Origin of the sequence: Arthrobacter sp. ISL-69 (genome assembly GCF_018613775.1) — a bacterium.
GTDB lineage: Bacteria > Actinomycetota > Actinomycetes > Actinomycetales > Micrococcaceae > Arthrobacter.
Genome location: NZ_JAGGPO010000019.1, coordinates 1 through 56782 on the forward strand (window position 1 = coordinate 1; position 56782 = coordinate 56782).

General features: G+C 67.6%; 52 protein-coding genes and 1 pseudogene (1 of these 53 cut by a window edge). 30 read left to right on the forward strand and 23 right to left on the reverse strand.

Annotation, left to right across the window (positions count from 1 at the left end; translation table 11 throughout):
• The 3 genes from J7I79_RS14645 to J7I79_RS14655 form a co-directional block, all read right to left on the reverse strand.
• The coding region (locus tag J7I79_RS14645) for a phage holin family protein (protein WP_214954335.1) at positions 1 to 333 on the reverse strand (333 nt) is incomplete at its 3' end.
• Entirely contained in the window at positions 330 to 1304 is a 975-nt protein-coding gene (locus J7I79_RS14650) for a hypothetical protein (protein ID WP_214954337.1), read from the reverse strand. The genes J7I79_RS14650 and J7I79_RS14645, both read right to left, overlap by 4 nt.
• A gap of 128 nt (positions 1305 to 1432) precedes the next feature.
• Positions 1433 to 2494 (reverse strand): NAD-dependent epimerase/dehydratase family protein, encoded by a 1062-nt coding sequence (locus J7I79_RS14655; RefSeq protein WP_214954339.1) that lies wholly within the window; start codon positions 2492 to 2494, stop codon positions 1433 to 1435.
• A 192-nt stretch (positions 2495 to 2686) separates the two neighbouring features.
• Between J7I79_RS14655 and J7I79_RS14660 the strand changes: the two genes are divergently transcribed.
• Positions 2687 to 3487 (forward strand): sigma-70 family RNA polymerase sigma factor, encoded by an 801-nt coding sequence (locus J7I79_RS14660; RefSeq protein WP_214954341.1) that lies wholly within the window; start codon positions 2687 to 2689, stop codon positions 3485 to 3487.
• Here the strand turns inward: J7I79_RS14660 and J7I79_RS14665 are convergent.
• A complete protein-coding gene (locus J7I79_RS14665) occupies positions 3445 to 4398 on the reverse strand; it encodes a glycosyltransferase family 9 protein (RefSeq protein WP_214954343.1) in 954 nt (317 codons plus the stop codon). The genes J7I79_RS14660 and J7I79_RS14665 overlap by 43 nt on opposite strands.
• A 111-nt stretch (positions 4399 to 4509) precedes the next feature.
• On the opposite strand from J7I79_RS14665, the gene J7I79_RS14670 reads away from it, so the two are divergent.
• The 7 genes from J7I79_RS14670 to J7I79_RS14700 all read left to right on the forward strand — a co-directional run bounded on the left by J7I79_RS14670 (position 4510) and on the right by J7I79_RS14700 (position 11290).
• Positions 4510 to 5064, forward strand: coding sequence for an HAD-IIIA family hydrolase (locus tag J7I79_RS14670; protein ID WP_214954345.1), 555 nt, complete (start codon positions 4510 to 4512; stop codon positions 5062 to 5064).
• Positions 5061 to 6137, forward strand: coding sequence for a glycosyltransferase family 9 protein (locus tag J7I79_RS14675; RefSeq protein WP_214954347.1), 1077 nt, complete (start codon positions 5061 to 5063; stop codon positions 6135 to 6137). The genes J7I79_RS14670 and J7I79_RS14675 overlap by 4 nt, the downstream gene beginning before the upstream one ends.
• Positions 6134 to 7150, forward strand: coding sequence for a glycosyltransferase (locus tag J7I79_RS14680; RefSeq protein ID WP_214954349.1), 1017 nt, complete (start codon positions 6134 to 6136; stop codon positions 7148 to 7150). The genes J7I79_RS14675 and J7I79_RS14680 overlap by 4 nt, the downstream gene beginning before the upstream one ends.
• A complete protein-coding gene (locus tag J7I79_RS14685; protein ID WP_214954351.1) occupies positions 7147 to 8400 on the forward strand; it encodes a glycosyltransferase in 1254 nt (417 codons plus the stop codon). Before J7I79_RS14680 ends, J7I79_RS14685 begins: the two co-directional genes overlap by 4 nt.
• 164 nt (positions 8401 to 8564) lie before the next feature.
• Positions 8565 to 9140, forward strand: coding sequence for an SIS domain-containing protein (locus J7I79_RS14690; RefSeq protein WP_396020204.1), 576 nt, complete (start codon positions 8565 to 8567; stop codon positions 9138 to 9140).
• A complete protein-coding gene (locus J7I79_RS14695) occupies positions 9137 to 10495 on the forward strand; it encodes a PfkB family carbohydrate kinase (RefSeq protein WP_214954355.1) in 1359 nt (452 codons plus the stop codon). The genes J7I79_RS14690 and J7I79_RS14695 overlap by 4 nt, the downstream gene beginning before the upstream one ends.
• A gap of 33 nt (positions 10496 to 10528) precedes the next feature.
• Positions 10529 to 11290: an SDR family oxidoreductase gene (locus tag J7I79_RS14700; RefSeq protein WP_251042833.1), complete on the forward strand. Its 762-nt coding sequence runs from the start codon at positions 10529 to 10531 to the stop codon at positions 11288 to 11290.
• On the opposite strand, the gene J7I79_RS14705 is transcribed toward J7I79_RS14700, so the two are convergent.
• Positions 11244 to 12176 carry a glycosyltransferase family 9 protein gene (locus J7I79_RS14705; RefSeq protein WP_311380583.1) on the reverse strand — a complete coding sequence of 311 codons (933 nt, stop codon included), beginning with the start codon at positions 12174 to 12176 and terminating at the stop codon, positions 11244 to 11246. The two genes, J7I79_RS14700 and J7I79_RS14705, sit on opposite strands and share 47 nt — an antisense overlap.
• On the reverse strand, positions 12136 to 12411 hold the full coding sequence (locus J7I79_RS24785; protein ID WP_311380584.1) for a hypothetical protein: 276 nt from the start codon (positions 12409 to 12411) through the stop codon (positions 12136 to 12138). Before J7I79_RS24785 ends, J7I79_RS14705 begins: the two co-directional genes overlap by 41 nt.
• 240 nt (positions 12412 to 12651) lie before the next feature.
• Between J7I79_RS24785 and J7I79_RS14710 the strand changes: the two genes are divergently transcribed.
• Genes J7I79_RS14710 through J7I79_RS14720 form a run of 3 tightly spaced genes read left to right on the forward strand, consistent with a single transcriptional unit; the run spans position 12652 to position 16559 of the window.
• Positions 12652 to 14097, forward strand: coding sequence for an aldehyde dehydrogenase (locus tag J7I79_RS14710; protein ID WP_214954357.1), 1446 nt, complete (start codon positions 12652 to 12654; stop codon positions 14095 to 14097).
• Positions 14094 to 15611, forward strand: coding sequence for a D-glycero-beta-D-manno-heptose 1-phosphate adenylyltransferase (gene rfaE2 / locus J7I79_RS14715; RefSeq protein WP_214954359.1), 1518 nt, complete (start codon positions 14094 to 14096; stop codon positions 15609 to 15611). Before J7I79_RS14710 ends, rfaE2 begins: the two co-directional genes overlap by 4 nt.
• Positions 15612 to 15644: 33 nt before the next feature.
• Positions 15645 to 16559, forward strand: coding sequence for a spermidine synthase (locus J7I79_RS14720; protein ID WP_214954360.1), 915 nt, complete (start codon positions 15645 to 15647; stop codon positions 16557 to 16559).
• Positions 16560 to 16772: 213 nt separating this feature from the next.
• Here J7I79_RS14720 and J7I79_RS24650 read toward each other — a convergent pair whose 3' ends face one another.
• On the reverse strand, positions 16773 to 17051 hold the full coding sequence (locus J7I79_RS24650) for an ANTAR domain-containing protein (RefSeq protein WP_311380585.1): 279 nt from the start codon (positions 17049 to 17051) through the stop codon (positions 16773 to 16775).
• A 105-nt stretch (positions 17052 to 17156) separates the two neighbouring features.
• Positions 17157 to 18053 carry a LysR family transcriptional regulator gene (locus J7I79_RS14730; protein WP_214954361.1) on the reverse strand — a complete coding sequence of 299 codons (897 nt, stop codon included), beginning with the start codon at positions 18051 to 18053 and terminating at the stop codon, positions 17157 to 17159.
• 132 nt (positions 18054 to 18185) lie between these two features.
• Here J7I79_RS14730 and J7I79_RS14735 point away from each other — a divergent pair.
• The 5 genes and pseudogenes from J7I79_RS14735 to J7I79_RS14755 all read left to right on the forward strand — a co-directional run bounded on the left by J7I79_RS14735 (position 18186) and on the right by J7I79_RS14755 (position 22257).
• Positions 18186 to 19563 (forward strand): annotated as a pseudogene (locus J7I79_RS14735) (MFS transporter).
• A gap of 75 nt (positions 19564 to 19638) precedes the next feature.
• Positions 19639 to 20388 (forward strand): 3-hydroxybutyrate dehydrogenase, encoded by a 750-nt coding sequence (locus J7I79_RS14740; protein ID WP_214954362.1) that lies wholly within the window; start codon positions 19639 to 19641, stop codon positions 20386 to 20388.
• A gap of 81 nt (positions 20389 to 20469) precedes the next feature.
• Positions 20470 to 21225 (forward strand): class I SAM-dependent methyltransferase, encoded by a 756-nt coding sequence (locus J7I79_RS14745; RefSeq protein WP_214954364.1) that lies wholly within the window; start codon positions 20470 to 20472, stop codon positions 21223 to 21225.
• A 113-nt stretch (positions 21226 to 21338) separates the two neighbouring features.
• Positions 21339 to 21695: a hypothetical protein gene (locus J7I79_RS14750; protein ID WP_214954366.1), complete on the forward strand. Its 357-nt coding sequence runs from the start codon at positions 21339 to 21341 to the stop codon at positions 21693 to 21695.
• A 70-nt stretch (positions 21696 to 21765) separates the two neighbouring features.
• Positions 21766 to 22257, forward strand: a complete 492-nt coding sequence (locus J7I79_RS14755; protein ID WP_214954368.1) for a hypothetical protein — start codon at positions 21766 to 21768, stop codon at positions 22255 to 22257.
• Positions 22258 to 22297: 40 nt separating this feature from the next.
• Here J7I79_RS14755 and J7I79_RS14760 read toward each other — a convergent pair whose 3' ends face one another.
• Positions 22298 to 22933: a LysE family translocator gene (locus tag J7I79_RS14760; protein WP_214954369.1), complete on the reverse strand. Its 636-nt coding sequence runs from the start codon at positions 22931 to 22933 to the stop codon at positions 22298 to 22300.
• 37 nt (positions 22934 to 22970) lie between these two features.
• Entirely contained in the window at positions 22971 to 23249 is a 279-nt protein-coding gene (locus tag J7I79_RS14765; protein ID WP_214954371.1) for a hypothetical protein, read from the reverse strand.
• A gap of 331 nt (positions 23250 to 23580) precedes the next feature.
• On the opposite strand from J7I79_RS14765, the gene J7I79_RS14770 reads away from it, so the two are divergent.
• A complete protein-coding gene (locus J7I79_RS14770) occupies positions 23581 to 24225 on the forward strand; it encodes a hypothetical protein (RefSeq protein WP_214954373.1) in 645 nt (214 codons plus the stop codon).
• 28 nt (positions 24226 to 24253) lie between these two features.
• On the opposite strand, the gene J7I79_RS14775 is transcribed toward J7I79_RS14770, so the two are convergent.
• On the reverse strand, positions 24254 to 25753 hold the full coding sequence (locus J7I79_RS14775; protein WP_214954375.1) for an amino acid permease: 1500 nt from the start codon (positions 25751 to 25753) through the stop codon (positions 24254 to 24256).
• Between the two features lie 344 nt (positions 25754 to 26097).
• Complete coding sequence (locus J7I79_RS14780) at positions 26098 to 27015, reverse strand: SDR family oxidoreductase (RefSeq protein WP_214954377.1); 918 nt, start codon at positions 27013 to 27015, stop codon at positions 26098 to 26100.
• Between the two features lie 231 nt (positions 27016 to 27246).
• Between J7I79_RS14780 and J7I79_RS14785 the strand changes: the two genes are divergently transcribed.
• The 4 genes from J7I79_RS14785 to J7I79_RS24270 all read left to right on the forward strand — a co-directional run bounded on the left by J7I79_RS14785 (position 27247) and on the right by J7I79_RS24270 (position 32008).
• A complete protein-coding gene (locus tag J7I79_RS14785; protein WP_214954379.1) occupies positions 27247 to 28074 on the forward strand; it encodes an IclR family transcriptional regulator in 828 nt (275 codons plus the stop codon).
• Between the two features lie 215 nt (positions 28075 to 28289).
• Positions 28290 to 30017, forward strand: a complete 1728-nt coding sequence (locus J7I79_RS14790; RefSeq protein ID WP_214954381.1) for a urocanate hydratase — start codon at positions 28290 to 28292, stop codon at positions 30015 to 30017.
• A complete protein-coding gene (hutH, locus tag J7I79_RS14795; RefSeq protein ID WP_214954383.1) occupies positions 30014 to 31606 on the forward strand; it encodes a histidine ammonia-lyase in 1593 nt (530 codons plus the stop codon). Before J7I79_RS14790 ends, hutH begins: the two co-directional genes overlap by 4 nt.
• A 165-nt stretch (positions 31607 to 31771) precedes the next feature.
• Complete coding sequence (locus J7I79_RS24270; protein WP_251042834.1) at positions 31772 to 32008, forward strand: hypothetical protein; 237 nt, start codon at positions 31772 to 31774, stop codon at positions 32006 to 32008.
• Between the two features lie 10 nt (positions 32009 to 32018).
• Here J7I79_RS24270 and J7I79_RS14800 read toward each other — a convergent pair whose 3' ends face one another.
• The 7 genes from J7I79_RS14800 to J7I79_RS14830 form a co-directional block, all read right to left on the reverse strand.
• Entirely contained in the window at positions 32019 to 32255 is a 237-nt protein-coding gene (locus J7I79_RS14800) for a hypothetical protein (protein WP_104173753.1), read from the reverse strand.
• A gap of 178 nt (positions 32256 to 32433) precedes the next feature.
• Complete coding sequence (locus J7I79_RS14805; protein ID WP_214954385.1) at positions 32434 to 33294, reverse strand: phosphogluconate dehydrogenase C-terminal domain-containing protein; 861 nt, start codon at positions 33292 to 33294, stop codon at positions 32434 to 32436.
• Between the two features lies 1 nt (position 33295).
• The gene (locus J7I79_RS14810) at positions 33296 to 34129 is read right to left on the reverse strand and encodes a sugar phosphate isomerase/epimerase (protein ID WP_214954387.1); all 834 of its coding nucleotides are present in this window, start codon (positions 34127 to 34129) and stop codon (positions 33296 to 33298) included.
• A complete protein-coding gene (locus tag J7I79_RS14815) occupies positions 34126 to 34938 on the reverse strand; it encodes a triose-phosphate isomerase family protein (RefSeq protein WP_311380586.1) in 813 nt (270 codons plus the stop codon). Before J7I79_RS14815 ends, J7I79_RS14810 begins: the two co-directional genes overlap by 4 nt.
• Entirely contained in the window at positions 34922 to 35392 is a 471-nt protein-coding gene (locus J7I79_RS14820; protein WP_214954391.1) for a ribose-5-phosphate isomerase, read from the reverse strand. The genes J7I79_RS14815 and J7I79_RS14820 overlap by 17 nt, the downstream gene beginning before the upstream one ends.
• Positions 35389 to 37146, reverse strand: coding sequence for a dihydroxyacetone kinase family protein (locus J7I79_RS14825; RefSeq protein WP_214954394.1), 1758 nt, complete (start codon positions 37144 to 37146; stop codon positions 35389 to 35391). Before J7I79_RS14825 ends, J7I79_RS14820 begins: the two co-directional genes overlap by 4 nt.
• A 101-nt stretch (positions 37147 to 37247) precedes the next feature.
• Entirely contained in the window at positions 37248 to 38612 is a 1365-nt protein-coding gene (locus J7I79_RS14830; protein ID WP_214954396.1) for an MFS transporter, read from the reverse strand.
• Positions 38613 to 38827: 215 nt separating this feature from the next.
• On the opposite strand from J7I79_RS14830, the gene J7I79_RS14835 reads away from it, so the two are divergent.
• Both J7I79_RS14835 and J7I79_RS14840 read left to right on the forward strand, forming a co-directional pair.
• On the forward strand, positions 38828 to 39571 hold the full coding sequence (locus J7I79_RS14835) for a FadR/GntR family transcriptional regulator (protein ID WP_214954398.1): 744 nt from the start codon (positions 38828 to 38830) through the stop codon (positions 39569 to 39571).
• Between the two features lie 110 nt (positions 39572 to 39681).
• The gene (locus J7I79_RS14840; protein WP_214954405.1) at positions 39682 to 41625 is read left to right on the forward strand and encodes a hypothetical protein; all 1944 of its coding nucleotides are present in this window, start codon (positions 39682 to 39684) and stop codon (positions 41623 to 41625) included.
• A 9-nt stretch (positions 41626 to 41634) separates the two neighbouring features.
• Here J7I79_RS14840 and hutG read toward each other — a convergent pair whose 3' ends face one another.
• Both hutG and J7I79_RS14850 read right to left on the reverse strand, forming a co-directional pair.
• A complete protein-coding gene (gene hutG / locus J7I79_RS14845; protein WP_214954407.1) occupies positions 41635 to 42606 on the reverse strand; it encodes a formimidoylglutamase in 972 nt (323 codons plus the stop codon).
• A gap of 95 nt (positions 42607 to 42701) precedes the next feature.
• Entirely contained in the window at positions 42702 to 44147 is a 1446-nt protein-coding gene (locus J7I79_RS14850; RefSeq protein ID WP_214954409.1) for an NCS2 family permease, read from the reverse strand.
• Between the two features lie 114 nt (positions 44148 to 44261).
• Between J7I79_RS14850 and J7I79_RS14855 the strand changes: the two genes are divergently transcribed.
• Positions 44262 to 44882 carry a copper resistance CopC family protein gene (locus J7I79_RS14855; protein ID WP_214954411.1) on the forward strand — a complete coding sequence of 207 codons (621 nt, stop codon included), beginning with the start codon at positions 44262 to 44264 and terminating at the stop codon, positions 44880 to 44882.
• 42 nt (positions 44883 to 44924) lie between these two features.
• Here the strand turns inward: J7I79_RS14855 and J7I79_RS14860 are convergent, their stop codons facing one another.
• On the reverse strand, positions 44925 to 45557 hold the full coding sequence (locus tag J7I79_RS14860; RefSeq protein ID WP_214954679.1) for an FAD-dependent monooxygenase: 633 nt from the start codon (positions 45555 to 45557) through the stop codon (positions 44925 to 44927).
• Positions 45558 to 46014: 457 nt separating this feature from the next.
• On the opposite strand from J7I79_RS14860, the gene J7I79_RS14865 reads away from it, so the two are divergent.
• The 5 genes from J7I79_RS14865 to J7I79_RS14885 all read left to right on the forward strand — a co-directional run bounded on the left by J7I79_RS14865 (position 46015) and on the right by J7I79_RS14885 (position 53117).
• On the forward strand, positions 46015 to 47046 hold the full coding sequence (locus tag J7I79_RS14865; protein ID WP_214954413.1) for a universal stress protein: 1032 nt from the start codon (positions 46015 to 46017) through the stop codon (positions 47044 to 47046).
• A 48-nt stretch (positions 47047 to 47094) separates the two neighbouring features.
• On the forward strand, positions 47095 to 49815 hold the full coding sequence (locus tag J7I79_RS14870; RefSeq protein WP_396020201.1) for a PEP/pyruvate-binding domain-containing protein: 2721 nt from the start codon (positions 47095 to 47097) through the stop codon (positions 49813 to 49815).
• A 128-nt stretch (positions 49816 to 49943) separates the two neighbouring features.
• Positions 49944 to 51158: a hypothetical protein gene (locus tag J7I79_RS14875; protein ID WP_214954414.1), complete on the forward strand. Its 1215-nt coding sequence runs from the start codon at positions 49944 to 49946 to the stop codon at positions 51156 to 51158.
• Positions 51155 to 52192: an ABC transporter ATP-binding protein gene (locus J7I79_RS14880; RefSeq protein WP_214954416.1), complete on the forward strand. Its 1038-nt coding sequence runs from the start codon at positions 51155 to 51157 to the stop codon at positions 52190 to 52192. The genes J7I79_RS14875 and J7I79_RS14880 overlap by 4 nt, the downstream gene beginning before the upstream one ends.
• A gap of 49 nt (positions 52193 to 52241) precedes the next feature.
• Positions 52242 to 53117, forward strand: coding sequence for an ABC transporter permease (locus tag J7I79_RS14885; RefSeq protein ID WP_311380587.1), 876 nt, complete (start codon positions 52242 to 52244; stop codon positions 53115 to 53117).
• A 25-nt stretch (positions 53118 to 53142) separates the two neighbouring features.
• Here J7I79_RS14885 and J7I79_RS14890 read toward each other — a convergent pair whose 3' ends face one another.
• Positions 53143 to 54558: a C40 family peptidase gene (locus tag J7I79_RS14890; RefSeq protein WP_214954419.1), complete on the reverse strand. Its 1416-nt coding sequence runs from the start codon at positions 54556 to 54558 to the stop codon at positions 53143 to 53145.
• Between the two features lie 445 nt (positions 54559 to 55003).
• Between J7I79_RS14890 and J7I79_RS14895 the strand changes: the two genes are divergently transcribed.
• Positions 55004 to 56782, forward strand: the 5' portion of a protein-coding gene (locus J7I79_RS14895) for a diguanylate cyclase (protein WP_214954421.1). 141 nt of this gene lie beyond the right edge of the window; 1779 of the gene's 1920 nt are visible here — the first part of the coding sequence; the start codon lies at positions 55004 to 55006; its stop codon lies beyond the right edge, outside the window.

Here is a 56782-nt window from a genome sequence, read left to right on the forward strand (position 1 = left end):
GACGGCGGCCAGGACGGCGGCGATGACGCCCCAGATCACGGCGAGGACCACGGCGGACCAGCCCAGCCCCATCACCGTTCCCAGCGCCCACCAGAGCGCCAGGGACAGGAACAGGAGCACGAAATGGCCAGCCACGCCGGCGCCGGCCAACATCCCGCCGCCCTTCCCCGCACGGGTGGCGGACTGCTTCAGCTCTACCTTGGCGAGCTCCACCTCCTGGCGCATCAGCGTGGAGATGTCCCGGGTCACGTCTCCGAGCAGGTCACCAAGGGACGTCGTGTCCGCCTTCACATGCGACTCCGAGGCAGCCGGTTCCGGAAACTGGTTGCTCATCGCTGACCGCCACGGAGGGGATCGTCACGGTACGGGTCGTCGTCCGCGAGGTCGCCGGTCAGCGGGGAGTCCGAGACGCGGTCGCCGGCCAGGGGATCGTCCGCCCACTGGTCCTGCGGTGTTCCTTCGTCCGCCAGCGGGTTGGGCGGATAGGCGTCCGCCCCATCCGTGTATGCGCCCGTACCGGCATAACCTCCGGCACCCACTCCGGCGCCGGTCATGCCCGCCGTGGTGACGTTCGGAGCCGGCATCTGTACCGGCGGCGGCGGAACCGCCATTCCGGTGTCGGGAACATAGGAACCGGCGGTGCCGGTACCGGGCACACTGGAGATCGGTGCACGTGCGGCAGGTCCGCCTGCCACGCCGCTGGCAGAGCTCGGGGCACCCTCGCTCAGGCTGCGGGTCAGACGGCCCGCCAGGATTCCCGCGCCGGCAGCCAGCAGCAGGAACGTGCCGGGGCGCTGCCGTGCGAAGGTCTTTACCTCGCCGAGCAGCGAACCCGGGTCACGGCCTTCCAGCCACGACGCCACGGAGGCGGACCGGTCCGCTGCCTGACGGATCAGGTCAGTAGCCACGCCGGGCTGCTCGGACGCGTCAGCCATGGTGCGGAGTTCGCCGGAAATGGAATGAAGGCCGTGGGCTACTTTCTGCTGCTGCGCCCCGGCCTGGTCGGTGAGGTCCGTCTTGGCCTGGTACAGCAGGTCCTTGGCATTGGCTTTGACCTCGCCGGCCACGTTGGCGGCCTCGGCCTTGGCGGTCTCTGCAACGTGCTGGGCGGAGTCCGTAGCCTGGCGGGTCACTTCGCCTGCCTCGTTCTTGGCCGTGTCGGTCTTCGACGTCGTGCCCTCCGCTGCGCCGTAAGGGGCTGCAGGGTAGTCGGCATCTGTTTCCGGCACCGCCGTGACGGCCGTTTGCTTTGTGGCCCCAGCGGTGCCGTAGCTCCCGTCCTGCGGCCATTGGTTCTCTGTCATCTTCGCTCTCTCTTTCCAAGAAGGTCGGCTGCTGATCAAGAACCAGCAATTACTGGCCTTAAAATAGTAAGCATGATTACTATAAATAGTAAGTACCCTTGGTGTATTACTTTTCTGGACCGGCAGCTTTAGCGGTCCGCCAGGTCCATGCCGGGCCGGTTTCGTGGCTTCAGTGGGGGAGAACCTGCCGTCCCCCGTCCCATTCCCAGCCCTTCCAGCACTTCCCGGATAGCGTCCAGGGACGAAGCGCGGGGCTCCCAGCCGAGCACTTCGCGGGCGCGTCCGGTGTCCATGATCGGGGCGCCTTCAGCCATGGCGATCCAGCCGGCATCCGTTGGCTGCAGGCGGAGCCGCCAGCTCAGATCCACGGCCATGCGGAGAAGCCATAGGGGGATGGGAAGCCAGCGCCTCGCGTGCAACAGCCTGGCCAGCTCCACCGGAGTGATCACCGGTTCGGCGGCGACGTTGAACGCGCCGGTGGCGCGACGGTCAAGGATCCTCCAGTACGCGTCGGCGGCATCGTCCGCATGTATGGCCTGGAAGACCAGTTCCGCCGGGATCGGCAGGAGGGGGAGCCTGATATGCCCCGGCAGCAGCCTGGGAATCAGCGGCCCCAGGAAGTAACGGCCGATCTCACTTCCGGCGGCGCCCTGGAAAATGAGCGCTGTGCGCAGCCGCGCGACTGCGGTGGCCGGGTTTTCCGCCTCGAACCGGTCCAGGAGGGCTTCCTGTTCGGCCTTGTGCCTGCTGTAGTGCGATTCCGGGATGCCGGTGGCCGGCCAGTCCTCGGTCCTCCGGGGTTCCTTGGCTGAGCTGCTGTAGGCACCCACCGAGGAGGCGCACACCACGTGACCCACGCCGGCCTCCCTTGCGGCCCGGAGGACATTCGCGGTTCCCGTGACGTTGGTGCGGTGAAGTGCCGCCATGTCGTGGTTCGGCTGGAGAATCCACGCGAGGTGCACCACGGCATCCACTCCGGCGAGCGCGGCGCGCAGCCGCCCGCCGTCGTCGTCGGTAATGTCCACTGCGTGCCATTCGACGCCGCCATAAGGCGCTGCCGACTGGTCCGGCAGGCGCCTGCTGATTCCCACGAGTTCGAGCGTGTCCGGGCGTTGTGCCTGCTGTTCGTGGAGGCGCCGGAGCAGGGCAGTACCCGCATTTCCAGTCGCGCCAACGATTGCTATCCGCATGCCGGACCACCCTTTCGCGAGGCTGGAAGCGCCGGCCGGCTATCTGGTCAGGTTTGGCCGGGGCCCGCCGACGCGTCCGCTGTGATTTAACGCTACCGGCCATTGTTTAATAAGCAAGCTTATGGTTTCCTACTTTTCTAAGTCTTGCCACAGGCTTATTCGGTCGCTCCACAGTCAAAGGAACGAGCCACAATGGCGGAACCCCAGCTATCGCCACAGACCCTGCAACTGGAACAACAGCACAGGCACCAGGGCCAGATCCGGCAAACCTTCGAAAACCAGCTAGTCCTTGAATACCTGGATCTGGCCGAGGCACTTGCGGCGCGCTTCCAGGCCCGCGGGCGGGACAGGGCAGACCTGAACCAGGTTGCCTACCTTGGCCTGGTCAAGGCGGCGAGGGGTTTCGACGCGGGGCGGGGAAGCAGCTTCGCGGCCTACGCGGCTCCGACCATCACGGGAGAATTGAAAAGATACATGCGGGACCGGTGCTGGATGGTCAGGCCGCCGCGCCACTTGCAGGATCTGCGTTCCGAGCTCCTGCGGTCCGAACCGGTGCTCGCGCAGGCATTGGGCCATGCGCCGACCGCCGCTGAGCTGGCCGTGGAACTGGGCGTTCCCCCGGACGCGGTTCGGGAGGCGATGGCGGCCGCTGCCAGTATGCATCCCGCTTCCCTCGACGCCGCCGAGGCTCGCCCTGACAGTACGCCGCTGGCCGAAACCCTCGTCTCCGGGGATGACGATCCGCTGGACAGGCTGGAGGAACTGATCTGCCTCAACCAGGCCATCCGGAAGCTGACCACGGAGGACCAGGAGCTGCTGTACCGGCGATATTTCTGCGAGGAAAGCCAATCGGAGCTTGGCCGCAGGTTCGGCGTCTCGCAGATGCAGGTCTCGCGGCGCCTCTCGCGTGTCCTGGTGCGGCTCCAGGGCCTGCTGCAGGAAGGCAACGATCAGAGCACTCCCAATTCGCGGAGGGCTGCGAGCACATCCTGAACGCTGACCCCCAGCAACGCAGGGTCAGGCTCGGCCGCGAACACGTCGCCGCGGCGCAGCTCCGGCCGGGTCAGGACTATGTGCGGGCCGGGGGGAGGCCCCCACTGCTCGGGGGGTGCGGGACCGAAAAGGACAACGGACGGCCGGGCGTAGGCGGCGGCAAGATGCGCCGCCCCGGTGTCCGCCGAAACCACCACACCGGCTTCGGCGACCAGCGCAGCGAATTCCGACAGGGGCTGCGAACCTGCCACCACAGCAGTGTCCGGGAGGCCTGCCCCGCGGGCCACACGGAGGGCACGTTCGCGTTCTTCGGCGCTGCCGGTGAACACCACCTCATGACCGGCGCCGTTCAGCGCTGCAGCTACTGCCGCAAATCGCGTTTCCGGCCACAGCCGGCTGCCGTAGGCTGCGCCCACGTGAACCACGGCCGCCGCCCTGTGGCCGGACGCCGCGGCCCGGCCCGCCACGGGCCGGCTCAGCTGCACGTCAAGGGGATCGGCTTCGATGCCGTGCCAGCGGAGGAGCCTCGTCCACCGTTCCCGTTCGTGCATCTGCTCCACCCACGGCGGCCCTCCGCCGGCCGCACCGTGGGCAATCATCCGCCGCGCCCCGAGGGCTTCCAGCAGTAGCGTGCTTTCAGGCCCGCAACCGTGGAGGTTGACTGCAATGTCCACGGCGCCCGGCGCCACGGCGAGCGGTGTATCCAGCCCACTGGCCGGGAGCAGTTCGAAGCCTCCCACCAGCTCAAGGACGTCCGCCAGCCAGGCCGGCCCGGCATAGACCAGCCGGTGGCCGGGGAACGCCCTGCGGACTGCGTGGAGGGCCGGGACCGCGACCAGGAGGTCGCCGAGTTTTAGCGCCCTCAGGACCAGCAGCGTTGGCTGTTCGCTGGACGGCACGGTGGAGCCCATAAGTGCAACTTCCTCTTTCAGGCCCGCGTGGACCTCCTGGTTCCGGAGTCTAATCCGGGAAACGGCTCATCAAGCTGTTTGAGCGGCCCGTCCGCGGGGAACAGGGTGGGTATGCGAAGTTCCAGCATTCCGATCCCCAAGGCGGTGCTCTTCGACCGGGACGGCACCCTGATCCAGGATGTGCCCTACAACGGCGACCCCGGGCTGGTAGCCCCTATGCCCGATGCCCGGAAGGTCCTGGCGGAACTGCGCGGACGGGGCATCGCCACCGGTGTGGTCAGCAACCAGTCGGGCGTGGCACGGGGCTTGCTGTCACGCAGCCAGGTGGACCGGGTCAATGACCGCATCGACCGCCTCATGGGCCCCTTTGATGTCTGGGAAATCTGTCCCCACGGCACCGAGGATGGCTGCGGTTGCCGCAAACCCGCACCCGGGATGATCCTGAGCGCCTGCCGGCGGCTCGGAATCGCGGCGGCCGAAGCCGCCTACATCGGTGACATCGGCAGCGACATGGAAGCCGCCGAAGCCGCCGGGGTGCGGGGGATACTCGTACCCACGCCGCTCACCCGGCCCGACGAGGTGGCAGCTGCCCGGGAGGTGGCTGCGGACCTGGCCGGCGCGGTGTCGCTCCTGCTGGGCGTGGCACCTGTGGGGATCGGCCAATGACCCGGGTGCTCGCGGCAAGGCTGGACAGCGTGGGCGACGTCCTGCTGGCCGGTCCCGCCGTGCGGGCCATCGCCAACGGGCGGCGTTCCGACGGCGGTGCGCCGAACGACGTCGTGCTCCTGTGCGGACCGCAGGGCGACACTGCCGGATCCCTCCTGCCGGGCGTGTCGGAAGTCTACAGCTGGGCCTGCCCGTGGATCATCAACCCCGCCCCGGCGGTCACCGCGGAGACCGTGGACCGGCTGGTCACGTTCATCCGCCATTCGAGGATCACCGAGGCGGTGATCCTGACGTCTTTCCACCAGTCCCCCCTGCCGCTGGCGCTGCTGCTTCGGCTGGCCGGGGTGCGGCGCATCACGGGGGCGTCCGTTGACTATGCCGGCGCGCTGCTGGATGTCCGGCTCCGGCCCGGGGAGGATTTTTCCGAGGACCAGCCGGAGGCCGAGCGCGCCCTGGGGATCGCCCGGGCCGCCGGATTCACGCTCCCGCCCGGCGACGACGGCAGGCTCCGGATCCGGGACTACCGCGATGCCCGTGAGCTCGTGGGGGACGGGGCGTACATCGTGGTGCACCCGGGATCCTCGGCGCCGTCCCGGGCCTGGCCGCCACTGCACCACGCCGCGGCCGTGGAACTCCTCGAAGGTGCTGGACACCGCGTGGTGGTGACGGGCGGTCCCGGAGAGACCACGCTGACGGCGACGGTGGCCGGCCCGTCGGGGCTGGATCTTGGGGGACGAACGGACCTGCGGACCCTGGCCGGTGTCATTGCCGGGGCAAGCGCCCTGGTGACGGGAAATACCGGTCCGGCCCACTTGGCCGCCGCCGTCGGAACCCCCGTTGCCTGCCTGTTTTCCCCGGTGGTGCCGGCAACCAGGTGGGCACCCTACGGCGTCCCGCTTGAACTGCTGGGCGACCAGAACGCGCCGTGCAGGCTGAGCCGCGCGCGCGAGTGCCCGGTGCCGGGGCATCCCTGCCTAGCTTCGGTTTCACCCGAACAGGTGGTGGACGCGGTGGAACGGCTCCTCGGCGGAGTGTCCTCGCTGTCCACCCGGCGGGAGGTGCGGCACCGATGAGGATCCTGCTTTGGCATGTCCACGGTTCCTGGACGGATTCGTTCGTCCGCGGACCGCACGAATATCTCCTGCCGGCACTTCCCGGCGGCGGGCCCTGGGGGCTGGGCCGCGCCGGCCGGGACTGGCCAGGGTCCGTCCACGAAGTTGCCCTCAACCGGCTCGACGCCGACAGCATCGACGCGGTCGTCCTGCAGCGGCCCGAAGAACTCACCGAAATCGCCCGGGCGCTCGGCCGGCAGCCGGGGGCGGAGCTCCCCGCGGTCTACCTCGAACACAACACGCCCAAAGGCGACGTTCCGTTCACCGTGCATCCGCTCGCAGACCAGCACGCCATCCCGGTGGTCCACGTAACGCACTTCAATGCGCTTTTCTGGGACACCGGTTCAACCCCCACGGTGGTGATTGAGCACGGCGTCCCGGACCCGGGCCACCTCTACACCGGCGAGCTTCCGGAGTTGGCCGTCGTGGTCAACGAGCCCGTCCGGCGAGGGAGGGTCACCGGCACGGACCTGCTCCCGCGCTTTGCCGCCGCCGCGCCGCTGCAGGTTTTCGGAATGGGCGGGGACGAACTGCCCCGGTACACCGGGTTGCCGCCGTCCCGGCTGACCGTCCGCGGTGACCTGGCCACCGCCCCGCTGCACAAGGAACTGGCCCGCTGCCGGGTTTATGTGCATCCCCTCCGGTGGACTTCCCTGGGACTGGCGCTGCTCGAGGCCATGCATCTTGGCATGCCGGTGGTGGCGCTGGCCACCACCGAGGCCGCCCGGGCGGTGCCGCCGGAGGCCGGTGCAATCTCGACGGACGTCGGGGAACTGGTGCGCCAAGCCGGGCTTCTTATCCGCGACCCCGACGAAGCCAGGGAACGGGGGCGGGCGGCCCGCCAGGCGGTCCTGGACCGCTACGGCCTGGGCGCTTTCCTCGGCGCCTGGGACACCCTTCTCGACGAGATCACCTCCCGGCGGTTCAGGAAATCCCGGGTCCTTATCCCCGCGAACGAAAGGAAGCTCCAGTGAGAATATCCATGGTTTCGGAACATGCAAGCCCCCTGGCGGCGTTGGGCGGCGTGGACGCGGGCGGACAGAACGTGCACGTCGCCGCCCTGTCCACAGCCTTGGCCCGGATGGGACACCTCGTAACCGTCTATACCCGGCGAGATGATGCAGCACTTCCACCACGGGTGGCCATCCAACCGGGGCTGGACGTGGTCCACGTTGAAGCGGGCCCGGCACACCACGTGCCCAAGGACAAGCTCCTGCCCTACATGGACCGGCTCGCCGAGGGCATCGGGGAGGACTGGGGTGCAAGGCCCCCGGACATCGTGCACGCCCATTTTTGGATGTCCGGCCTGGCCGCGCTGGACGCGGCCCGCCGGAGCGGGGACGGCGTGCCCGTGGTGCAGACCTTCCATGCGCTGGGCACAGTCAAGCGCCGCCACCAGGGCAACGAGGACACCAGCCCACTGCAGCGGCGCTGGCTGGAGCCCGCCGTGGGCCGGGCGGCTGACCGCATCATTGCCACCTGTTCGGATGAGGTGTTCGAGCTCAAGGCGATGGGAATCGACACGGCCAAAATTTCCATTGCCCCGTGCGGTGTGGACGTGGAGCTCTTCGCGGGCTTCGGCGCCGCCGAGCCGCGGCCGCGGAGCCACCGCATCCTCTCCGTGGGCCGCCTGGTTCCACGCAAGGGCGTGGACCTTGTGATCAGGGCACTGCCGCTGCTCCGCGAGGCGGGGTTCGACGACGTCGAGCTCCTGATTGTGGGCGGCGGGGGCGGCGCCAACGTCATGGGAGCGGATCCCGAGGCCCGCCGGCTCCAAGAACTGGCCAGGGAACTCGGCGTGGACCATCAGGTGACCCTCCGGGGCCAGGTGCCGCGGGAGGCCATGCCCGGCATCCTGCGGAGTGCGGACGCCGTGGTGTGTACGCCCTGGTATGAGCCGTTCGGCATTGTGCCCCTTGAGGCGATGGCCTGCGGCGTCCCGGTGGTTGCCGCCGCCGTCGGCGGACTCACGGACACCGTGGTGGACCGGGCAACCGGCCTGCACGTTCCGCCCCGGGATCCGGCCGCCATCGCAGGGGCCCTGGCCGAACTTCTCGCTAATCCGGACCTCCGTTCCGAACTCGGGCGGGCGGGCCGGAAGCGGGCGCGTTCGCGCTACTCGTGGGACCGGGTGGCCGCCGAAACCGAGAAGGCCTACCGGCAGGCCCTGGCGGACGGCGCCGTGTCCCGGCGGATGCAGCCGGCGGAAGGGGCGGCGCTGTGACTACCGAATGGCCGCTCCGCGAGCAGGACCTTCCACCCGTGCTGCCGCTGGTTCCCCGGCCTCCCGGACATACAGAAGCCCGTGGACATGCCGAAACCGGGGGACCGGCAGGTGCTCCGAAAGGATCCGCCAGCCCGGATTCCGTCAACGCCGTCCAGGCCCACCTGGATAATGTCCTTCCCGCGCTGGAATCGCTGCGCAGCCAGGCGCACCACCTGGCGGCCTGGGGCGAGGAGTTGGCACGCCGGCTGCTGCTGGGCCAGCGGCTGCTCGCTGCGGGCAACGGCGGCTCGGCCGCCGAAGCCCAGCACCTGACGGCTGAACTGGTGGGCCGGTTCGACGGCGAACGGGCGCCGTTCTCAGCCATCTCCCTGCACGCTGAGACCTCAGCCGTCACCGCCATTGCGAACGACTATGGATTTGAGGAACTTTTTGCCCGGCAGGTCCGCGCCCACGGGCGCTCAGGCGATGTGCTGATGCTGCTGTCCACCAGCGGAAAAAGCCCCAACCTCCTCCGTGCCGCCGAAGCGGCAGCCAGGCTGAACGTCACCACGTGGGCGCTCACCGGCCCCGCACCAAATCCCCTGGCCTCCCGTTGCGACGAGGCCGTGACCATCCAAGCCCTTTCCGCCAACGCCCAGGAATGCCACCTCGTTGCCCTCCACGCCGTGTGCCGGGCGTTCGACGCCGAGGTCGGCCGCCGGGGCATCAGCGGACCGTTCCCGGGGAGCAGGCCATGAAGATCGTGGTGGTGGGAGATGTGCTCCTGGACGTCGACATCGACGGCGAGGCCACCCGCCTGTGCCCGGACGCACCGGTCCCCGTGGTGGACGTGTCCACTGTGCAGCGGCGGGCCGGGGGCGCCGGGCTCGTGGCGAGGATGCTCGCCGGGGACGGGCACAACGTCACGCTCGTAACCGTACTCGCCGACGACGACGCGGCATTGCACCTCGAACGGGCGCTTGAAGGAATCACTGTTGTGGCCGGATCATCCGGGGCTCCCACTCCTGTCAAGACCCGCGTGCGGGCCGAGGGCCACCCGGTGGTCCGATTCGATGAAGCGTGCGCCCGCCCGCCCGTACCTCCTGTCACCCCGGCAATGCTGCACGCGCTGGAGCGGGCGGCGGTGATCGTTGTGGCGGATTACGGCAGGGGCCTCACCGCGAACCAGGAGCTCAGGGCGGTGCTGGCCGAGCTGGCCCCGCGCGTCCCGATCGTCTGGGACCCCCACCGGACGGGGGCGGAACCAGTTCCCGGCGTCGAGGTGGTGACGCCCAACCTGACCGAAGCCCGAAGCCTGGCCGGTGCTGCCGGAAGCGATGACATTGGGGTCGTGGCCGAGGCACTCCGGCTGCGTTGGCGGAGCAAGGCGGTGATGGTCACCATGGGCGGCCAAGGCGCGTTGCTGGTCTACGACGGCGGTCAGCCGGCCCTGCCCATACCGGCGCCGAAAACCCCGGTGACTGATCCCTGCGGTGCCGGCGACCGGCTGGCCGCCAGCCTGGCCGTGCACCTCATGGAAGGCCGCACCCTCGACGTTGCGGCGGTGCTGGCAGTCCGGGAGGCGGCTTCCTTCCTGCGTCACGGCGGGGTTTCGGTGCTGGCCGGGGAGCCGCAGCCCGTGAAGGTGCACGGGCGCAATACCGACGCTTTGGCCCTGGCCCGCAACGTGCGTGGAGCGGGCGGGATCGTCGTGGCCACGGGAGGTTGCTTCGACCTCCTGCACGCCGGCCACACCCGGGCCCTGGCCGCAGCCCGGAGCCTTGGCGACTGCCTCATTGTGTGTCTGAACTCGGACGAATCCGTACGACGGGTGAAGGGCCCGGACCGCCCGATCCTCAACCAGGACGACAGGGCCGAGCTGTTGCTCGCCCTTGAATTCGTGGATGCCGTGCTGGTGTTCGACGAGGACACCCCGGAGGCCTGCCTTGCCACCCTGCGGCCCGACCTCTGGGTGAAAGGCGGTGACTACGACGTCACCGAACTACCCGAAACCGCCCTGGTGGAGAGCTGGGGGGGACGCTGCACCACGGTGCCCTACCACCCGTCGCGCTCCACCACCGGCCTCGCGGACGCGCTGTCACGCGTCAGCTGAACTGCAACCGAATCCCCGACTGAGAGGAACACCATGAGTGAAGAGAACTTCCGCGAGACTTCCCGCGTGACCTTCCCCGATGCGTCACGCGAGACGTCCGGACCGACTTACCGTGCAGGCCGGGTGCTGGTCACCGGAGGAGCCTCCGGCCTCGGCGCCGCCGTCGTCGATGCAGTGCTGAAGGCGGGCGGCACGCCCGTGGTCCTGGACCGGGACATCCGGAACGTCTCGGCGGCAAAGGCCTTCGAAGTGGATGTTGCGGACCGCCGGGCCGTGAGCGAGGCGGTGCGGGAAGCCGCCGAAACACTGGGCGGCCTGGACGCCGTGGTGACGGCAGCCGGCATCGACCGCTGCGGCAAGCTGGAGGACGTTCCGGCCGAGGACTGGGAGAAGGTGGTCTTCGTGAACCTGTTCGGCACTGTGTCCGTAGTGCGCGCCGCGCTGCCCTACCTCAAGGCATCCCGGGGGCGCGTGGTCACCGTGGCATCGACCCTGGGCAAGCGCGCCCTGCCCGAGGCGACCGCGTACTGCGCCTCGAAGTTCGGGGTCGTGGGCTTCAGCCACGCACTTGCCGCTGAGACCGGCGGGGAGATCGGAGTGACCACCATGATTCCCGGCGGCATGAAGACCCGTTTCTTCGACGACCGCGCGGAGCAGTACAAGCCGCAGGACGACTCCCGGCTGAACGACCCAGCGAATGTGGCGGAGGCGATCCTTTTCGCCCTGTCCCAGCCCCCGGGCTGCGAGGTCAGGGAGATGCTGATCTGCCACGAGGACGAAGGTTCATGGCCCTGAGCAGCTGCACGTCCGCATAGACGTCCTCCGGACGTATCCCGGAAACCAGCGAGCTGTCGTGGCCGCAGCGCGGAGCGGTCCAGCCAACCTGGGTGACGTCTGCCCCGCACTCCGGGCAGTGCGTCAGCCAGGAGAGGTGCAGGCGGTGCAGGCTGCGGCCCAGGGGCCCGGCATTGAGGGCGTTGCCTGCCCAGTAGATCCCCACAGTGGGCGTTCCTAGCGCCTGCGCCAGGTGCCGCGGCCCGCTGTCGTTGGCCACCATAACGTCACACCGGGCCAGGAGGGCGGCCAAGGTGCCGAGGTCAGCTTCGCCGGCTATGGACCTGACGTTGTCCGAGCCTGCGACGTGCACCACGTCAGCCGCGAGCTGGCGCTCGCTCTGGTCGCCCACCACGAGCACCGTGCAGCCATCCGCGGCGCACGCCGCAGCCACTTCGGCGAAGCGTACGGCTGGCCAGCGCCTGCGCGGATCAGTCGCCCCGGGATGGACCACCACGATGCCGGCCGGATCGTCCGCGTTTCCGTCCACCCCGGTCCCGTCCCCCAGCAACGCGTCGGCCGCGTCGCGGAACGGGTCCAGGGGGCGCAGCTGTGCTTCCAGCCCAACCGGGGGCGCCCCGGCGAGCCCGGCCACTTCCAGGGCCCGCAGCGGTTCGTGCTGGTAGTACGCGTAGGGCAGTGTGCGTTCCAACGGAACGGAGTCCGGCGTCCGTGTCCCCACCGTGTGTCGTGCCCCCAACTGCAGGAGGAACGGATTCGAGTACCGCCCGCCGCCGTGGAGCTGGAGCGCCAGGTCGAAACTCTCGCGCCGCATCTCAGCGAAGAACTTGTCCGTCCTGGCCGGGTCATGCGGTCCGGGACGGACGCCCTCGGCGTATGGCAGCATGGACCGGCGTTCCGAGCACGGTGACAGTGGCCCCCGGGTAGGCGGCCTTCAGCGCGGCAACTGCGGGAAGGGCAAACAGCAGGTCACCCAGGCCTCCGCCGCGGAGCACGGCGATCCGGGCTACGTCCCGGAATTTTTCCAGGACCGGACCTACGCCCGCGCCCACTACCTCCGCGCCACCGAAAGCGGACGGGCGCGCGGCGGAAAGCCTGTCCGTGGCATAGTCCGGTCCCATTCCGCCACTCCTTGCCGAAGTATCCATCCTTGCCGTGCCGCCCACCCTAGTCCCATGGAGTGTTCGTGGCTACGGCTGGGGGCGGGATGCGCGCTGCAACAAAATCCGATGGCAACGGCGGGTGTAACCGGGAACGAACCGGGGTACGGAACAGGTCACAGGAGGCCTCAGCGTCTGCACACCCGATTCACCTGGCAGTCGCCTGAACGGGTGAAGCGGCCGTCTTTCGGAAGGAGTCCCATGTCCGCGATCGTCCAGCGCGTCCACAACCGCGCCTCGGAAATGATAGTCATCCGCGACCCCCGAACCGGGGAGGACGTGGGCTCCTTGCAGGAGGCTGTGCCCCTCCACGTCCGGAAAGCGGTCAATGCCTCCCGTGCAGCCCTGCAGGCGTGGGCCGCAACGCCGCCGGCTGAGCGCGGTTCCAGCCTCCGCGCAGCCGCCCGTGCCCTGGCCGAAGCGGCACCGGAGCTTGCCCGGATGAACAACCGTGAGACCGGGCGGCCCGTGGACGAGGCCCTTGCCGGGATCGCCGCCGGAGTTTCCACCCTGGAGCAGTATGCCGAACTTGGCCCGGTACACCGGGGTCACAGCCTGAGGGGCGACCCGCTGGCGTCTGACTACACCGTTGCCGAGCCCCGCGGGGTGGCAGTGGCGCTGACTCCGTGGAACGACCCCGTGGCCGTGGCCTGCGGCCTCATAGGCGCCGCCCTGGTCACCGGAAACACCGTGATCCACAAGCCCAGCGAGCGGTGCCCCCACCTGGGCGCAATGCTCGGGGAAGTCCTGGCCGCTGCTTTCCCGCCAGATGTGCTTATTTCGCTGACCGGCGGCTCGGGCATCGGCGCCCTGCTGACCGAACAGACCGGAGTGGACGTCGTGGCACACGTCGGCTCCAGTGCGGCGGGCGCCCGGATTGCCAGGGCCTCCAACCTGACGGGCGCGCACGTCATCCGTGAAAACGGTGGAAATGATCCGCTTGTGGTGGACGACGACGTCGATCCTGTCTGGGCGGCGGAGCAGGCGGCCGTGGGAGCCTTCAGCAACAACGGCCAGATCTGCACTGCTGTGGAGCGCATCTACGTACACCGGGCCATCGCCGGTCCCTTCTGTTCTGCCCTGGAAAGCCAGGCCCGGCGCCGCAACCGTGACGGACGCATGGCGCCCCTGGTGGACGTCCGCATGCGCGACGCGGTCCACCGCCAGGTTGAGCAGGCCCTTGAATCCGGGGCACGAGCCGTCGAAGGGGGATCGATCCCCGGCGGACCGGGGGCGTTTTATCCGGCCACAGTCCTGCTCGATTGCACGGCAGACATGGACATCATGGCGGAGGAGACCTTTGGCCCCGTGGCCCCGGTGCAGGTAGTGGACAGTTTCAACGAAGGGCTCAGGCTCGCGGCGTGCGGCCGCTACGGCCTGGCCGCGACCGTGCTGACGGGCCAAATCGCTCACGCACAGCAGGCCATCGCCGCGCTGCCGGTGGGAACGGTCAAGGTCAACGAGGTGTTCGGCGGCGCACCCGGCGGGGCTGCACAGCCGCGCGGGGAGAGCGGGCGTGGCTTCGGCTACGGACCCGAACTGCTGGACGAATTCACCCGGGTCAAGGTGGTGCACCTGGCGGCCCCGCCCCCTCCAGCAGCGGACCCTGCGACGGCGGTCCCTGCGGTGCGGCGGGAGGCGCCGTGAGCGGACTGGCTGATCAGCGCGGACTGGCCGACTGGCTACCCGCCCGCCTTGCCGCCCTCGCGCCGTCCGTTACGGTCATCGGCGATGTCATGCTGGACGGCTGGTGGAGCGGGTCCATTGACCGTCTGTGCCGCGAGGCCCCCGCTCCTGTGGTTGACATCAGCAAGCGCACTTTCGCTCCGGGCGGGGCGGCCAACACTGCCATGAACCTGGCGGCATTGGGGGCAAAGGTCCAGGTCGCAGGACTGATCGGCTGCGACGACGCCGGGCTGGAGCTGGGGCGGCAGCTCCGCGCCGCGGGAGTGAACACCAGCCACCTGCATGAGCATCCCGACATGGTCACCACCTCCAAAATCCGCATCAGCAGCGCGGGCCAGGTTTTGCTGAGGTTCGACGACGTGGCCGCCAAGGTCCCGCGGGACGCATTGGCGGCGCTCGCGTTGTCCTTACCGGCCGCTGTCCGGGGCCAGGACGCCGTGGTGGTCTGTGACTACGGTACGGGGGCCCTGCAAGGTCCGGTCCGGAGCGCCCTCCTTGACGCGCTCGGGGGGAGGGCCGGCACGCAGCTTGCCGTGGTGGATGCCCACGATCCCTGTCCTTGGGCGGCGCTCCGGCCGGATCTGGTCACGCCGAACGCGCAGGAAGCGGCCCGGCTGCTGGGCATCCGGTTCACCTCCGGGAGCGACCGTCCGGCCGTTATGGCGGCCCGCCGGGAGGACCTCATCGACGCCACCGGAGCACGTGCCGTCGTGGTCACCCTGGACCGCGACGGAACACTGTTGCTGCCCGCGGCCGGCGATTCGCACCGCACCTGGGCCAGGCCTGCCACGGAGAAGCAGGCCTCCGGCGCCGGGGATACGTTCGTGGCGGCCCTGACGCTCGCCCGTGCCGCCACGCTGCCGCTCAGCACCAGCGTGGACTTTGCCCAGGCTGCGGCGGACGTCGTGGTCCACCAGCCGGGAACCTCAGTCTGCAGCTCGGCGGACCTCACCCGGCACCTGGCAAGCTTCGCCGACACCGCCCTCAGCGCCGACGAACTCGCCCGCCATATCCAGGGCGATCGCGCCGAAGGCCGCCGGATTGTGCTCACCAACGGGTGCTTTGATGTACTGCACCGCGGCCACACCCGGTACCTCAACCAGGCCAAGCAACTTGGGGACGTCCTGGTGGTGGCGTTGAACAGTGATGCGTCGGTGCGCCGACTGAAAGGGCCGGACCGGCCCATCAACTCGGTGGCTGACCGCGCCGGCGTGATCGCGGCGCTCAGCTGTGTGGACTACGTGACGGTGTTCGATACCCCCACGCCCATCCCGCTGATCGAAAAGCTCCGGCCGGAGATCTACGCGAAGGGCGGGGACTACACCCCGGAAATGCTGGCCGAAACGGAAGCGGTGGAACGCTTCGGCGGCACTGTGACCATCCTGGACTACGTACCGGACCTGTCCACCACCGCCGTCGTGCAACGGATCCGGAACGGTGAAGGCGCAGCGGTCGGCGAGGCGCCGGTCAACTAGGGTTGAGGCATGAGCAATACGGTGGCTGGCTAAGTGGCGCGTAAGGGCCGGGCTGCCGGCAGGAACGCTGAACGTTCGACGCCGGGAGTGGTGGAAGTGCCGAAGGGAACCCGCCCTGACGGGCCGGTTGAGGGCGTCTACTACATCGACACGGGGGACTGCGAACTGATCGCGGACCAGGACAATTCGAATGGCTGGCTCCTGCGCATCAACGGCGTGATGAGCTCGCACATCGACCTGGCGGACCCGCTTTTCCTCGACTTCGAGTACATGCGGTGGATGTCCGCGCTGGTGGAATCGCGGTGGCCGCGGGAGAACAGGCCCAAGCTGCGCGCCCTGCACCTTGGCGGCGGAGCATGCTCGCTGGCCCGTTATTTCCACACCGCCTATCCGGAGGCGCGCCAGGTGGTCGTGGAACTGGACGGCAAGCTCGCCGAGTACGTCCGCGGCTGGTTCGACCTGCCCAAGGCGCCGCTGCTGCGGCTGCGCGTGGGGGAAGCGAGAGAGGTTACCGAGGCCCTGACCCCGCAGACCCGCGACCTGATCATCCGCGATGTGTTTGCCGGCGCGCTGACGCCCCGGCCGCTGACCACCGCGGAATTCAATGAACATGCCAGGCGCGTGCTGGCGCCCGGCGGCATCTATGTGGTGAACTCCGGCGATGCCCCGGACCTGAAAAACGCCCGCGAGGATGCCGCCGGCATCGCGGCCACGTTCGAACACACGCTCATCATCGCCGACCCCGCCATGCTCAAGGGCCGGCGCTACGGCAACATGGTGATGGCCGGCAGCGACCAGCCGTTCGACGACGATCCCCGGCTGGCCCGCAGGCTCCTGGGCGGAGGTGTCCCCGCCCACATGTGGGATGACGCCAAGGTGCGCGCCTTTGCTGCCGGCGCACCCGTCCGCCATGATCCGGCGCCACCGGAATCGGTCTCCGGGGACTAGGCGCCGAGTCCTTCCCGCAATAATGGCGCAAGGCCACCGCAACAAAAGTCCCGGGAGGAACAAAGTTGCCTCAAGAAAGGGCTTTCAGGACCACTATTGTCCCGGTGGGCCCCGCGCCCGCTGTAAGTTTGTGGAAGCTCTCCGCTTTCCCCCAAGACCGGAGGGCAAAGAAGCCCCCGCGCTTGAGTCCCCAGGACTCGCGCGGGGGTTTCTTCATTCTGGCCGGACGCCCCCACCGGGAAGTTCGGCGCTGGACAGGATGTCCGTGGCGATGGTGTGCAGCCTGGTGTCGGTCGCACATGCCGCCAGGTGCAGGAGCTCCATCGCCTGATCCCGGCTGCAGCGGTTCTGGACCATGATCAGCGAAACGGCTGCGTCGATGACCGCCCTCGATTTGAGGGCCGACCGAAGGTGCTCGGGATAGTTCTCCGGAGGATGGAGGCGCAACGCCAAGCGGAGGATCCGGGAAATGGAGTCCGCGTGCTCCTCCACCGACGCGATGGTGACGGCCTCGATCCTTCAATGCCCGGTCCCTCGAGACCCGGCGGGGGCCGCGGACTCTGGCCGTCCGAATATATACCGCCCGGCCGCTGACCGTCAGCCCCGGCCCAGGAGGGCCTCGCGGTGCTCCACGGTCTGGTCACGAAGTGCCTGCACCACCGCCGCCACGGCGGGCCTCCGCATGGAGTCCGGACGCAGGACCATCCAGTAGGGGAGCCGCTCGGAGAATGCGTCCGGAAGCAGTCGGACCAGGTCCAGGTGCAGATCGCCCATGAAGCACGGCAGGAAGCCGATGCCCGCCCCGGCGCGCGTAGCCTCCACATGGACAAACACGTTGGTGGAACTCAGGCCGTCCTTCATGGCGGGAACAAGCCTGCGAGGGGCATCGAGGTCGTCCACCTGGAGCATGGAGTCCACGAAATACACCAGCGGATGTTCCGTCAGTTCCTCCACCGTGGCAGGGGTCCCGTTTTCGGCCAGATAGGCCTGCGAGGCGTACATGCCCAGCACATATTCGCCCAGTTTGAAGGCCTCGGCGCGGTGCACCTGGGGCTCGCCCACCACCACCTCGATGTCCAGGCCGGACCGCTGCTGCAGGGCCCTCCGGGTCACGGTCACGATCTCCACGCTGAGCCCGGGATGCTTGCGCCGCAGCCGTGCGATGGCGGGCGCGGCGACGTAGGCGCTGAAGCCGTCCGTGGCCGTCATGCGGACCACGCCCGTGATGGGATCCGGCGCCCGGCCCGGCTGGCCGAGGCTGCGCACCGCATTTTCCACCTGCTCGGCCACCAGCACGGCCTCCGCCCCGAGTTCCGTCAGTTCCCAGCCGCCGGCCGCCCGGGAGAGGACGCGTCCGCCCAGGGTCTTCTCCAGGGCAGCTATCCGGCGCGACACAGTGGTGTGGTTCAGACCGAGGGCCTGCGCCGCCGTCGTGAACTTGGCTGACCGCGAGACGGCCAGCAGGACCAGCAGGTCATCGGGATTAGTATCCATATCTGCAATTCTGCACACAAGGGGTGCCGGTTTGGCCATTGAATCGCAGAGTTTGTGCGGCAATACTCATTTGAGCCCATTCAGTGCTGTGGATCACAACACGTGTCGACGTGGACACTAAGGAGAACCAAGATGAGCGTAGAACAACGCTCTGCAGCACCCGCCGCTTCCGCCCCAAAGGGCGCCGGCCTCAAGAAAATCGTCGCCGCCTCCATGGTTGGCACCGTAGTGGAATGGTACGAATTCTTCCTCTACGCCACCGCAGCAACCCTGGTTTTCGGAAAGTACTTCTTCCCCGCCACCGGCAATGAGCTGGACGGCATCATCCAGGCCTTCATCACCTACGCCGTGGGCTTCGTGGCCCGCCCGCTCGGCGGCATCGTCTTCGGCCAGATCGGCGACAAGCTCGGCCGCAAGCCCACGCTGCAGCTCACCATCGTGATTATCGGCGTGTCCACCTTCCTGATGGGCTGCCTTCCCGGCTTCGCCGACATCGGCAACCTCGCACCGGCACTGCTGGTGTTCCTGCGCTTCATCCAGGGATTCGCGCTGGGCGGCGAATGGGGCGGCGCCGTGCTGCTTGTCGCGGAGCACAGTCCGAACAAGTCCCGCGGCTTCTGGTCCAGCTGGCCCCAGTCCGCGGTCCCGGTGGGCAACCTGCTGGCCATCCTGGTCCTGTTCATCATGTCCAACGTCCTGAGCAGCGCCGACTTCCTCAGCTGGGGCTGGCGCGTGGCATTCTGGCTCTCCGCCGTGATCGTATTCGTTGGATACTACATCCGCACCAACGTCTCCGAGTCGCCCATCTTCCTGGAAGCGAAGGCGCAGCTGGAGCAGGAACAGGCCGTCAGCTATGGCGTCTTCGAGGTCATCCGCAAGTACCCCAAGGGCATTCTGCAGGCCATGGGCCTCCGGTTCGCCGAAAACATCATGTACTACCTGGTGGTTAGCTTCGCGATCGTTTATCTCAAAAGCGTCCACAAGTACGACACGTCCTCGCTCCTGCTGGCGCTGCTGATCGCCCACGTCATCCACTTCCTGGTCATTCCGCAGGTGGGGCGGCTGGTGGACAGCTGGGGCGAAGCCCGTCTACCTCATCGGCGCCATCACCGGTGCAACCTGGCCGTTCTTCGCCTTCCCCATGTTTGATACGAAGAACGTCGTGGTCATCGTCCTCGCCGTGACGATTGGCCTGTGCCTGCACGCGTTCATGTACGCCGGCCAGCCGGCCATCATGGCTGAGCTTTTCCCCACCAGGATGCGCTACGCCGGTGTGTCGCTGGGATCGCAGGTCACCTCGATCTTCGCCGGTTCGCTGGCACCGCTCCTGGCCACCCAATGGCTCAAGGACACCGGATCATGGATGCCCACCGCCATCTACCTGGTAATGGCGTGTGCCATCACCACGGTGGCAGTGTTGAGCCTCAAGGAAACAAAGGGCATCGCCCTCGAGGACGTGGACCGGGCCGATGCCGAGCGCGAACGCTTGGTTGGCGCGGGCGTCCGCTGAGCCAACCGGGTCCCGACTGATGTCACTGCACTGATTCTTGCTGGTATCGAATTTCTGGAATGTAGGGCTGGAATTATGGAAAACACTCTGAACGGCCGCAAGGCCCTCGTCACCGGCGGCGCCAGCGGGATCGGCGCTGCGAGCGTCCGTGCACTGGCGGCACGGGGCGCGAAGGTGGTGGTGGCGGATATTGACGAAGCCGGTGCCACCGCCCTGGCCGATGAAGTCGGCGGCACCGCCTGGGCCGTGGACCTGCTGGATGTCGAGGCATTGGGAACCCTCAGCCTGGACTGCGACATCCTGGTCAACAACGCCGGGATCCAGCGCATCAGCCCCATTCAGGACTTCGACCCCGCGGACTTCAGGCGCATCCTCACGCTGATGCTCGAGGCGCCGTTCCTGCTGGTCCGGGCGGCATTGCCCCACATGTATGCCAACGGGTTCGGCCGCATCATCAACCTGTCCTCGGTGCACGGAATCCGTGCCTCCCCGTTCAAAAGCGCGTATGTCTCCGCCAAGCACGGCCTGGAAGGGCTGAGCAAGGTGACGGCGCTTGAGGGCGGGGAGCACGGGGTCACGTCCAACTGCATCAACCCCGGCTACGTCCGCACGCCGCTGGTGGAGGCGCAGATTGCAGACCAGGCCAAGGTTCACGGCATCCCCGAGTCCGAGGTCCTGGCCCAGATCATGCTCACCGAGTCCGCCATCAAGCGGCTGGTGGAGCCGGAGGAAGTCGCCTCGCTGGTCGCCTGGCTCGCCTCGAACGACGCCGGCATGGTCACCGGCGCCAGCTACACCATGGACGGCGGCTGGTCGGCGCGCTAGCCGGCTTCCGGTCCGGCGGCGCGGGAAATGACTGACGTCCGACGGTAGATGATGCGCGCGGTCAGGTGCCATAGTGGCGGGATGATCAACCAGCAACAGCTCTGGGACGACGACACAGCGAAACAGTACGACACGCCTGGAGAGGGAATGTTCTCCCCCGAGGTACTGGGCCCCACAGTGGAGGTCCTGTCAGAGCTCGCGGGCGACGGTCCGGCCGTTGAGTTTGCCATTGGCACTGGTCGTGTCGCCATCCCACTCTCCGAGGCGGGGGTCCAGGTCAGCGGCATAGAACTGTCTCACGCGATGATCTCCCGCCTGCGGGAGAAGGTCGGAGAGGACCACATTCCCGTCGTTCAGGGCGACATGACTGAGGTAGTGGCGGGCGGGAACTTCTCGCTTGCGTTCCTGGTGTTCAATACCATCGCCAACCTCCTGACACAGGACGAACAGGTCCGGTGTTTCCAGAATGCTGCCCGTCACCTTGCACCGGGCGGGAGCTTCGTCATTGAGCTTTGGGTGCCACAGCTGCGTTCGCTACCACCCGGACACGGCGGGACCGTGGAGGTGAGCCAGCCCGGGTATCTCCTGGTTGATACCTATGACGTGCTGCACCAGCACGTCATCTCACACCACGTGTGGTTCGGTCCGGACCTGGCGGATGGCCGGGAGGCGCGGATCGGTCGGACACCCCACCGGTACATCTGGCCCAGCGAACTCGACCTGATGGCGCGGCTGGCCGGGTTTGAGCTGGAATCCAGGTGGGCGGACTGGGACCGCAGCGAATTCACCGCAGATTCCCGCAGCCACGTGTCGGTGTACCGGCTCACCGCGCGATGAGGGATCCGTACGGGCCTGCGGAGGACGAGCCGGCCAACTGGCGGAATATCAGTCGCGAAGGGTCCAACGCTAGCCTTGCAACAATTCCTAGTCTCATGAAGGGGCGCGGCCTTATGGAAACCCTGATCACAATCGGTATCTTCGTTGGAATCATGCTGCTCCTTTGGGGTATGTCCCATTACTTCGTCAAGGTACGAGCACCGAGGCGGGACAGGCCAAAGATCCTGGCCGCCCTGGACCAGGCGGAACGCCTCGGCTGGTCGGACATCGACACCAATATCAAGGCAGCATCGGCGCGATGGCGTTGTCTGAGAACCGGCCACGACGAAGCGGCTCTCTACCGGCTGGAGGCTTACCGCGACAGGATCGGCGTCCAGCTGGAAATAATCCAGCCACGTGAGGCTGAGCTGAAGAGATTCTGGGCCGGGCAAAGCGGTGCCAGCATCGACATTCCGGTAATTAACCTCTAGCCAAGCCGGGCTTGGGCCCCCGTACGCTCCCGATAAGCTAATGACACGTCCGGCCGCCAAAGGGGGATTCATGCGTAGCCGCATCGCGTTCGCTGTCATTACCGCTGTCTGTATCGGACTGGCCACCGCCTGTGGAGCACCCGCCGATCTTCAACTGAATCCTGCGGAAACCACGGTGGAGTACAACTTCCGTGACAGTTCCGTCCCGCCTCGGTACCACCGCAGCTACCTCATCAAAGCATCGGCGACGGAAGCCAGCATCACCGTGGATTCCTACGGAGACGTGCTTCGACAGGAAACAGCCGTGATGCCTGCCGAAACCTGGGCAAAGGTCATTGAATTGGCGGGCACCCTGCCTGGGCGTTCCCACGATATTGCCGCACCAAAGCCAGGCTGCACGGGCGGTACCGCCTCAAAGGTCATTGTCCGGGACGGCGGCCAGGTGCAGTACTCGAAGTCAGCCGAGAACTGCGGTGGCGGATCGGACGAGCCATTGACGGACACAGCGGCCCCCCTTGAAGGGCTGTTCGACATGAACGACCTGCTGAAAACCAGCGGCTGAAGCAGGGAACCCCCTTGGATCGGGATGGTCGCGTCGCGAGTTAGTTTTTGGTGCCCGTCAAAGCGAGGGTCCCGCCCAGGGCGATCATCATGGCGCCGCCGGTGGTGCTGAGCCTCGAGATGCGCGTGGGGGAGCGGGCGAACCACTGCCGGGCTGTGCCTGCCACGAGGGCCCAGATGCTGTCGGAGACCAGGGCGATCAGCAGGAAAACCGCCCCCAGGATAGCCAGCTGCAGCGGGATTGCACCGGAGGTGTATTCCACGAACTGCGGCAGCACGGCCACGAAAAACACCAGTGACTTCGGGTTGGTGGCACCCACAATGAAGCCTTCCCGGAGAACCCGGAAAGTGGAGGCGGAACGCGAAGGATCGGCCGCCGTCGTGCTTCTCCCGCGGTGCCTGATGGCCTGGATGCCGAGGAAAACGAGGTACGCGGCGCCGGCGAACTTCACGATCGTGAAGAGCAGCACGGACTGCGCCAGCGCAACCCCGACGCCGAGCGCCACCGCAACGATCTGGGGAATCATTCCGAGCGCGTTTCCCAGGACGCTCAGCAGGCCGCCCTTGCGGCCCAAGGCCAGGCTGCGTCCGATCACAAACAGCACACTGGGCCCGGGAACGGCGATCAGAACGGCGGCGGCCAGGGCAAACGTCAGCAGATTGCTCAGTGGAACCATGCCTGATTCTAGCGCCGCCGGTCTGTCGGATCGGATGCTAGTCCGGCCGCCTCACCTGGCGGTAGTCGTAGTAGACGAACTCGGGAACGAGGTCGGGATGGGCGTCGGCCGACGTCCGCAGGCCAAGCGACGTACCGCGGATCACAGCCACCACGCCGAGCCGGCGGCCGTTGAAGGGGTCATCACCGAGTACAACGTCCCCGATCTTGAACGGCACCGAGGCCGTGCGCACCTTCTCGGCCGCGTCGTTGAGCCAGCAGATCAGGCGGCGCCTGTCGCGGGGGAGGGCGGGCTGGGAGACTCGAAGATCCTTCATCGAAACCACTCCTTTGCAGTGCCTGGACCAACAGGACTCGCAGGCGGTCCGGATGCTGCGGCAATGGGTTCAAATCGTCCGGTCTGCGCCTGCTGACCACTCTAAAAGTCAAACCCCACGCGTCGCACGCGTAACTCCTACCCCTTCTGTACCGTCCGACACTCGAAATTTTTACCGGACTACTTGGCCCCTTTCGTGACGGGAGGGCAGGTGGCAACCGGGCGGCGGCCTGAGTGACTGCCCGCAAAGACAGGTAGGGCGCACCTGTGCGGGCACGCCGCCGCGGCCCTACGCTCGGGGACTACGGCCCGCGACGTCCTTAGGGGCGGCTGTGCGAAAAAATTCATCCGGCAGGAAGATTCCCGGGCAGGTGGGAGTTGCCGCTGCCACCGTCGCCATGGCGGCCCTTGTGGTGGGCCTGGCCCAGATCCCCGGCGGAGCCGGGACGGCGGCGGGCGGTGCAGCTCCGCTCACCCCGCCCGCAGCTCAGGCGACAACTGCCGAGGGGCCCGCTGGTCCGGCGCCGGCTACGGCGGACCCCGCGGCGACAGCTCCGGGTCCGGCAGCCACGCCGACGGCGGGCCAACCGCCGGGTGGCCAGCCGCCGTCCTCCGCTGCTGCACCGCCCGCTGCACCGCCGTCGTCCGGGCAGCAGCCGCCCGCGAGCGAACCGGTCGGCGCAACCCCCGATGCGCAGGCAGTCCAGCGCGTGACGGACAGCTGCAGCCGCCGCCTGCAGAGCGACGCGGCCAACTCCGGGATTGTCAGCGGAACTGTTGTGCCGCGGCCCTACTCGCTGGTTTCCGTGGAGTATGCCGGAATCCCGCACCGGTCAACGGCGGGTCCCGGCCTGGAGTCCTACGACGTCGAAATCTCCGTCACCACACGGCCCTTGGACGGGCCGGCCCAGACTGACCGGCGGGTGTGCCGTGTGTATGACTACGATTCGCACGTCGACTGGCTTCCGGCCGGATGACACATCAGGTGTTGTGGCCCGGCACGTGTCAGCGCAGGGCTTCCACCACAGGGATCGACGCCGTCTCATCCACCAGTTCCGCACGGGAACGGCCGTGGCCGCGGACCCACAGCCGGTATGCCAGCACGAGCACTCCCAGCCACACAGCGCCCACGTAGAGGGCGACCCGGGAGTCTTCAAAGGCGCCCAGGATGACGATCACCATGGCCATGAACGCGATGGTCAGGATGGATGCCGCCGGCCACCAGGGCGACGGGAATTCCGACGCCGGCAGGCCCTTGCGTGCTATCTCGCGCTTCATTGCCACATGGGATGCCAGGATCATTACCCACACCCAGACGGTGGCGAAGGTCGCGATCGAGGCGATCAGCAGGAACACGTCCTTTGGCATGACAGCATTCAGGACCACGCCCACCAACAGGACGACGGCCATCATCACCACGGTCATCCACGGCACCCCGTGGCGGGAGACCTTGCCGAAGCTGGCGGGTGCGTGGCCCTGCCGGGCTAGCCCGAAGAGGATGCGTCCGGCACCAAAGATGTCGCTGTTGATGGCCGACAGGGCCGCGGTAATCACCACGGCGTTGAGGATGTGCGGGGCGGCCGGAATGCCGAGGCCGCTGAAGATCTGGACGAACGGGCTGCCGTTGGTGCCCACTTCGTTCCACGGGAACAGGCTCATCAGTACGGCCAGGGTCAGAACGTAGAACAGCAGCACGCGCACGGGGACGGTGTTGACTGCCTTGGGAATGACCTTCTTGGGATCGGCCGCTTCGCCGGCCGTGACGCCGATGGTCTCGATCCCGCCAAAGGCGAACATCACGACGGCGAACGAGGCCAGGAGCCCTTCGAAGCCGTTGGGGAACAGGCCCCCGTGCTCCACGAGGTTGCCGACACCCGGGGCCACTGTTGCCCCGCCGGCCTGGAAGCCGAAGATGATGATGGCGGCGCCGCCGGCGATCATGGCGATGATGGCCACCACCTTGATCAGTGAGAACCAGAACTCCAGCTCGCCGAAGACCTTGACGCTGAGCAGGTTCAGGGCCGCCAGGAAGAAGATGATGGCCAGGACCCAGATCCACCGCTCCACTTCCGGGAACCAGAACCCCATATAGATGCTGAAGGCGGTGACGTCCGCGATGGCAACGATCGCCATCTCGAAGACATACGTCCAGCCGGTCACGAAGCCGGCAAGCGGGCCGAGGTAGCGGCTGGCGTACTGGCCAAAGGAACCGGAAACGGGGTGCCGTACGGCCATCTCGCCGAGTGCCCGCATCACCATGAACACGGCCGCGCCGCCGATCATGTACGCGAGGAGTACCGCCGGGCCGGCCTTCTGGATGGCGGAGGCCGATCCATAGAAGAGCCCCGTGCCGATGGCCGATCCGAGGGCCATGAAGCGGATGTGCCGGACATTGAGTCCGCGGTTCAGGACGGTGTCGACGGCGGCGCCGACCGCGCCGGACGCGCCGGTGCCGCCGGACTTTCCGGCAGGGGCCGGTTTCGTTGCTGTTGGGGCTTGTTGCATGCGAATACCTTCTCGTCATTGGGAGGGGGATCGCTATCCAGCAGACCACTTTCGCGCCGTCCGTGATGAGACTCACGGCGCTTTGGTGTCTTTCATTCCAGACTGTTCGGTTCCGGAATTCTTGCGCGAACGGACAGTTGCGGCCCCGCCGCCGCATGAAAAATGTCAGTGCCTCCTGGGATGCTGTGGGAATGGAAGGCAGTGCCGTGGCGGGGGCGTTGGAGGCCGTGGAGGCTTCCGTCGCGGCGTTGGCTGGTGGGCTCCGCGGCGGTTCTGATGGTCCGAGACCCGCGAGGACTCCCAGGATTGCGCCGCGCCCGCACGGGCAGCGGCTTGACAGAGCCTCAGCGGTAGCCGGTGGCGTCAGCCGGGCGTCCGGCCTCTTGGACCTCTACCAGATAACGCCAGCAGTCCGGGCGCGAGCCGTCGGTGTCGGTGAAGCCGTACTCCAGCGCCAGGCCGCCGGACGAGAAGGAGCCGCCGGTGCGCCGGTTTACGTCAGGGTCCGCCGCCAGGGCTGCCGCGGCGCGGCCCACGAAGCGCGTGCTCTCGGAGATTGCGGCGAAGTGGGGCTGTGCGGCCGCGGCGTCCCGCCAGTTGGCTTCCGAGACGCCGAAATGCTCCAGCATCATTTCGGAGCGCATCCAGCCCGGCGTGAGCGCCACCGCAGTGCAGCCGAACGGCTTCAGTTCCTCCGCCTGGCTGAAGGCAAGCCGCAGCACCGCGTTCTTGGCCTGGTCGTAGAACGTCGAGACCCGGTAATGGTCCGCGTTGTATTCGCGGGTGCCGTCGGTCATTTCCACCACCAGACCGCCGGGATTCCGGATCAGCAGCGGCAGCGCGAAGTGGCTGGTGATCAGGTGCGTATCGACAGCGGTATGCAGCATCCGCAGGCCGGAGCCCAGATTGTGCGACCACACCGGAGTGTCCCATTCGATGAGGTTTTCCCCGCCCCAGATGTCGTTGACCAGGATGTCCAGGCGCCCTTGTTCGTCGTCGATCCGCTGCACGAGCGACTCCACCGCCGCCGGATCCAGGTGGTCCACACCGGCGGCGATGCCCACCCCGCCAGCGGCCGTGACCTGCACGGCAGTGTCCTCGATAGTCTCCGGCCGGCCGTAATCTGACCTTTGGCCCTGGGTGCTGCGTCCGGTGCAGTACACGGTGGCCCCGGCTTCTCCGAGCGCGACGGCGGTGCCGCGTCCTGCTCCGCGGGTGGCCCCGGCGACCAGGGCGACTTGTCCTGCCAACGGTTTGGTCATAGCTGCGTTCCCCACACTTATGCTTTGGCCGCCACGGCGGCGCGGCAACGGTCCGTGACCTCCATCGAAGCACCGGCCGCGCCTTCCCTGAGCGAACGTCTGGTATCCCGGACAGCTATGTGGTTCGATGGCGTGTAGGGAGGCTCCTCCAGGGCGCACGCTTAAGTACGGGATACCGGACACCTGCCCATCATTAGTCGAAGGGTCCGCCCGCGAACGATGGAGGACGGCATGGCCGATGACGAGGCGCCCGTACGGGTGGCGTCAAAGACGGCAGCAAAGGTGACGTCGAAAGTTCCGGCGGCAGAAAACACCCTGCGCATCCTCAAACTGCTGGCCTCCAAGCGCGGTCCCATGGCGGCGTCGAACATCGCCACCGCGCTGGGCCTGCCGCGCTCAAGCGTCTACCACCTGCTGGGGGTTATGGAGGCAAACGGCTTCGTGATGCACCTGCATGAGGAGCAGCGGTACGGGCTGGGCATCAGCGCCTTCGAACTCAGCTCCGCCTATTCGCGCCAGGAACCGCTGTCCAGGATTGGCCGGCCGATGCTCGCCTCGCTGGTGGACGTCATTGGTGAAAGCGCGCACCTGGCGGTGCTCCATGGCCGCGACGTGCTGTACATCGTGGAGGAGCGCGCCAAGAACCGCCCGTCCCTGGTGACCGACGTCGGCGTCCGGCTGCCCAGCCACCTCACCGCCAGCGGGCGGGCCATCCTCGCGGCCCTGCCCAAATCGCAGGTCCGCGCGCTGTACCCGAATGCCGCGGCCTTCTCAGCCCGGCATGAGGTGGAAGGCGCCATCATGAAGTACTCGGCGCTGTCCTCGCATTTGGACCAGGTCCGGCAGCGCGGCTACGCCACCGAACACGGCGAGGTAACCCCCGGCTTCGGCTCGGTTGCGGCCGCCGTGACGGACCACGTCGGATGGCCGACGGCGGCGGTCGCCGTGACCTTCCTCGAGGACAAGCTCCCGGCGGACCAGTGGCCCGCCCTCGCCGCCCGCATCCGGAAAGTGGCGGACGAACTCTCCGTGCGCATCCACGGCCGCCCCGCCCAGTAATTTCCTGCCCGACTGACTGGCACTAAACGTCGTCAAACCGGCTTTTCGCGACGTTAACTGCGAGCTAGTTGGGGGAGGGCGGGCGCGTCTGGAATCCCGGACAGCACTCGCCGGCAGGCCCTGTTTCCGCCCGTCCGGACAGGCTTTAGTGGATACAGAACCTCATTCCTCCCGAACCACCATCACCAATCACCAAGCACACGAAGGAGCCCCTCATGGCACCCGCCGATTTCACTACCGGTGCCCGCCCGGTCAAAGCAGCCCGCGGTACCGAGCTCACCGCCAAGTCCTGGCAGACCGAAGCCCCGCTGCGGATGCTGATGAACAACCTCGATCCCGAGGTCGCCGAGCGTCCCGATGACCTGGTGGTTTACGGCGGCACCGGCCGCGCGGTCCGGTCCTGGGCCGCGTTTGATGCGATCACCCGCACCCTGGAGACGATGGAGAAGGACGAGACCCTGCTGGTCCAGTCCGGGAAGCCGGTCGGGGTGTTCCGCACCAACGAATGGGCGCCGCGGGTGCTGCTGGCGAACTCGAACCTTGTCGGGGACTGGGCGAACTGGCCCGAGTTCCGCCGGCTCGAGGCCGAGGGCCTGATGATGTACGGGCAGATGACTGCCGGGTCCTGGATCTACATCGGCACCCAGGGCATCCTGCAGGGCACCTACGAAACCTTTGCCGCGGTCGGGCGCAAGCTCCAGGGCGAAGGCCGCATGGCTCCCAGCACGGGAACCGAAGGACCCCTCGCCGGGACCCTGACCCTGACCGGCGGCTGCGGCGGCATGGGCGGGGCGCAGCCGCTCGCGGTGACCCTGAACGACGGGGCGTGCCTGATCGTGGACGTCGACGAGACCCGGCTGCGCCGCCGCGTCGGCAAACGCTACCTCGACGAGGTCGAAACCGACCTCGACACCGCCATCGCCAAGGTCCAGCAGGCCAAGGACGAGCGCCGCGGCTGGTCCGTGGGCTATGTGGGCAACGCCGCGGAGGTCTTCCCCGAACTCCTGCGCCGCCACCAGGCAGGCGAGCTGAGCATCGACGTCGTCACCGACCAGACCAGTGCGCACGACCCGCTCTCCTACCTGCCCGAGGGCATCAGCGTGGACGAATGGCACACCGAGGCCGCTGCGGACCCGGAAGGGTTCACCAAGAAGGCCCAGGCCTCCATGGCGAAGCAGGTCCAGGCCATGGTCGGGTTCCAGGACGCCGGCTCCGAGGTCTTCGACTACGGGAACTCCATCCGCGACGAGGCCCGCACGGGCGGCTATGACCGGGCGTTCGAGTTCCCCGGCTTCGTCCCGGCCTACATCCGGCCGCTGTTCTGCGAGGGCCTGGGCCCGTTCCGCTGGGTCGCGCTCTCCGGGGACCCCGAGGACATCGCCGTGACCGATGCGGCGATCAAGGAGCTCTTCCCGGAGAACACGCACCTGCACAAGTGGCTCGACGCCGCCGCCGAGCGCGTGGAGTTCGAGGGCCTGCCGGCGAGGATCTGCTGGCTCGGCTACGGCGAACGCGCCAAAGCCGGGCTGCTGTTCAACCAGCTCGTCAAGGACGGCAAAGTCAAGGCCCCCATCGTGATCGGCCGGGACCACCTCGACTCCGGCTCCGTGGCCTCCCCGTACCGGGAGACCGAAGCAATGGCCGACGGCTCCGACGCCATCGCTGACTGGCCGCTGCTGAACGCCCTGCTGAACACCGCCTCCGGCGCCACCTGGGTCTCGATCCACCACGGCGGCGGCGTCGGCATCGGCCGCTCCATCCACGCCGGCCAGGTCTCCGTTGCCGACGGCACCGACCTCGCCGCGCAAAAACTCGAACGCCTCCTCACCAACGACCCCGGCATGGGCGTCATCCGCCACGCAGACGCCGGCTACGACCGCGCCCTCGACGTCGCCAAAGAACGCGGCGTCCGCATCCCCATGAACGAAGGAACTGCAAAGTGACTGTAATAACGCAAGCACCGCTCACCGTCACCCTCGGCTCCAGCGGCGTGACCCCCGAGGACGTTGTCGCCGTCGCCCGCCACGACGCAAAGGTGACCATCTCCCAGGAAGCCCTGGACACAGTTGCCAAGGTCCGCGCCCACATCGACGACCTCGCCCACAGCGAGGTTCCCGCCTACGGCATATCCACCGGCTTCGGGGCCCTGGCCAACCGGCACATCCCCAACGAGCTGCGCACCCAGCTGCAGAAGTCACTGATCCGCAGCCACGCCGCCGGCATGGGCCCGGCCGTGGAGCGTGAAGTAGTCCGCTGCATCATGTTCCTGCGCGCCAAGACCCTCGCCTCCGGCCGCACGGGTGTCCGGCCCGTCGTCCTGCAGACCATGGTGGACGTGCTCAACGCCGGCATCACGCCGGTGGTCCGCGAATACGGCTCGCTCGGCTGCTCCGGCGACCTCGCCCCGCTGTCCCACTGCGCCCTGGTGCTGATGGGCGAGGGTGAAGCCTCCGGTCCGGACGGCACGACCTACGGTGGGCGCGGCGAGGAACCTGTCGCTGTACTGCTGGCCGAGCACGGGATCGAACCCGTCACGCTCGCGGAGAAGGAAGGACTGGCGCTCGTCAACGGCACTGAGGGCATGCTCGGCATGCTGCTGATGGCCATCGCGGACATCCGCCAGCTGCTCACGACGGCGGACATCACCGCCGCGCTCAGCGTCGAGGCGCTGCTCGGCACGGACCAGGTGTTCCTCCCCGAGCTGCACGCCGCGCTCCGCCCGCACCCGGGCCAGGCCGCCAGCGCCGACAACATGCTGCGGGTACTGTCCGATTCCCCGATCGTGGCGTCGCACCGCATCAACGACACCAAGGTGCAGGACGCGTATTCACTGCGCTGCGCACCCCAAGTGGCCGGTGCCGTCCGCGACACGGTGGACCACGCGGCGCTCGTCGCCTCGCGTGAGCTCGCCGCAGCCATCGACAACCCCGTGGTCCTGCCGGACGGCCGGGTCAGCTCCAACGGCAATTTCCACGGCGCCCCCGTGGCGTATGTCCTGGACTTCCTGGCGATCACCGTGGCGGATTTGAGCTCCATCGCGGAACGCCGCACGGACCGCATGCTGGACCCGGCGCGTTCACACGGGCTGCCGGCCTTCCTGGCCGCGGATCCCGGGGTGGACTCCGGCCTGATGATTGCGCAGTACACGCAGGCAGGGCTCGTCTCCGACAACAAACGGCTCGCCGTCCCGGCCTCGGTGGATTCCATCCCGAGCTCCGCCATGCAGGAGGACCACGTGTCCATGGGCTGGCACGCAGCGCGCAAGCTGAGGAAGGCCGTGGAGAACCTGCGCCGCGTCCTGGCCATCGAACTGGTGACCTCGGCACGGGCCATCGACATGCGGACCCAGCTGTCCGGAGGGGAACTGACTCCGGGACCGGCCGGCACGGCCGTCATCGCGGCACTTCGCAACGTGGTGGACGGTCCGGGGACCGACAGGTTCCTGTCGCCGGAACTGGAGGCCGCAGACCGGCTCGTCGCGTCAGGCGAGGTCCGTGCGGCAGCCGAATCCGCCGTCGGAATTCTGGCCTAAAAATGAATATTGTGCATCACAAATGACAAATTCCCGGCGCCCCCGCAACACTTTGCGACACAACGGGCGGGGGCCCGGGAATTGTAGTAGAACTAAAGATGTAGTGATGAAGCCCACACCAACGATGTTGTGGCAAACGAACATATACAAAGGGGTAGAAGTTCAATGAAAGCACGGGGGACGGTTCTGTCCAGGCGGATGGCATTTGCTGCCACGGTTTCCGACTGGAGGAGCCTCAAAGCAGGCGAGCGGGTCGAAATCCTCAAGCACGCGCATGTGGTGGCTGCCGGTGAAGTTGAGGAAGTTTCCGTGAGTGGAAACGTGCTCTGGCTGGTGCCTTCAAGCCCGTCGGAAAACCAGCTGTTTATGAAATCCGACGGCGTACAAGTCCGCAGGACATGAGCCGCAGGAGTTAAGCGGCGATGTCCTCGTAGGTCTCACCGAACGGCACGGAGTCGTCCAGGGCCACAGTGAAGGTGCCGGGCTCGTGGCGGGTAACGCGGATACCGCAGTTACCGTCCTCGACGGCGGCTTCGATGAGTTCCTGGACGGCGTTCTCCAGGCCGTCGTGAAGCTCTTCGGCGGTCGCAAACGTCAGGCGGATCGATCGGACATTGCTGGTCTGGGATTCCATGATGGCTGAGCTCATTGCAGGACTTTCTCTATACTGATTGCCGGTTGGCCACAGACCAGTCTACCGGCGGTGTCAAAAAACGTAAGATGTCAGGCATTTGTCCCGCAGGGTTTCGGGTTCACCGAACCCCTGCGGGACAGCCTGTTTTAAGCCCCCCCTGGCGGGGCTGCGGCCCCTGACGGGGCCAAATCGCCTAGCGCTTGACGGCGTCGAGCTTGAGCATTTTGGCGATGACGCCGTCCAGTTCAGAGTCGTCGAAGATCTTCTTCCAGTCGTCCTTGATGATGGTGTCCTTGCCGTACTGGATGGCGATTTCGCACGCCTCGGAGAACGGATTGGAGCCACGGAGGGCGTTGGTCAGCGCGATCTGCACGTGGCCGAACAGCATGGCCTTGGCGGCTTCCTCCGGGACGCCGGCAGTGTGCACGGTCTCGTGCAGCGCCTCGTTGAGCAGGGTGCCGATCATGCAGGCCACGGTCTCCACCAGCGTGGGCTCGAGGATGGCCAACTGCTTCACGGTGACCCAGTGCACGTCGATGACGGGTGCGTAGATCGTGCGGATGACGGCCTCGGCCGAATCGCGGGTCGCTACCGGTGCGTCCTCGTCGATCGCGGCAACCACGTTCTGCGGGGCGCCTTCGCCGCCGAAGGTGTCGGCCCATTCCTCCTTGGTGGTGCGCTCCAGGAACACGGACGGGTGGCACGGGTGCGCCACGGCCTGGACCACGTCGTCGCGCCTGGCCAGCAGCCCGGCGTAGGCGGCGGCCGGGTCCAGGGTGAGCAGGATCGCGCCGGCCTTCATCTGGGGGACCACGCCTTCGGACACAATGCCCAGGACGGTGTCCGGGACGGCGAGGATCACCACATCGGCGCCCTTGACGGCGTCGTCCGTGGAGGTGATGTCGCGGCCTTCGGCGCGGATGCGGTCCTGGCCGGCGGAGGAGTTCTCGCTGTAGAAGACGGTGTGGGCACTCTTCCGGAGGTTCCGGGAAACGCGCATTCCCATTTTGCCACCGGCTCCGATGACGGCGACGGTCAATTGTTCTGCTGACATTTCACTTGCTCCTTAGGAAATCGATGCTTTGCTGGGTCCACTGGGTTTCGAGGCGGATGGTTTCCGCCTCGGAGTCCTGCCACGGCAGCCAGTGTTCGACGATCTGGTTGATGTTTCTCTCTTTGGGCTGAAACTTCCCGGCCATGTAGTCATAGTCGAGAAGGCCCTCGCCGAGGGGCGCGCCGGAGTACGTGAACCCGACCCACCCCTCCTTGCGGCTGAACGCAAAGTCTTTGATGTGCATGTTCAGGACGTACGGCGCGATGGCGTCAATCACCTCACGCGGCATCTCCAGCGCCGCGACCGTGTTGGCCGGGTCGCTGCAGATGCCCAGGTACGGGCTGTCCACGCGGCGGATCACGTCCAGGATCCGGGCGGTGGGGACCTGCTCGTAGGTTTCCACCGCGATCTTCACCCCGGCTGCCTCGAATTCCGGCAGGACCTCGGTGAAGATTGCTACCGCCTCGTCCGCCGTCGGGGTGTGGCCCGGGACGTTGAACATGGTCCGCAGCAGGGGAGATTCGAGGATCCCGGCGATGTGCAGGAACTTGCGCAGGTGCTCCGGGCGGATGCCCTTGGTGCCCAGTTCCAGCGCGACGCCGAGGCGGTCCGCGGTGGCCCGCACGGCTTCGAGTTCCGTCTCGGTCATGGATTCCAGCGGGGCGTAGTCGCAGATCTGGAAGAGCTCCACGCCCAGGGCCGCGGTCCGCTCCAGTGCCTGGTGGATACTCAGCGGCTCGGAGACCTGGTCCGAGAGCTGCCAGAAGAACGCGTAGCTGCTCAATCCAATCCGTGAGCCCAATTCAACTCTTGAGCCCTGGCCGAGGCGGCTCATGCGGCCGCCTTGTTCGCGGCAAGCCGTGCGGCTGCCTCGTCCAGGATGGCCTTGAGCGCCTTCGGATCGTGGGCGAAGCGGCCCAGGAACAGCCCGGCGACGGACATGTCGAGCTGGCTGATCAGGCCGGGGCCGGCGCTGCCGCCGTAAATGACCCGGCTCCCGGCCTGCCCGGGCAGGGAGCGAAGGTGCGCATCCAGCCCCGCGATGACGGCACTGATGTACTGCGGGGTGGCGGGTTCGGGTGCGCCGATGGCCCACTGCGGCTCGTAGGCCACGATGGTCCGGCCGGCGGGTCCGACAGACTGGGCACGAACCACGGCCGCGTCGATCTCGGCGCTGCAGAGGGTGACGGCCTCCTCCACGGAGCCCTGCACCAGCTCGCCGACACACAGGACGGGGGTCAGGCCGTTGCGGTACGCCGCGGCGGTCTTGAGCCCGATGATCCTGTCGTCCTCGCCGAAGATCCGGCGGCGTTCGGCGTGGCCCACTTCTGCGTACTTGCCGCCCAGTTCGGCAACGGTCTTGCCGCCGACCTCGCCGGTGTAGGGTCCTTCGTCTTCCCAGAAGATGTCCTGGGCGCCGGCGGCTGCCCCTGCGGTTCCGAGGATGCGGGCCGCTTCGGGCAGTACCGGCAGGGTGGGCAGCACGAATAGTTCGATGTCGCCGTTCTGGACCGCCGGGTGCGCGAACGCAATGGTGGCAACTTCGCGGCAGTATTCGAGCGTGCGCTGGTAGCCGAAGTACATCTTCAGGCTGACGCCGATTATGGCCTTCGGTTGTGTTGCTGTCTTAGCGGGAAGTGACACCTTCATAGTCCTTAATCAGGGTGACCTTTTCGGCCGAGGCGGAGGTCTCGTCAAAGGTGTAGGTAAGCCATTCGCGGGCGAGCCGGCGGGCCAGTTCCAGTCCGACGACGCGCTGGCCGAAGGTGAGGACCTGGGCGTTGTTGCTCAGCACGGAGCGTTCCACCGAGAAACTGTCGTGCGCGGTGACGGCGCGGACGCCGGGGACCTTGTTCGCGGCGATGGCCACGCCGAGCCCGGTGCCGCAGATCAGCAGGGCACGGTCGGCCTTGCCGGCGGCAATCAGTTCGGCGGCGGCGATGGCCACGGACGGGTAGGGGGTGTGGCTGGTGGCATCCACCCCGACATCGGTCACGGATTCAACCAGATCGGAGGCCTCAAGATCAGCCTTCAGGGCTTCCTTGTACTCGAATCCGGCGTCGTCGGCTCCGATGACCAGGCGCAGTTTGGCGCTCATGCTTTCTCCTTAATAGATGTCTGTTCGATGAGGGTGTTGTGGATGGCCCGGACGATCAGTGCCATGGACACCGCTCCCGCGTCGGGAGTGCCGAGGCTCTTCTCGGCGTGCGGGCGGGCGCGGCCCATGAGGGGCAGCAGCTGGGCGGTGTCTTCTGCGGCCTGCTGGGCGACGGTCGCGGCGGCGCCCCAGGCGTCGGTGAGGGACCGCCCGGCATTCACGCCGGCTGCCAGGGCGTCGCGGAACGGGACGAGGACATCCACCAGGGTCTTGTCCCCGGGCTTGGCCTTGCCGAAGTCCATGATCGCGGCCGCAGCGCCGGCGACTCCGGCGGCGACAGCTTCGGCGTCGGGGGCTTTGGTGTCGCCCACGGCGTCACCGACGGCCCGCAGGGCCATGCCCCAGAGGGCGCCGGAGGTGCCGCCGGCCTTGTCCGCCCAGGCGTCCCCGGCGAAGTAGAGCGTTGTGGCGGTCCCGGCGCCGCGGGCGACGGCGTCCGTTGCGGATTCGACGGCGGCGCGGACGCCGCGTTCCATGCCGATGCCGTGGTCGCCGTCGCCGGCGATCGCATCGATCCGGCCGAGTTCATCGGCGTTGGCGACCACCACGTCTTTCGCGGCGCCGAGCGCGGCGAGGACCCGGACGGCGCCGGCGCGGGACTCGTCTGCGGCGTCAGGGATGGAGAGTTCGACGTCGGCAATCTCGCCGCCGCCGCCGGCGTCCAGGGCCGCCGCGGTGACTGCACCGCGGCGGAAGGCGGGGGCGTCGGCGGGGGCGTTCCAGAGTGTCTCGAGTTCGTCGTCGAGCCAGAAGAGGGTGAGGGAGGTGCCGGCCATGTCGAAGCTGGTGACGAGTTCGCCCACCTGCGGGTCCACCGCCTCCAGGCCGGCCTCGGCGAGGAGCTGGGCGACGCGGCGGTAGACCACGAAGAGCTCTTCGTACTTGACGCTGCCCAGGCCGTTGAGGATGGGCACCACGCGCGCGCCGGCTGAACCCTTTGCGAGGGTGATGCCGTCTGGTATTTCGGTGAGGAGCTTGGCGACCAGCAGCTCGGCGAGTTCATCCGCCGTCGGGATGTCCGTTTCGCCGATGCCGGGTTCGCCGTGGATGCCCATGCCAACCGCCATCCGGCCCTCGGGAACGGAGAACAGCGGGTGATCCGCGCCGGGCAGGGTGCAGCCGGTGAAGGCCACGCCGAAGGAACGTGTACGGTCGTTGGCCCGCTCCGCGACGGCGGCGACGTCGTCCATGGGGTAGCCGGCCTCGGCGGCTGCGGCGGCCACCTTGAAGACGGTGAGGTCGCCGGCGATGCCGCGGCGTTTGGTGCGTTCGGCCAGCGGGGCGGAGGAGACGTCGTCGGTGACGGCGATGCTGCGGCAGTTGATGCCTTCCTTGCGGAGGCGGTCCTGAGCCTGGTTGAAGTGCAGGACGTCGCCGGCGTAGTTTCCGTAGCCCAGCAGGACGCCGGCGCCGTTGTTGGCGGCTTTGGCCACGTTGTAGACCTGCTGGGCGGAGGGAGAGGCGAAGAGGTTGCCCATGGCTGCGCCGTGGGCCAGGCCCTGGCCGACGAGGCCGGCGAAGGCCGGGTAGTGGCCGGATCCGCCGCCGATCACCAGCGCCACGGTATCCGGGGTGCTCTGGGTGTTGCGGACAACGCCGCCGGAGACGCGCTTTACCCAGCGGCCGTGGGAGGCGACGAAGCCTTCGATCATCTCGTCAGCGAAAGCTGCTGGTTCATTGAACAGGCGGGTCATGGGAAAGCTCCTGGAGTTATTGCTCGCTCCGGTGGCTCGACCACCGGGTTGTTGGGTTGGTGCGGAGGCGTCCCCGGGCAAGGGGGACGCCTCCGGGTCTGTTACGGCTCGGCGTGGTGTCCGGCCCCCGCGGGGTCCAGGGCTTCAGCCGGGATGCCTTCGCTGACCTTGCCGGAGCGGCTCAGCGCCACCATGAGGATGGAGGACAGGAGCATAAAGCCGCCGACGACGAACATCGGCACCGTGTACCCGCCGGTCAGGTCCTTGAGCCAGCCGGTGACGTAGCCGGCGCTGAAGCCGGCCAGGTTGCCCACGGTGTTGATCAGGGCGATGCCGGCGGCGGCTGCTGCGCCGGTGAGGAACTGGGTGGGAACGGTCCAGAAGTTGGGCAGTGCGGCGAAGATGGACATAGCCGTGATGGTGATGACGGCGATCGTGGCGGCCGGCGAGCCGGCGAACAGGGCCAGCGGGATGCTCAGGCCGCCGATGAGGGCCGGAAGGGCGATGTGCCAGGTCTTGACGCCGCGTTTGGTGGCGTCCTTGGACCAGAAGTACAGGGCGAACGCCGCCGGCAGGTACGGGATGGCGGTGATGAGGCCCTTCTGGAGCACATCGAACTTGGTGCCGTAGATGCCTTCGAAACCGGCGATGATGGTCGGCAGGAAGAATCCGAGGGCGTACAGGCCGTAGATGAAGCCGAAGTAGATGGCCGAGAGCATCCAGACCCTGCCGTTGCCGAAGACGGTGCGGACGCTGACGTGCTTGTTGCTGGCGGTGGTCGCCTTCTTTTCGGTCTCCAGGGCGCCGGTCAGCCAGGTTTTTTCCTCGGCGGTGAGCCACTTGGCTTTCGCGGGGGAGTCAGCGAGGTAGAACCAGGCGATGACGCCGACGATGATGGCCGGGAGCGCTACGCCGAGGAACATTACGCGCCAGCCGGAGAGGCCGAAGAGGCCGTGCTGCTGGATGAGGAGGCCGGCCAGCGGGGCACCAATGACGGTGGTCAGCGGCTGCGCCAAGTAGAAGAGGGCAAGGATCTTGCTGCGGTGCCGGGACGGAACCCAGAGGCTGAGGAAGAGGATGGCGCCGGGGAAGAATCCGGCCTCGGCCACGCCCAGGATGAAGCGCAGGATGTAGAGGTGCTCCACGCTGCCCACCCAGGTGAACAGCAGGGACACGATGCCCCAGCTGACCATGATCCGGGCCAGCCAGCGGCGGGCGCCGAACTTGTGCAGTGCCAGGTTGCTGGGTATCTCGAGCAGGATGTAGCCGATGAAGAAGACGCCGGACGCGAAGCCGAACTGCGCCGCAGAGAGGGCCAGGTCGGTGTTCATGCCGTTGGGGCCGGCGAACGAAATGGCCGTCCGGTCCAGGTAGTTGATGAAGAACATCAGGGCAACGAACGGCACCAGCCGGATCGCCACTTTCCTGATTGCAGATTTTTCGACCACCGATTGTGTGGTGTCCACGTTGACTCCTAGATGTTGATGTCCCGGCCGCATCCTGCGCTGGAGGCGTGGGGCTGGTTTCGAGGCTTAGCGCCGGGTGTGGGTATCAAGGTGGGGGGCTAGGCCTGTGACTTCCACCATAAGCCCGAATCGATAAATTGGTCAACCGGTTGACTGATTTATTTTTTGGGACCTGGAGGCCCTGAATGGCCGCGTCCGGTTGCTACGCTGAGACTGTGTCAGCAAACTCCGCCGCCTCGACGGCCAAAATCAGCGCCGCGCTCGGTTCCATGGGGCAGGGTTCTGTCGTCTCCGAGGTGGCCGAGAGGCTGATGGCCTACTTCACCAGCGGTGACATCGCCGCCGGCACCCGCCTTCCTGCCGAGCGCCAGCTGGCTGCTTCGCTCGGGGTGGGCCGCTCGGCGGTCCGCGAAGCGCTGGCCGCCCTGGAAATCCTGGGCATCGTGATCGTCCGCCCGGGGTCGGGGACGTACCTGCGCGACGGCGTCTCCGAGCTCCTGCCGCGGACCCTCAGCTGGGGGCTCATGCTGGGTGAGCCGAGGACGCGTGAGCTGGTTGAGCTGCGGAGCGGCCTGGAGGTTCAGGCCGGGCAGCTTGCGGCGGCCAGGATCTCGGACGAGGCACTGGGGCGCATGCGTGCCAACCTCGACGCCATGGAAAAGAACCTGGACCATCTGGCAGCATTCGTGGAGGCCGACGCCGCCTTCCACAAGGAAATCGCCACCAGTTCCGGAAACCAGGTACTGCAGGAGCTTCTGCAGAGCATCCGCTCGCTGCTGCGGATCTGGGTTGACCGTGCTCTGACGGATGAAGGGCACGCTGCCGCCGCGCTCGCAGAGCACCGGGCAATTTTCGAGGCGCTCGAATCGCATGATGCCGAAGCAGTCACGAAGGCCATGGCCTCCCATATGACTACAGCCTCGCGCCGTCTGCTGGCCGGGTACGACGCCGCGCAGTAACCAGTGGCGGACGGCCATTGAGCCGCCGCGCCCCATCCGATATCGTCAAGGCGACAGGACCGCCCTGGGTCAGCTGGGTGCAGTCACCAGCCACCAGAGAGCAGCTTTCCGTGACTACCGAGCACTCCGCAACACTGCACTCCGCAACACTGTCCGCCCAGGCGGTTTCCGACCAGCGCCCCGCGCTCGAACGGCGCCTTGATCCGCAGATCCGGAAGCTCGCCGTGGGCGTCTGGACGGCGGAGCTGGTGGGGGACGAACTGGCGAACATCAGCTACGGCGGCAGGCCCGTGCTTCGTGCCATCAAAGCGGTGGTGCGGGACCACGAATGGCGCACCTTTGCGCCGTCGGTCCGGGACCTTGCGGAACTGAAGGACGACGACGGCGTCAGCCTCCGTCTCCACGTCGACTATGCGGCACCCGGCTCGGCGGACGCTGGTGCCCCCGCCTTCGAAGCCATGCTGATGCTCCGGATCACTCCGGCCACGGTGGAGGTCTCGTTCTCGGGCCGGGCGAAGACACCGTTCCGGCGGAACCGGATCGGCCTGGTGGTCCTCCATCCCACCAGCGAAGCCGGGCGGGACGTCAGCGCGGTGTCGCCGGACGGCAACGTAACCGCCGGGGCCTTCCCCACAGACATCAGGCCGGACCTGGTTTTCACGGACATCTCCTCGCTGGAGTGGGCTGACGCGGGGACCGCCTTCGATCTTGGCTTTTCCGGGGACATTTTCGAGACCGAGGACCAGCGGAACTGGAGCGACGGGTCCTTCAAGACCTACAGCACCCCGTCCGCACTGCCCATCCCGGTGGACGTGGCCGCGGGTGACACCGTGACCCAGTCGGTCAGCATTGAGGCCCTCAGCATCGAGACACCGGACAACCCCGCCCCCGGCGGCTACGACCGCGTGGCCTTCACGGTGGGCGAGCCGGTGGGGACCGTCCCGGCGCTGGCGCTCTCCGTGGACCCGGCCGGCGCGGACCCGGCGGGCGCGGCTGCCGCAAGCGCCGGGGAGGGAGCGCAGCTTCCCGGCCTCGACGCCGTCCTGGTGGAACTGTACGAACCCCGGGAGTTGTGGCCGGCCAAGCTTGCCGCCGCGGCCCGGGAGGCCGACCGCCACGGCGCGGCGCTGGATGTACGGGTCGTTTCGGCGTCCGCGGACGGCGTGGCGGAAGCCCTCAGCGGAGCCCTCGGCCGGCAGCTGTCGCGGATCGTCCGCTTGGGACTATTCCGCCCCGAAACGCAGTGCACGGATCCGGCGGCGTTTGCCGCGCTGAAGGAGCCGCTGCAGCTCGCAGGATTCAGCGGGCAGCTCCTGGCCGGCACCCGCTCGCATTTCACCGAACTTAACCGGTGGATTGCCGACGGCGGCAGCCCCGTCCCGCAGGACGCCGATGCCCTCGCCTTCAGCCTCACGCCGCAGGTCCACAGCACGGAGATCCCTCACATCGTGGAGACCGTACCCATCCACGGGGTCGCCGCGGCCAATGCCGTAAGGCTCGGGGAAGGGCGCCCTGTCCACGTGGGACCGGTTACCCTCAAGCCCCGGTTCCACGCCCCTGGCCAGCACGCCGACGGCGATGAGCTCCAGGACCACAGCTTCACCGCAGCGTGGACCCTGGCAAGCCTCCACGCCCTGACCCTCGAGGGCATGGCCTCCGTGACGTACTTCGAGGCCGGATCTCCGCGGGGCATCGCTGCAGCAGACGGCACCCTCAATCCCACCGGAGAGCTGCTGCAAAAGCTTGCCGCGTGCAAGGGGGAACCTGTGCTGGCCGCCTCCCGGCAGCCGGTTCAACGGGCCGCCGGGCAGACCCCGGTGACGGTCTACCCGGTGCAGTCAGGCGCCGGCCTGCAGGTGTTCCTGGGCAACCTCAGCCCGCGCGAAGCAACAGCGGCGCTGTCCCTGCCGGGCGGCGCCAATGCGGCGGCGGCCAACGCGACGGTGATCGGGGCCGCGGCCGGCGCCACCGCGGTTGCGGATCCCGCGGACGACGGCGCGCTGGCCGTGACGCTGGGACCGTGGTCCACCGCCGTCGTCACCTTCGGGGACTGACCCCGGCCTCTAGCCCAGCAGCGTGTTGACCAGCCGCGCGGCCACTTTGGCCGTGCGCTGGTCGATGTCGAATTCCGGGTTCAGCTCGGCGACGTCCAGGTGCAGCAGTTTCCCGCTGGCAGCCACCTGCCGGCACACGGCGCTGATCACGGCCAGGGGCACCCCGAACGAGGCCGGGGCACTGACTCCCGGTGCCACGGCGGCGGGCAGCACATCCATGTCGATGGTCAGGTAGAGGACATCCACGCTATCCAGGAAGTCGGCCACGAACTTCCGGGTGGACTCCGCGGAGGACTCCTCATCCAGCAGGTACTTCACGCCCAGCCGTTCGGCGGTCCTGAACAGGGCGCGGGTGTTGTTGGGCTCGGAAATCCCGACGACGGCGTAGTTCAGTTTGCGTTCGGCGGCCTCCTCCGCCCGGGCCATCTGCAGGAAGGGTGTGCCGGAGGACGGCTCCGGCGCGTCGCGGAGGTCGAAGTGCGCGTCCAGGTTCAGCACGCCCAGCCGCTTCCCGCCGCGGACGGCTTCGGAACCGGCCGCGCCAAGGTAGCTGGCGTACGCGGTCTCGTGGCCGCCGCCCAGCACCACGGTGAGGTTGCCGGCGTCGAGCATTTCAGCGACTGCCAGCCCGGCGCGGGCCTGGCCGGCCTCCAGCGCGTTGTCCTTGACGGTCACATCACCGGCGTCGAACACCTCGCGCGGGAGGTGGAACGCGAGCGGACCGAGGGCGGCCCGGATGGCGCCGGGGGCCGCAGCGGCGCCCACCCGGCCCTTGTTGCGCAGCACGCCCGCGTCGCTGCTGAAGCCGAGAATGACGGCGGGTCGGCTGCCGGGTCCTGCGTGTTCGGGCAGGGGAGCGGTGGGCTCGTGGCGATACGGCTTGACGGCCTGCCACCAGCGGCGGTGCTCGGCGCCGTCGCCGTCGAAACGGCCCCTCCAGGTGAGCGGCGGGATGTCGACTGTTAGGGCTGTGTGAGGCATACTCCAAGCTCACCGCAGCAGTGCCCCCAAAACCAGCCCCGCCGCCGTCTGGCTGTCCCAAATCCCGGACACGCGCAAAAGCCGCCGCTGGGGCGCTAGTGGATGCCCAGCGCCTGCTCGATGGGGCCGACGGCGAAGAAGAGCAGGAACGCGGCCGCCACGGCCCACATGAGCGGGTGGACGTCGCGCGCGCGGCCCTGGAAGGTGCGGATCAGGACGTAGGCGATGAATCCGGCGCCCAGGCCGTTGGCGATCGAGTAGGTGAACGGCATCAGGCTGAAGGTCAGGAACGCGGGAATCCCGATGCCCCAGTCCTGCCAGTCGATCTTGCCCACCTGGGAGACCATCAGGAAGCCAACCACCACCAGCGCCGGGGCCACGGCCTCGAACGGCACCAGGTTGATCAGCGGGGTGAAGAACATGGCCACGAGGAACAGCAGGCCGGTGACGATCGACGCCAGACCGGTCCGTGCGCCTTCGCCGATGCCGGCACCGGATTCCACATAGATCTGGTTGGAGGAGACGGAGGCGCCGCCACCCACGATTGCGCCGAGCGCGTCGATCTGCAGCACGCGGTCCACATCGGGGATGTTGCCGTCCTTGTCCACGGTTCCGGCCTCGTTGGCCAGGCCCACCATGGTTCCCATGGCGTCGAAGAAGATGCTCAGCAGGATCACGAATGCCAGCAGTGTTGCCGCTACGAAGCCCAGGTGTTCGAAGGCTCCGATGGGGTTGGCCTTGCCGATCAGCGACAGGTCGGGCGCGGCCCACTCGGTGAAGGTCGGGGCCACCAAGGACCAGCCCTGCGGGTTGAACGGCTTGCCCGGGGAGAAGCTCGGGCCGATGTGCAGGGTGAATTCCAGGATCACGGCGAGCACGGTGGAGGCCACGATGCCGATCAGGATGGCGCCCCTGACCTTGCGGACCACCAAGGCGATGGTCAGGATCAGGCCGAACACGAAAACCAGGGTGGGCCAGCCCAGGAGCTTTCCGTCGAAGCCAAGGCCCACCGGTACCGTTGTGCCGGCGGCATCAGGGATGCGGCGGACAAAACCTGCGTTGACCAGCCCGATCAGGGCGATGAAGAGGCCGATGCCCACCACGATGGCCGTCTTGAGCCCGTCCGGAACGGCTTTGAACACCGCGGTGCGGAACCCGGTGAGGACCAGGATCAGCATGGTGACGCCGGAGAGCACCACGAGGCCCATCATGTCCGGCCAGGTCAGGCCCGGATTCGTAGCCACGGTCACGGCCACGAAGGCGTTCACGCCGAGCCCGGTGGCCATGGCGAACGGGTGCTTTGCCCAGGCGCCCATGAGGATGGTCAGGATGCCTGCCACGAAGGCGGTGACGGCTGCGACGGCCGGAAAGCCCAGGGTTGCGCCGCTGGAGTCGGCCACGGAGAGGATCAGGGGATTCAGCACCACGATGTAGCTCATGGCGAAAAAGGTGGCAAAGCCTCCGCGGATCTCGCGGGAGAAGTTGGACCCCCGCTCGGATATTTTGAAGTACCGGTCCAGTGCAGAGCCCTGCTTAAGCATTAGTCCTCCGGGGAAAGAGTGTTGGGGATTACTTGAATCCTAGTAGGTGGGCGGGTTGCGACCCCGTGATTTCGCCTAGTCTGTAAGGAAGCCAACACACAGGAGTAGCCCCCCATGCGTCCCATCCGCCACTTGCTGAGCGCCCTTCTCGGGGCACTGTTTTTCGCGGCCGCCGTGCTGTCTGCAGCGGCGCCGGCTTCAGCCCACGACGCCGCCGAATCCAGCAGCCCGGCCCAGGGAGCCACCGTGGCAACTCCTCCGGAGAAGGTGTCGGTCACGTTCAACAACGACCCATTGGCGCTCGGATCGCAGATCCAGGTGAAGGATGCGGCAGGCACCGGCTGGGCAGAGGGCCCCGTGGAGATCGTGGACAACGTGGCTTCGCAGAAACTCCGGGCCGGCGCTCCGGCAGGGCAGTTCACCGTGGTGTGGCGAGTGGTCAGTTCCGATTCGCACCCGATCGAGGGCACCTTCACGTTTACGGCCGCCGCCGGGGCGGCGGGTTCCGGGACTGCGGGTCCGGGAAGCTCGACGACTCCTGCGAAGGCTCCTACGGCGGGCACCGCCCAGCCCGGCACCACAACGGCGCCGGAGCCTGCGCCGGACGCTGCCGAGCCGTTCCCGTGGAGCCTGGTGCTCTTTGCCGGAACGGCCCTGGGTATCCTCGTGGCGCTGGCCGTGCTGGCAAAACGCAACCTCAAAACCCCGGACGGCGACGCCGGCGGGGAGCAGTAGGTCCGGTCCGGCAGTAGGTCCGGGCCGGGCAGGAAGTCCGGGCTAGGCCCGCGCCTGCAGTGCGGCGAAGCTTCCCGTAAGCACCGATGGGACACTCTCCGGATAAACCTTGGCGGAAATCGCCTGCCCAACAACCTTTGCCTGGCGGAGAACTTCCTTGGGCGTCGGTGTGATGAGTTCCCCAACCCCGACGAGGTAAATGCCGATGGCGCGCATGGCGGCCGCGAGGTTCTGCCCCAGGGCCAGCCCGAGGTCGGCAAGCATGCGGCGCAGCTGACTGTGTGCGCCGCGGGTCAGGACGATGTGGTGGGCCAGCAGGACGCCGTCAGGTGTGTGGACAGCCCACTGGTGCGTGGACGGCTCGGAGAGCCCGGTGCCCAGCAGGTTCAATTGAACGGCCCGGGTGTTATTGCGGATATCCAGGTTGTGGCTGCTGGCGTAGTTCCGCAGGTGCCGGAGGATTTCGTTGCGCTCCTGCATGGTGGCTGAATTCGGTGCGTCGCACCGGGGCAGGGACGTGGTTTTGGCGGACTGGATTCCGCCCAGGGTTTCGAGCGCATCCACGGTGATGGAATCCACGCCGCGCCGCCGGAGCTCGCTGGCAATTGCCAGGCCCGGCAGCCCTGAGCCGATGATCACCGTGGTGGTCTGCTCGGTTCCGCCATAAATTGGCATGCTCGACACTGCTGCTTCCTCCTCGAATGGTTCACTGTGCAGATCCCTCCTGCACTTTCCGTAACCCCCAAAGTCCGGCCGCCGCGCATGAAGCTGGATTGTGTTCTGAAACACATATCTCAGATTCGCAACGCCTCGACACTACAGAACTTTTCGACCTCTGGATAGCCCTTGCCGGACATTGGCTACCCCAACAATCTCACACCTGTAATTTTTCTCGTCGGAGGTGGGATCTCTATGTTTCCGCGCTGTAAAAAGTGGGAGCCAGCTTGGGTCTCCGGAGCCTTCGTATGCGGCGGATTAGGAGCGCTTGCTTAGAGTTCAGCAACCGAGAATAGTTATCAGAAAGAGCTAATTTTCAGCCCAGAGCAGTACCTGGCTCACGGGTCCCGCCGCGGGCGGATACTTCTGGCAGAATAGCGGCAACATCAGGCAGTATCGCAAGGAGGCGGACCCCATGGGCCGAGATCAGGTGCACCCGTCAAGGGATGACGACGGCGGCTCTGCCGCCCCCGAGGGGATCGTTGTGGGCGTGGACGGATCCGACCATAGCCAGTGCGCACTCGTGTGGGCCGCCCGGGAAGCCGAACGCCGCCGCCGCCCGCTCCATATCGTGACTGCCTACTCCGTACCAATCTTCGCGGCGTCCGGCCTGGACGGCGGCTATGCCACCGTGGACGACTCGGTGATCCGTGAGGGCGCCGAGGCCATCCTCAAGCAGGCCATGGACAAAGTGGCACCCTATGACATCGACGTTGACGCCTCCGTGGAGAACGGCGACGCCTCCGGTGTGTTGCTGGAGATGTCCGAAACCGCTGAACTCCTGGTGTTCGGCACCCGCGGCAGGGGCGGCTTCGTGGGCAGGCTCTTGGGCTCGGTCAGCAGCGCCCTGCCGGCACATGCAAAGTGCCCCACGGTCACTGTGCCGCTGATCTGCGCGGACCGCCTGGGCGAAACCACGGACGACAAGCACATCAAGGCCGAGCAGGCCAAGTCCGGCCACCAGCCGGTGGAACACGTGGTGGTGGTGGGCGTTGACGGTTCCGAGCAGGCTCGCGTGGCCGTGCTCGAGGCTGCGGACCAGGCCGAACGGCTCGGCGCGCCGCTTCGTGTGGTCTGCGCTGTGCCGCAATACAGCGGTTCGCTGGCATGGGTTCCGGCGCCCATGGACCGGGAAGCATTGTTCGCGGACATCCGTGTCCAACTCGACGCCGGAGTGGCCTGGCTGAAGAGCCACTATCCCAAGTTGCCGGTGGAGACCCAGCTTGTGGACGGTTCACCCGTGGATGTGCTTGTTGACGCGAGCAGGCATGTGGAACTGGTGGTTGTGGGCACCCGCGGCCGCGGCGGCTTCACCGGAATGCTGCTGGGGTCGACGTCGGACGGAATCCTTCACCATGCCAAGGGACCGGTGCTGGTGGTTCCGGACAGGGACGATCCGCGGCTTGCGGACCGTGCCAGCTTCGGGCCCATGCTCGGAGCAGCCTAGCCGGACTTCCCAGCCCGTCCGCACAGCGCACACACCAGGAGGCCAGCAGTGAACCAGGTCAACACCCCTGATGCGTCGGCGGACGGCTTGGTGCTGGGCCTGGAGCTGACCAATGCCGGAATGCTGGCGCGGGTGGGTGGCAAGGCCGCCAACCTCGGTGAAACCATCGGTGCCGGGCTGCCCGTTCCGCCCGGATTCTGCCTGACCACGGACGCGTACCGGAGCGCAGTGGGTCCCGCGGGACTCGAAGAGGTGCACAGTGCGCTGGCCGCCGCCGGGACGAATGACCTGGACGCTCTGGCCGGGCTGGCGGCCCGGGCGCGGGAACTAATCCTTGGCGTGGAGATTCCGCCGGAGATTGCCGGGGCCGTCCGGGAATCCTATGCGGCGCTGGGGACCGACGTCCCGGTGGCCGTAAGGTCTTCGGCGACAGCCGAGGACCTTCCCTTCGCGAGCTTCGCCGGGCAGCAGGACACTTACCTCAACGTAGTGGGTGCCGATGCCGTGCTGGCGGCGGTGCGGCAGTGCTGGGCCTCACTGTGGACCGACCGGGCGGTGACCTACCGGGCCACGCACGGGATCAGCCCCTCCACAGTGGCGCTTGCGGTGGTGGTCCAGAAAATGGTGGATGCCGCCGTTGCCGGAGTCCTGTTCACCGCGAACCCGGTGACAGGAAGGCGGCATGAAGCCGTGATCGATGCCAGCCCGGGGCTGGGCGAGGCGGTGGTTTCGGGAGCCGTGAACCCTGACCATTTTGTCGTGGACGCGGACTCAAAGGAGATCCTGGAACGGCGGCCCGGGGACAAGGGGATCGCTATCCGGCCGGTGCCGGGAGGCGGCACCGAGCGGGTCATGCTCGCGCCGGATTCCGCCCCTTCCTTGACCGATGTCCAGGTCCGGGCGCTTGCCGCGCTGGGCAGCCGCGTGGAGCGGCACTACAGTTCCCCGCAGGACATCGAATGGGCCATCGACGGCGCGGACAAGCTCTGGCTGACGCAATCCCGGCCCATCACCACGCTGTACCCGATCCCCGATCCCCGTCCTGACCTGCCGGAACGGGAGGGAACACGCGTGTACCTCTGCTTCAGCCTTGCCCAGGGCCTGACCAGGCCGCTCACGCCGATGGGGACGGCAGGCCTCAAGCTGATTGCGTCCTCCGTTGCACGCGCAGCAGGCTTTGACGTGCCGGTGCCGCGCAACGGGCCGGCCCCGTTCAGGCAGGCAGGGCAGCGCCTCTTTTTCGACCTCACTCCTGTTGTCCGCAGCAGCGTGGGCCGAGCGATCGTGCCCCGCGTCCTCGACGTCATGGAAGCCCGATCCGCCGCCGTCCTGCGCGGACTCTTTGCCGATCCCCGTTTCTCCGTCACGCTCAGGACGCCGTGGCGGTTCGTCCGGCACGTTGGCCCAGTGGCGGCAAAGGTCCGGATTCCGGAGACGCTGCTCCGTGCGCTGTTCCGCCCGGAAGCGGCGCTCCGTCGCGTGGATGGTCTCGGCGAGCGGCTCAGGGCTGCCCTCGTGGTCCCGGCCAATGCCACGGCGGCGGAACGGCTGAACCACGCTGAACGCATCCTTGGCGAGGAGCTCTTCCCGATTGTCCCGGCCGTGCTCCCGCTGCCGGCATTGGGGTTTGCGCTGCTGGGCCTCGCAGGGAGGCTGTCAGGCCAGGGCGCGGTGCCCGGTGCCCTGCAGCCTGTGTTGCGCGGGTTGCCCAACAACGTGACCACGGAGATGGACCTTGCCCTTTGGCAGCTCGCCACGGACATCCGTGCCCACGCCGGCGCCGCCGCAGCCTTTGAGGAGTCTTCGCCGCCGGAACTGGCCCGTCGGTACCGCGCAGGTGAGCTGCCCGCCGTCGTTCAGTCCGGGCTGGCGGGTTTCCTCGGACGGTACGGGCACCGCACCGTCGCGGAAATCGATCTCGGCATGCCCCGCTGGTCCGACGACCCCGGGCATATCCTCGGCGTCCTCGCGAACTACCTCAAGCTCGACGATCCCGCGCTGGCGCCGGACCGGCAGTTCGCCAATGCCGCCCGCGAGGCAGAGGACCGGATCGAGCGGCTCGCAGCAGCCGCAGGGAGCCGCGGCGGCCCGGCGGGCAGGTTCCGCGCCCGCCTGGTCCGGGGCGCCCTGAAACGGACGAGGCTGTTTGCCGGGCTGCGCGAACTGCCGAAATACCACCTCGTCGAAGGCCTGGGCTCGGTACGGCAGCAGCTCTCGTCGGTAGGAGCGGAGCTCGCCGCCGCCGGCCGCATCGCCGAAGCCGGCGACATCTTCTTCCTCGACTTCGCCGAAGCGCACCGGGGCCTGGCCGGGGCGTCCATGCGGGCACTCGTGGCGGAGCGCCGGGAGGCCTACGATGCCGAGCTGGGCCGCCGCCGCATCCCGCGGGTGCTGCTGTCCGACGGGACAGAACCCGAGGCGGTGCAGGCCCGCGGCGGAACGGGAGCCGGAGTCCTGTCCGGCACGCCGGCCTCGGCCGGAACCGTCACCGCCAAGGCACGCGTCATCCTGGACCCGCACGGCGCCCGGCTGGAACCGGGCGAAATCCTGGTGGCCCCGTCAACGGATCCGGGCTGGACGCCGCTGTTCCTCACCGCCGGTGGACTGGTGATGGAAATGGGCGGCCCCAACTCCCACGGCGCAGTGGTCGCCCGGGAGTACGGCATTCCCGCTGTCGTTGGCGTCCCGGACGCCACCTCCACCATCAGCACCGGCCAGGTCATCACGCTCGACGGCGGGGCCGGCACAGTCGCGCCGTCAGCGGGCTGACCGCGGACTGACGCGCCAGCCGATCCGCCGGCCGAGCAGGCAGCCCGGAAGCTCTCCCAATGGGTGTAGCGGGCGGGCCCGAGGCGTACTCTGGAATCAATAGGCTGCGATCTCAGAGCGGAGTTATCATGACCAGAAAGTGGCTGCGGTGGATGCCCGCCGTTGCCGTGCCTGCCGTAATTGCCGCCGCTGCGCTGGCCGGCTCCCTGCCCGCAAGCGCAGGGGACCCGCTGCCCGCCAAAACCCCGGCCGAGGTCCTGGCCCTTGTGGCGCAGCACACTGCTCCGTCCCTCTCCGGGACCCTCGAACAGACCTCCCGGATCGGCCTTCCCGAGCTGCCCAAGGCAGGGCCGTCGTCCGGGAGCGGCGCCGCCTCCGTCCTGGAGCTGTTGAGCGGCCCGCACACAGCGCGGGTCTTCCTGGATGGACCCAGCAACGTACGAGTCCAGGTGCTGGACCGCCTTGCTGAACGCAATGCGGTGCGGAGCGGTGACCAGGTATGGCTCTACAGCTCAAAGGACAACACCGCCACGCACCTGACGCTGCCCGCCGACGCAGGTCACTCCAGGGATTTCGGCCAGTACAAGCATCCGGACGCCGGGATGCACGGTGTGATGCCGACGCCGGAGGAACTGGCAGAGCGGTTGCTTGCCGCCGCCGATCCCACCACTGAAGTTGCCGTGCTTCCGGAGGTCAACGTTGCAGGCCGGGCTGCTTACAACCTGGTGGTCACACCCCGGACAGAAGGCACCCTGATCGGTTCGGTTTCCATTGCGGTTGATGGCCAGAGCGGCCTGCCGCTCAGCGTCGAGCTGAAGGCGCGCGGCCAGGAGGAGCCGGCCTTCAAGCTGGCGTTCACCAGCCTGACACTCGAAGCGCCGGACGCTTCCCTATTCGCCTTCAGCCCGCCTCCGGGCGCCACAGTCAAGGAAATTCAGGTCCCGGTCCACGGGACAGGACATATGGGGAAAGGGCACCGGCCTATGCGCGGAACGGAAGGCGGAGTAGTCCCTGATGCCGTTGATCAGGGCGCCGCAGATCCGGGCGCCGTTCCGCCCGATGCAGTACGCCCGGACTATCGGAATCCCAATGGCGGGCTGCCGCGACCGACAGTGACCGGTACCGGCTGGGAGACTGTAGTTGAATTCCCCGCCAGCCCGGCGTCCGCGGACGCCGGTGCGATGGTGTCCGGTGATCCGCTGCTTCAGCAGGCGGCCGTTGCAGTGCCTGGCGGACGGCTCTTCAGCACCGCGGTCGTGAATGTGCTGTTCACCGATGACGGCCGAGTCTTCGCCGGGTCTGTTCCTGCGGAGCGCCTGCTAGCCGCTGCTGCCGCGAGGTGACAGCCGCGGCCCGAGGCGGAGAACTCGCCATAGAGACGCACGGTCTCAGCAAGCGGTTCGGCCATCAGCTGGCCGTGGACGGAGTTGATCTGTCCGTTCCGAAGGGGTCTGTCTTTGGTTTCCTGGGTCCCAACGGCTCCGGAAAAACCACCACCATACGCATGCTGCTGGGCCTCGCCGGGGCCACCCACGGCTCCGTCAGCGTATTGGGGCTGGAGATGCCGGACAGGTTCCGCGAGGTCCTCCCAAGGGTAGGCGCCCTGGTTGAGGGCCCGGCGTTCTACCCGTTCCTCTCGGGGGCGGCCAACCTTCGGCGCCTCGATGCCGCGGACCCCCATGCGGAAGCCTCCACACGGCGTGCCCGGGTGGATGCCGCGCTGGAACGCGTGGGCCTGACGCACGCGGCCGGGAAGAAGGTCCGTGCGTACTCCTTGGGCATGAAACAGCGGCTGGGCATTGCCAACGCGCTCCTCTCGCCCCGGGAATTGCTGGTGCTCGACGAGCCAACCAACGGGCTGGACCCGCAGGGAACGCGCGAGGTCCGCTCGCTGGTGCGGTCACTAGCGGCGGACGGCGCCACGGTTTTCGTCTCGAGCCACCTGCTTGCCGAAGTGGAGCAGATCTGCACCCACGCGGCCGTGATGAGCGCCGGGCGGCTGGTGGCGCAGGGAACGCTCCCGGAGCTGCGCGACGCGGGCAAGGCGCGGATCCGCCTCTTAACGCCCGACGCCGGCCTTGCCGAGGATGTCTTCGCCCGGCTGGGCATGACTCCCGCGGGCGGCCGGAGCAACGGAGCACTGGTGTATTCCGCCTCGGTTGGCGAGGCGGGCGTGCAGGCAGGTCCCGGCCAGAAGGCAGGTCCGGGCGGGCGTACTGACGTAGCCGGGCCCGCGGGCGGCGATGTGGAGCCGGAGGCCATAGTGGCCGCCCTGGTGGCGGCAGGGGTGCGGGTCCGCGGGTTCGTTGTGGAGCAGGGCAGCCTGGAGGACCGCTTTGTGGCGCTGACGGGGGAGGGGTTCGACATTGCCCAATAAAGAAGTGCCCATTGGAGAAGTGCCCAATAGAGAAGTGCCTAGGAGGGAAGTGACCAGTACGGACGGTGCCGTCGACGTTCGCGCGGCCGAATCGCCGTCGGGAAGGCCATCCTCCGGGTGGCCGCTGCTGGCCTCCGAACTAACCGTCCTGTTTCGCCGACGCCGTACCTGGGCCATGATGCTTGCGCTCGCCGCTGTGCCGGTGCTGATGGCAATCGCCGTCCGGGCCTCCTCGGCCGTACCGCCCGGCCGGGGACCCGCCTTCCTGGACAGGATCACCCAGAACGGGCTGTTTGTGGGCGTGACGGCGATGCTGGTCTGCGTGCCGCTTTTCCTGCCGCTCACCGTGGGGGTGGTGGCTGGCGACACGATTGCCGGCGAGGCCGGCTTGGGGACATTGCGGTATCTGCTGGTGGCCCCGGCCGGACGGGTGCGGCTGCTGCTGGTCAAATATGCGGGCGCTGCCGCGTTCTGCATTGTTGCCCCGCTGGTGGTGGCACTGGCGGGAGCCGGCGTTGGCGCTGCGCTGTTTCCGGTGGGTCCGGTGACACTGCTGTCCGGCGACGTGATCACTCCGGAGGAGGCGGTGGTGCGTCTGGTGCTCGTGGCCGCCTACCTGACGGTGTCACTGCTGGGGCTCTCCGCCGTCGGGCTGTTCCTGTCCACCCTGACGGATGTGCCGGTGGGCGCCATGGCCGCCACCATCGTGGCCTCGGTCGTGTCCCAGGTGCTGGGTGAACTGCCCCAGCTGGAGTGGCTGCACCCTTGGCTGTTCAGCCACTATTGGTTCGGGTTTGCCGACCTGCTGCGCCAGCCGATTGCCTGGGATTCCTTCGGCAACAATGCGCTGCTGCAGGCCGGATACATCGCAGTCTTCGGGGCGCTCGCCTACGGCCGGTTCGTCACGAAGGACATTCTGTCCTAGCTGCCGGAGCAGGTCCCGTGTGCTCCTAGTAGCGGGCGACGGTGGGGTGCAGCTGCATTCCGGCCATCCAGGCCAGGTCCGTCACTGTGATGCCGTCCTCAGGGTTGAGGGCCTGGACCACGCGCCCGCCGCCAAGGTAGATCCCCACGTGGTAGAAATCTGGGGCCGATCCCCAGACCAGGAGATCACCGGGCTGCGCCTGGGAGAGCGGCACGTGCACGGGTGCCTGCGCATACTGCTGGGCTGCCGTGCGCGGAAGGTATTTTCCGGCCGCAGCGAAGGCGTTCTGCACCAGTCCCGAACAGTCGAAGCCCAGCGGGCCGGAGCCGCCGTACTTGTAGAAGTAGGGGGATCCCACCTTGGCCAACGCTGCCGAGATGGCGGTCTGGTTTGAGCCGCCCGGCGACGCGGCCGGAGCCGGTGCGGGGGCCGGAGCCGGAACGGCCGGCGGAGGGGTGACCGGCTGGGGGCTGACGGGAGCAGGCGCCGCAGGAGCAGGTGCAGCGGGCGCCGCCGGAGCGGCCGGTGCGGCAGGAGCCGGTGCGGCCGGGGCCTGTGCCTCCGGCCTCTTCTGTGCTGCGGAGGACTGTGTCGCGGCGGCCTGGTCCGCAGCCAGGGAAGCAGCGGCCGCGGTGACAGCCGCCAGCCGGTCCTGGGCGCGCTGGCGGTCCAGGGCGTCCACCCTGGCGGACTCGAGCGCCACGGTGGTGTTCCTGAGGCTTGCGAGCTGGTCCACCAGCACGGTCCGCTGGGCCTTTGCCTCGGACACCGCCTTGGCCCGGACCGCGTTGGCGCGTTCCGCATCAACCTTGCGGTCCTCGGCAGACTTGGCGGCATCGTCGGCGGCCCGGTTGGCGTCTTCCGCCGCGGCGGTGAGCGACATTGCTGCCGAGGCGGCGTTTTCGGCGGCTTCGAAGGCCCGGCTGCGGCTGGCAGAGATGGCTTCAAGGGTGGCGGCCTGCTGCAGTGCATCGCCCTTGCCACTGACAAAGGTGCTCAGTGCGGGATTGAGCCCGCCGTTCCGGTAGAGGTCCCCGGCCAGCTGCCCCACCTGCTTGCGGGTCTTCGCCTGTTCGGCCTCGGCGGACGCGGCCTTCGCCGACGCGAGCGTGGCAGTATCCCGGCGGATCTCGAGCGTGACCAGGGCGTCGCCGTAGGCATTGTTGGCCTGCATGGCCGCCGCGAAGCTGACTTCCTGGGCTGCGGCGGCGTCCGCCAGGAGGCGGTCGATCCGGGTGACCTGGTCCGCCGTCGCGCTTTCACTGGCCTTGGCTGCCGCGATCTCTTCCGGGGAGGGAATCTCCGGCGACGCCGGAACCGTCACAGCGGGCACGGTTGTGCCCGGGAACGGTGCGGCCTGGGCGGGCAGGGTAAGGGATCCAAGGAGTACGACGGCGAGGCACAGCACAGCCGCTTTGCGGCCGGATCCGGTCAAACCCATCAATAAACCTCGCAGCAGTCAGGGCTGGAATGAGCGAGGAGTTTGAATATTTCACGCGTGAATTTCACAAGTAAATGCCCCGCTGCGGAGACCCAGCACACCCGAGGCTACGTGCCAGCAACAACTTTGGCAACACTGGTCACATCAATAACATAAACAACAATGATGTGATTTCGTCACATTGATTCCGGCGTGTCGGTAAAACCGGCGCATCGGGTGATTCCCTGTCGGACAACAGGCCTGTTGCACTATCGTGGCCCCTAATCGGCTCCCTGCTCGCGCAGGGTAATCCGTTCTTCCTTGCGACGGGGGCGTTGTGGAAAATCGTGGGCACCACTTATGGGCGGATGGCGGACCTGACAGTGGACCGTCCCGAAGGCCCGGACGCCGAAGGTCCGCACGGCTTGGAAGGCGCCGCGGCTTCAATGCTGAAGGGCTGTCCTTCATGGTTCGCTGGGTGTTCGCGGTGTCGGCCGCGATGCTGGTTGCAGGTTTTATTGAGTACGGCGTCGCCCGCCAGCACATCATCGACCGCGGACTGGAGGATTCCCGGCGGAACTACGAGGCACTGGCTGGAAGGCTGGAGCAGGTCCTCTCAGACGAGACGGACCCGCTGGAACGTGACCAGGGGGTTGCGGCGGAGGTCCGCCATCTGCAGCACAGCCAAGGCACGGTGTATGTTGGCTTGTTTGACGCGGCGGGGACGCTGATCGTACGTGGCGGCGAGGACGGCGGCGCGTCCGACCATACTGACGCCTCCCGTTTTGCCGAGGTGCTGTCCACCGGCGAAACCACAGTGGAAACCGAAGCCGAAATCGGGGGTAAGGGCATCACCCGGTACGAGTTCCTGGTGCCTGTGTCCGCGCCGGAAGGAACCCTGATACTGGAGATTGACCAGGACGCGGACATCATCACGGAATTGATCGGGGACCTTGGGCCGCACAAGATCCTGGGGCTGTTCACTGCGATCCTCGTCGCCATACCGTTGTCGTATGTCTTCGGGGGACGCTCCCTGCAGCGCCACCAGATGCGAACGCAGCAGCAGGCTGACGGGGACCCGCTGACCGGGCTGGCGGGGCGCCGGCCGTTCCAGCCGTCACTTGAGGCGACGCTGGCGGATACAAGGTTAGCCACCACCACCCTGGTTCTGCTCGACATTGATGGATTCAAACAGATCAACGACCGGCTGGGGCACAGCCACGGCGACCGTGTCCTGCAGGCCCTCGCCGACTCCTTCCAGGTACTTCCGGCGACCGACACTCCGTTCCGCCTCGGCGGCGACGAGTTCGCAGTCATCCTGCCCGGCAGCGACGAGGGCCGGGCAACCGAAGCACTCGACCGGGTCCGTGCGGCCCTTGCCAGGCGGTTCCCGGGCGTGACGTTCAGCGCGGGCATCGCCTCAAGCGCAGGGGAGTCGCTGACTCTGACCGAACTGTGGGAGCGCAGCGACGCGGCGCTCTACGAGGCGAAGCGCCTGGGCCGGCGTCAAAGCGTCTCGTTCAAATCCATGGCCGAGGGCCACGTTGTCAGCGCCGAGAAAATCGACGAGCTCACGTCCCTGATCTCAAGCAATAAGCCGCTCAACGTGGCGTTCCAGCCCATCTGGGACCTGCGCCGTGGCGTGGTGCTCGCCCACGAGGCCCTGTTGCGCCTGCCGGCAGGTTCAAGGATCAACGGACCGCAGGAGGCGTTCGAACTTGCCGAACGCCTCGGCATTGCCGCGGCGCTGGACGCCCGGGCGCGGTCAGCGGTGCTGGCGGCCGTCGGCAGCCAGCACTGGGAGGGGCTGCTGTTCCTGAACGTGCACCCGGACGGATTGCCAGGCTTCGATCTTGACCGTCTGGTCGCCGAGCTGGCCGGAGCGGGACTGGAGCCCGAAGACGTCGTCCTGGAGGTCACGGAGCAGGCCGGGCTGAACCATCCTGACTCGATCCGCACGCTCAGGCATGCCCAGGACCGGGGCCTCCGGCTGGCCCTGGATGACATGGGCAAGAGCAACGCGGGCCTGCATTCCCTCAGGCTGGTCCGGTTCGACATCATCAAAATTGATGGGGACGTTATCTCCCGCCTCGACACCGATCCCTCGGCGGTGGCCACGTTGGCAGCCGCCGTCACCTTCGTCCAGCAGGCCGGAGGATGGATCATAGCCGAGGGAATCGAAGAACCCGGGATGCTCAACTCGCTGCTGCAACGCGGCGTTGCCGCTGCAAGGCACCAGCCTGTC

Coding starts and splice junctions, on each gene's coding strand:
- J7I79_RS14745 (WP_214954364.1), top strand. CDS start 20,470: ATGATCAACCAGCAACAGCTCTGGGACGACGACACAGCGAAACAGTAC.
- hutG (WP_214954407.1), bottom strand. CDS start 42,606: ATGCCTCACACAGCCCTAACAGTCGACATCCCGCCGCTCACCTGGAGG.
- J7I79_RS14800 (WP_104173753.1), bottom strand. CDS start 32,255: ATGAGCTCAGCCATCATGGAATCCCAGACCAGCAATGTCCGATCGATC.
- J7I79_RS14710 (WP_214954357.1), top strand. CDS start 12,652: ATGTCCGCGATCGTCCAGCGCGTCCACAACCGCGCCTCGGAAATGATA.
- J7I79_RS14765 (WP_214954371.1), bottom strand. CDS start 23,249: ATGAAGGATCTTCGAGTCTCCCAGCCCGCCCTCCCCCGCGACAGGCGC.
- J7I79_RS14675 (WP_214954347.1), top strand. CDS start 5,061: ATGACCCGGGTGCTCGCGGCAAGGCTGGACAGCGTGGGCGACGTCCTG.
- J7I79_RS14760 (WP_214954369.1), bottom strand. CDS start 22,933: ATGGTTCCACTGAGCAATCTGCTGACGTTTGCCCTGGCCGCCGCCGTT.
- J7I79_RS14890 (WP_214954419.1), bottom strand. CDS start 54,558: ATGGGTTTGACCGGATCCGGCCGCAAAGCGGCTGTGCTGTGCCTCGCC.
- J7I79_RS14775 (WP_214954375.1), bottom strand. CDS start 25,753: ATGCAACAAGCCCCAACAGCAACGAAACCGGCCCCTGCCGGAAAGTCC.
- J7I79_RS14790 (WP_214954381.1), top strand. CDS start 28,290: ATGGCACCCGCCGATTTCACTACCGGTGCCCGCCCGGTCAAAGCAGCC.
- J7I79_RS14650 (WP_214954337.1), bottom strand. CDS start 1,304: ATGACAGAGAACCAATGGCCGCAGGACGGGAGCTACGGCACCGCTGGG.
- J7I79_RS14785 (WP_214954379.1), top strand. CDS start 27,247: ATGGCCGATGACGAGGCGCCCGTACGGGTGGCGTCAAAGACGGCAGCA.
- J7I79_RS14730 (WP_214954361.1), bottom strand. CDS start 18,053: ATGGATACTAATCCCGATGACCTGCTGGTCCTGCTGGCCGTCTCGCGG.
- J7I79_RS24270 (WP_251042834.1), top strand. CDS start 31,772: ATGAAAGCACGGGGGACGGTTCTGTCCAGGCGGATGGCATTTGCTGCC.
- J7I79_RS14660 (WP_214954341.1), top strand. CDS start 2,687: ATGGCGGAACCCCAGCTATCGCCACAGACCCTGCAACTGGAACAACAG.
- J7I79_RS14825 (WP_214954394.1), bottom strand. CDS start 37,146: ATGACCCGCCTGTTCAATGAACCAGCAGCTTTCGCTGACGAGATGATC.
- J7I79_RS14805 (WP_214954385.1), bottom strand. CDS start 33,294: ATGTCAGCAGAACAATTGACCGTCGCCGTCATCGGAGCCGGTGGCAAA.
- J7I79_RS14750 (WP_214954366.1), top strand. CDS start 21,339: ATGGAAACCCTGATCACAATCGGTATCTTCGTTGGAATCATGCTGCTC.
- J7I79_RS14865 (WP_214954413.1), top strand. CDS start 46,015: ATGGGCCGAGATCAGGTGCACCCGTCAAGGGATGACGACGGCGGCTCT.
- J7I79_RS14810 (WP_214954387.1), bottom strand. CDS start 34,129: ATGAGCCGCCTCGGCCAGGGCTCAAGAGTTGAATTGGGCTCACGGATT.
- J7I79_RS14680 (WP_214954349.1), top strand. CDS start 6,134: ATGAGGATCCTGCTTTGGCATGTCCACGGTTCCTGGACGGATTCGTTC.
- J7I79_RS14850 (WP_214954409.1), bottom strand. CDS start 44,147: ATGCTTAAGCAGGGCTCTGCACTGGACCGGTACTTCAAAATATCCGAG.
- J7I79_RS14855 (WP_214954411.1), top strand. CDS start 44,262: ATGCGTCCCATCCGCCACTTGCTGAGCGCCCTTCTCGGGGCACTGTTT.
- J7I79_RS14695 (WP_214954355.1), top strand. CDS start 9,137: ATGAAGATCGTGGTGGTGGGAGATGTGCTCCTGGACGTCGACATCGAC.
- J7I79_RS14665 (WP_214954343.1), bottom strand. CDS start 4,398: ATGGGCTCCACCGTGCCGTCCAGCGAACAGCCAACGCTGCTGGTCCTG.
- J7I79_RS14860 (WP_214954679.1), bottom strand. CDS start 45,557: ATGCCAATTTATGGCGGAACCGAGCAGACCACCACGGTGATCATCGGC.
- J7I79_RS24785 (WP_311380584.1), bottom strand. CDS start 12,411: ATGGGACCGGACTATGCCACGGACAGGCTTTCCGCCGCGCGCCCGTCC.
- J7I79_RS14875 (WP_214954414.1), top strand. CDS start 49,944: ATGACCAGAAAGTGGCTGCGGTGGATGCCCGCCGTTGCCGTGCCTGCC.
- J7I79_RS14655 (WP_214954339.1), bottom strand. CDS start 2,494: ATGCGGATAGCAATCGTTGGCGCGACTGGAAATGCGGGTACTGCCCTG.
- J7I79_RS14705 (WP_311380583.1), bottom strand. CDS start 12,176: ATGCTGCCATACGCCGAGGGCGTCCGTCCCGGACCGCATGACCCGGCC.
- J7I79_RS14780 (WP_214954377.1), bottom strand. CDS start 27,015: ATGACCAAACCGTTGGCAGGACAAGTCGCCCTGGTCGCCGGGGCCACC.
- J7I79_RS14700 (WP_251042833.1), top strand. CDS start 10,529: ATGAGTGAAGAGAACTTCCGCGAGACTTCCCGCGTGACCTTCCCCGAT.
- J7I79_RS14740 (WP_214954362.1), top strand. CDS start 19,639: ATGGAAAACACTCTGAACGGCCGCAAGGCCCTCGTCACCGGCGGCGCC.
- J7I79_RS14820 (WP_214954391.1), bottom strand. CDS start 35,392: ATGAGCGCCAAACTGCGCCTGGTCATCGGAGCCGACGACGCCGGATTC.
- J7I79_RS14755 (WP_214954368.1), top strand. CDS start 21,766: ATGCGTAGCCGCATCGCGTTCGCTGTCATTACCGCTGTCTGTATCGGA.
- J7I79_RS14670 (WP_214954345.1), top strand. CDS start 4,510: ATGCGAAGTTCCAGCATTCCGATCCCCAAGGCGGTGCTCTTCGACCGG.